The organism is Nonomuraea antimicrobica, assembly GCF_039536965.1.
Classification (GTDB): domain Bacteria; phylum Actinomycetota; class Actinomycetes; order Streptosporangiales; family Streptosporangiaceae; genus Nonomuraea; species Nonomuraea antimicrobica.
Map to the genome: position 1 here is coordinate 1 of NZ_BAAAZP010000107.1, position 48,279 is coordinate 48,279.

Here is a 48,279-nt window from a genome sequence, read left to right on the forward strand (position 1 = left end):
TGAGGGTGGTGCTGCGCGGTTTCTGCGTTCGGTGGGTGAGGCGTTCGTCGCTGGTGTGGATGTGGACTGGCCGAAACTGTTCACCGGGGACGGTGGGGTTGGCACGCTCGGCGAGGCCGCCGGGGTCGGTGGTGGGGTTGGTGGGGTGGAGTTGCCGACGTATGCGTTTCAGCGGCGCCGGTTCTGGTTGGAGTCGGTGCCGGTTCTGGCTGATGCGAGCGGGCTGGGCCAGACTGCTGCTGATCATCCGTTGCTGGGTGCGGCGGTGCAGGTTGCCGATACCGGTGAGATCGTGCTCACTGGTCGTTTGTCTCGGGCTGGTCAGCGGTGGCTGGCCGATCACGCTGTGGGTGCCACGGTGTTGTTTCCTGGTGCGGGCATGGTGGAGTTGGCGGTTCGGGCGGGTGACGAGGCCGGGTGCCCGGTGCTGGACGAGCTCACCCTGCACGCCCCGCTGGTCATCGCTGACGAGCCGGTGGATGTGCAGGTGCGCGTGGCCGCGCCCGAATCGGACGGGCGACGCGCGGTCAGCATCCACTCCCGCACCAACGCACGCACAGATTCCCGCACCGTTTCCGGTGCTGGTGCTGGGGTGTGGGTGCGGCACGCGGAAGGCACACTCGCCTCTGCCTCAGCCGCTGGAGAGGAGCGGCGGTCGCGGTTCGATTTGGCGCAGTGGCCGCCTACCGGTGCCGAGCCGGTTGAGGTGTCGAACCTGTACGAGGTGCTGGCGTCGGACGGCTACAGCTACGGTCCGGCGTTCCAAGGGCTCAAGCGTGCCTGGGTGCGTGATGGTGAGGTGTTCGCCGAGGTGGAGCTCGGCGAGCGGGAAGCGGCCGAAGCCGCCCGATACGGCTTGCATCCCGCTCTGCTGGATGCTGCCCTGCATGCCACGACCCTCACCGGCCCGCCGCAAGCAGAGGTACAGCTACCGTTCGCCTGGACCGGGGTGCAACTGCTGGCCTCGGGCGCCACACGGCTGCGCGTGCACATCACGCCAGACCAGCACGGAGCCGTCGCCATCCACCTGGCCGACACCACCGGCACCCCCGTCGCACACATCGACGCCCTCGTCTCACGACCACTACCACCCGGCGGACTGGCCGCCGCCCAAGCGGACCACGACTCGCTGCACTACGTGAAGTGGGTGATCCCGCCTTCCTGGAATTCCAGCCCAGTGGAAGGAACGGTTGCGATCATCGGCGATGGGGACACCGATGTGGTCGAAGCGCTGCGGCAGGGCGGTGTGAAGGTGCGCTCTTACGCGGATCTGGAGGATGCGGGCGCCGATGACGATCTCGTGGCCGTGGTCGTCCCCTGCCGGTTCGCGGATGGGCAGGAGCGGCTCGAAGCGCTGCGCTCAGAGCTGGATCGGGTTGTCGGCACTCTGGGACGCTGGCTGGGTGAGGAGCGGCTGGCCGGGACGCGGTTGGCGCTGGTCACGCGGGGTGCGGTGGCGGCTCTGGGGACCGATGGTGCTCCGGATCTGGTGGGTGCTGCGGTGTGTGGGCTGGTGCGGTCGGCGCAGGCCGAGCATCCGGGCCGGATTCTCCTGGTGGATGTGGACGAGGCGCCGCAGTCGTCGCAGGCGCTGGTCTCGGTGCTGGGCGTGCAGGACGAGCCGCAGTTGGCGGTACGTGAGGGGCGCGTGCTGGTGCCCCGCCTGGCCAAGGTCGCCACCTCCACCGACCTGCACACCCCCGACGGGACCGGCGCGTGGCGGCTGGACAACCCCACCAAGGGCTCCCTGGATGCCCTGACCCTGGTGCCCGCCCCGGAAGCCGACCAGGAACTGCAACCCGGGCAGGTCCGGGTGGCGGTACGTGCGGCCGGGCTGAACTTCCGCGACGTCGTCGTCGCCCTCGGCATGGTGCCCGAACAGGGAGGACACATCGGCGGCGAGTTCGCCGGAGTGGTGACCGAGTTGGGCTCGGGTGTGGAGGGGTTGCGGGTCGGGGATCGGGTGCTGGGTTTGGGGGAGGGGACGTTCGGTCCTCGGGTGGTGGTTGATCGGCGGATGGTGGCGGTGATGCCGGACGGTTGGGATTTTGCTGGTGCTGCGTCGGTTCCTGGGGTGTTCGCTACGGCGTGGTATGGGTTGGTGGATTTGGCTGGGTTGCGTTCGGGTGAGCGGGTGCTGATCCATGCGGGTGCGGGTGGGGTGGGCATGGCCGCCATTCAGATCGCCCGGCATCTCGGCGCCGAAGTCTTCGCCACGGCTTCTCCGGCCAAGCAGCATCTGTTACGCGGCCTGGGTATCGCGGAGGATCACATCGCCTCTTCCCGCACCCTCGACTTCGCCCGCACGTTCGCCGGACGCGGTATGGATGTGGTGCTCAACTCCTTGGCCGGGGAGTTCACCGACGCCTCCCTCGACCTCCTCACCGGTGGTGGCCGGTTCATTGAGATGGGCAAGACCGACCGGCGCACCCCGGCCCAGGTCCACGCCACCCACCCCCACGCCGTCTACCGCAGCTTCGACCTGATGGACGCCGGCACCGACCGCGTCGGCGCGATCATGACCGAACTACTCGACCTATTCGGGCAGGGGGCGTTGCAGCGGTTGCCGGTCCGCTGCTGGGACGTCCGTCAGGCCGGGCACGCGTTCCGGTTCATGGCTCAGGCGCGGCATACCGGCAAGATCGTGCTGACCATCCCGCATGCCCCGGATCCGGACGGCACGACACTGATCACCGGCGGCACCGGCGGCCTCGGCGCAACCCTCGCCCGCCACCTGGCCGCGACCGGCCAAGCCCGCCACCTCCTCCTCGCCTCCCGACGCGGGGACCAGGCGCCGGGCGCCGACCAGCTCCGGGCCGACCTGCAAGCTGCGGGCGCCCAGGTCGAGTTCGCCGCCTGCGACCTCTCCCACCCCGAACAAACCCAAGCACTCCTAGCAGGCATCCCCGCCGAACACCCACTCACCGCGATCTTCCACACCGCCGGCGTCCTCGACGACGCCCTGATCACCAACCTCGACCACGACAAAATCGACCGAATACTCAAACCCAAAACCGACGCCGCCTGGCACCTCCACCAAGCCACCCACCACCTCGACCTGGCCGCCTTCGTCCTCTACTCCTCCTCCGCCGGGACCTTGGACAGCGCCGGACAAGGCAACTACTCCGCCGCCAACGCCTTCCTCGACGCCCTGGCCACCCACCGCCGCCACCACGGCCTACCCGCCCAATCCCTCGCCTGGGGACTCTGGCAACAACCCAGCGGCATGAGCGCCCACCTCACCCACACCGACCTCACCCGCATCCACCAAGCCGGCTACCAGCCCATCACCGCCGAACACGGTGACCGACTGCTGGTCGCGGCGCTGACCCGTCCTCAGCCTCACCTCCTCCCGCTTCCCATCGACGTGCGCGCGCTGGCCCGCAGGTCCGATGACGTCCCGGCGATTCTGCGCGCGCTCGTGCCCGCGGCGACGCGGCGGGTCGTCCGTAGCGGGCCCGCGTCCGAAGTGTCGTCACTGCGGCAGCGGCTGGAGGGGTTGCCGGCGGCCGAATGGACCGGTGAGATCACCAAGATGGTGCGCGAGAGCGCGGCGAGAGTGATCGGCTACAGCGAGGCCGATGCCGTCCGGGCGGAGCAGAACTTCCTCGAGGCCGGTTTCGACTCGCTGACCGCGATGGAGCTGCGCAACCTGCTGAACCAGGCGACGGGGTTGCGGATGCCGGCGACGGCGGTGTTCGACTACGGCACGGCGGCGGCTCTGGCGAAGTACATAGCGGGGGAGATCTCCACCGGCGGCGTCCCTGGCCCGGCCGCCGTCGCCTCCGGTACGGCCGAGCCGGACGGGGGCGGGTCGCTGAGTTCGCTCGTCCGTGCCGCCGGTGACGAAGGGAAGCTGTACGAAGGGCTGGAGCTGCTGGAGGCCGCGGCGCGGCTGCGCCGGTCGTTCGGGACGCTCGAGGAAGTCGGCCGCGACTATCCGCCGCTGGCGCTGGCGTCGGGCCCGGCCCAGCCGAAGCTGTTCTGTTTCAGCACGCCCATGGCGTTGGGCGGCGCGTCCCAGTTCGCCCGGTTGGCGCAGCACTTCCAGGGGGTACGCGACCTGTACGCCCTCCAGGTGCCCGGGTACGCGCCGGACGACAGCCTGCCGGAGAGCGTGGACGTCGTGGTCCGCATGTGGGCGGAGTCCATCCTGGAGACGGCGGGCGGCGATCCGTTCGTCGTGGTCGGATACTGCGGCGGGGGCAATTTCGCGCACGCGGCCGTCACGTACATGGAGGCGAAGGGGGTGCGTCCGCAGGGCCTCGTGCTGCTGGACACCTTCCTGCCGGACAGCGACGTCATCGGCGAGTTGGGCGGCGCGATGCTGGAGGGGATGTTCGACAGGGCGGCGACGTTCGGTCCCTTCAGCGACACCAGGATGTCGGCCATGGGACGGTACTACCGGCTGTTCAGGGAGACGGAGGTGGTGGACATCGAGACTCCGGTCCTGTTCCTCAGGCCGGACACCCCGCTGCCCTCCGGCCCCGGCGGCGAGAGGTCGCGGACGGGCGACTGGCGGGCCTCCTGGCATCTGAGCCACGAGCTGTGCGAGGTCCGCGGCGATCATCTCACCATGCTGGAGGGCGAGTCGGGGTCGATCGCGCAGGCGATCGAGAAGTGGCTGGCCCGCCCCACCGGACGGACGCGCGAGGACGGGACGCCCCACGGCCCGCAGGCCGCGGACGGCTGAGCGGTCGCACGAAACGCACAGGAACGCACGAAAAGCATAGGAACGCACAGGAACGCGAAGGAAAGCGGGGATGCGGCCCGGCCTACCCCTCCGGGGAGGGCCCGGGCTGCCCCTCCAGGAAGAGGGAGATGCCGTCCAGGAGTCGGCGGAGGCTGAACTCGAAGATCTCCTCCAGGTCGGTGAGGACCCCGGGGTTGCTGTGCAGCGCGGCCTGCCTCGGGTATCTGTCGGTGCCCAGCTCCTCCAGCACCGCCGGCACCTTCACGGCTCGCCACTGGCTGAGCGAGATGTGGCCGCCCCGCCGCTCGGACGCGATCTCGCTCACCCTGAGCAGGGCCAGGCCCTGCACGATGCCGCTCACGCCGAGGTAGATGTGGTGGGTCGTCACCGGGTCGAGGCCCAGGCCGTCCAGTGCGCTGAGACCTCGCTCGAACCCGGCCAGCAGGCTGGGAACGAGGGGCGGCTGGACCGTGGCGATCACCTCCAGGACCCAGGGGTAGGTCGAGTACAGCGCCCATTCCCATCGGGCCGCGGCTTCGAGCTCGGCCCGCCATCCGCCGCCGCCGGGCAGGCGCTCGCCGTCCTCGCTGAACACGGCCTCGACCATCAGGTCGATCAACTCGTCCTTCCCGTCGATGTAGTTGTAGAGCGACATCACCTTGACGCCGAGCTCGTGCGCCACGTACCGCATGGACATGCTCTCCAGGCCGTCGGCGTTGGCGATGCCGATGGCGGTGCGGACGATGCGCTCCCGGGAGAGCCCGGCGTCGGAGGCGGAGCGGGGCTCGGCGCGAAGGGCGGGCGTGGGCGCGCTCCGTTCGCCAGTCGCCCGGCCGGTCTCCTGATCGGGCCGTGAGCCGAGGCGGGCCCGGTAGGCGCGTGCCTGGCAGGACCGTGAGCAGTAGCGGGGCCTGCGCCCGCGGGGAGCCGCCGTGAGCTCTGTCCCGCACTGCGCGCACGTCAGCATGGCGACCTCATTTCGTCACATCACATCGACCTGTGAGGAAATGTTATCACCGTCATTCTGTGATGAAAAACCGATGGGAGAGTGTGACGAAAATGACCCCGCCGAGACTGTTCTGGAGACGAGGTCGTTCGCATCGATAGAGGTTATCTAGAACATGAGAGGAGTGAGAGGAAAATCCGATTTGTGTCACTGGCCGATTGCCGCTATTCACGTATGCTGTACATTAATCACGCGTACACAGTACGAGAGGAGTGTGTTCGATGGACGCCGGTGCGGACAGGGCGGGCTGGAGGGAGTGGACCGGCCTGGCGGTCCTCATGCTGCCCGTGCTGCTCATCTCCATCACGGTGACGGTGCTGTTCTTCGCGCTGCCCTCGCTCAGCGCCCAGTTGGAGCCGACCGGGGCACAGCAGCTATGGATCGTGGACATCTACGCCTTCCTGCTGGCCGGCCTGCTCATCCCGATGGGCTCGCTGGGCGACCGGATCGGCCGGCGCAGGCTGCTCCTGCTGGGAGCGGCGGCGTTCGCCGTGACGTCGGCGATCGCGGCGTACGCGCCCAGCGCCGAGCTGCTCATCGCCGCCCGCGGCTTGCAGGGGGCCGCGGCGGCGACGCTGATGCCGTCCACGCTGGCTCTCATCAGGGCCATGTTCGCCGACTCCCGCCAGCTCCAGATGGCGATCGCCCTGTGGGCCGCGGTCTTCACACTCGGCAGCGTGGCCGGGCCGATCGTCGGCGGATGGCTGCTGGAGAGCTTCTGGTGGGGCGCGGTCTTCCTGATCAGCGTGCCCATCATGGCGTTGCTGCTGGTGCTCGCCCCGCTCCTGCCCGAGTACCGCGACCCCGACCCCGGGCGGTTCGACATCCTCAGCGCGGCCCTCGTCCTCCTCGCCGCCCTGCCCCTCGTCTACGCCGTGAAGCAGGTCGCGGAGCAGGACTACTCCGTGTCCGTGTGGATCGCGGCGGCGGCCGGGCTGGTGTTCGTCGTGCTGTTCCTGCGCAGACAGCGCAGGCTGCCCGACCCCATGCTGGACCTGGCCCTGTTCCGCAGCAGCGCCTTCGGCGTCTCGCTGATCGTCGCCACGATGGCGGTGTTCGCCCTGGTCGGGACGTTCTATTTCATCACTCAGTATCTGATGTCGGTGCTCGGGATGAGCCCGATCGTGGCCGGGCTGATGACCCTGCCGACGGCCGTGAGCTCGACGGCGGGCTCGCTGCTCGGGGCGGCGCTCACGCGCTGGGTCAGGCCGGGGCACGTGATGGGTTACGGCATGCTCTCCGGCACGGCGGGCTTCCTGCTGATCTCGCAGCTCGACGCGGACGTCAACCTGCCGTTGCTGTTCGGCGGGCTGTTCCTGCTCGGCTGGGGCATCGGCTCGGTGCAGGCGCTGGCGTCCGCCATGGTGGTCGCGACGGCGCCGCCCGCGAAGGCCGGGTCGGCCTCGGGGCTGTTCGAGTCCGCCACCGAGTTCGGGCAGGCGTTCGGGGCGGCCATCCTCGGCAGCATCGGGGTGGCCGTCTACCGGGCCACGCTCGCCGGCGAGATGCCCACCGGCGTGCCCAGGGAGGTCGCGGAGGTGGCGGACGAGACCCTCGGCGGCGCCCTGGCGGCCGCGGGCGAGCTTCCGGACGCCGTCGGCCGGGCGCTGGCGGCCGCGGCGTCCGGTGCGTACGTCGACGGGATGCAGATCGCGGCGTACGCGGGCGCCGGCATCATGCTGATCATGGCGGTCCTGGCCTTCGGCTACCTCCGTACGGCGCGGATCGAGCCGGACGGCCCCGCGGCGAGCCCCGGGCACGAGTCCACCGCCGGCGAGTCCGCCGGCGGGCAGGCGGACGAGCCGCCCGGCGATCTCTCGTCGAGCGACCGCGCCGGGAGGGGGGACCGTACCGCCTGAAGGGGGGTCAGCAGCATGGCGGGAGTGTCGGAACCAGGGCACTCTGGAAGACGAAGGATCTTCGAGGTGCCGGTCGCGCTTACCGATCGAAGGGAGTCGGAGACGTGCATGACCAGGACATGGAGCACTTCTCGGCGTCCGAGGACGAGACCCCGGACTCCGGCGCCCATGCTGCCGAGGCCCCCTGGCGGCACATCCGGGAGCTGCGGGAGCGGGCCCTGGACGACTACCGCTCAACGGTGGAGCAGACCGCCGCCATTCTCGCCGCCGAGGCCGGTATCAACGCCTCGTCCGAGGTGCTCGAGGTGGGCGGCGGCTGCGAGGCCCTGCTGTGCTATCTCGCCCGCTGGTTCGACCTGCGCGGCGAGGGGATCTTCCCGCACGAGGCGTACGTCAGGTTCGCGAAGGACCTGTGCAGGAGCCGTACGCACCAGTTCGACATCGACTTCCGGCAGGCCTCGGTGCTGCGGCTGCCCTACGAGCCCGGCACCTTCACCCACGTCGTCAGCCACGGCGCCCTGCACAGGGCGCCCGACAAGCGGCGCGGCCACGCGGAGATCCACCGTGTGCTGCGCGCCGGCGGCTTCTTCGCCCTCAGCGACTTCTTCCAGCTCCGCAGAACCATCAGCGAGCGCACCCGGCGTCACGTCCACGACCGGTTCGGGTGGAGCAGCGGCCACACGCTGCTGGAGTGCCACGTCGCCTTGGAAGAGGCCGGGTTCGAGATCGTCTCGATCATCAACCTCGACGGTTTCCTCAAGCTCGTCCTGAGGGAGAACGCGGCGGCCGCCCGGATGCGCGCCGAGCGGGAGGCCTGTGCCGCGGGGCGCGAGGATCCGCCGGACCTGTCCTCCTGGGACGAGGTGTGGGACGCGGTCGATCACGGGGAGGTCGGGTGGGCGACCCTCGTCGCACGCAAGCCCGACTACGCCGACCCGGGAATTCCCCGTGGCGCGTAGTCCGCGGACTCCTGCTCTTTCGCGGAGAACATCCGCGAAAGGTCGTTCCGCCCGTTCACGTGGAGCTTGCGGTAGATGCGGGTGAGGTGCTGCTCCACCGTGCTGACGGTGATGTGCGCCCGCTTCGCGATCTCCCTGTTGGTGTAGCCGAGCGCGGCCAGCGAGGCGACACGATACTCGGCGGGGCTCAGCAGGTTCTGGCCGTTCTGCAGGAGGGCGGCGCCGAAACCGGTCTCGATGGCGCTCTCCACCGACTGGCGCAGCGGCTCGGCGTGGACCTGCCGGACGACGGTGTCGGCCTGCCGGCCGACGAGCCGGGCCTTGTCCGTCTCGCCCAGCGCGGCGAGCGAGTGGCTGAGGCGGGTCAGCGCGTGCGCCAGCTCCATGTTGTGCCCGGAGTCCTGCAGCATGTCGATCGCCTTGCGCAGGAGCTGCGGGCGGCGTCCCATCTCCTCGGCGGCGGCGAGCACCATCAGCGCGTACCCCCGGATCCGCGGCGAGTGGCCGTGCGGCAGTGCCTGGTGCAGCTCCAGGAACTTCCTGGCGCGGGCGTTGTTGTGCAGGATGACCGACACACCCGCCGCGCCGAGCCGCCACGGGACGAGCAGGGGCGTGTCGACCTCCCAGGTGTCCATCAGCGTCCCGCACTTCAGGAAGTCGTCGAGGGCCGCGTGCGCCCGCCCCACCGCGACCCGGTAGCGGCCCCGCGCGCCCAGGTAGTGCAGCCCGTACCTGGTCCGGTACACCGACTCCGGCAGCGGGTGGCTCAGGTACCGCTCGGCCTCCTGGTACTCGCCCATCTCCGTGTGCGCCTCGATCAGGGCGGCCAGTGGCAGCGCCGCGAGCACGCCCAGGCTGCGCGGCGGGAGGGTGCGCAGGGAGAGCCGCCCGTACTCGACGGCCTCGGGCAGCTCACCCCTGCGCTCGGCGATGTGCGCGCGGAACGCCGCGAACACGCTGGTCAAGGTGGGTGAGGAGTGCCGCTCCGCCAGCCTGTGGAGTGCCTCGGCGAGCGACGACGCCTCGGTGATGCGGTCGGAGTAGACGAGGCTGAACAGTGCCGCCTCGACCAGTTCGACGTCGAAGTCGCCGGGCTGCACCGACTGGAGGAATCGCTCCGCCGCCATCAGGTCGGCCTTGGTCTCGCCCTCGCGCAGGGTGGCGGCGAGCGCGGCGACCGTCATCGCGTGCAGGCCGTTCGGGAGCTGCTCGCCGCCCTCGGGTAAGGCGGAGGGCCGGTACGTGCCGCGCAGCCGGTGCAGGAGCGGGGGATGCGTGCCGGCCAGCCAGTGCTCGGCCGAGAGCCGCCGCATGCCGGCGTGCCCGTCCTCAGGGTCCGCCCGCCCCGGCCCGGTCGCGCACTCCATGCCCTCCAGCAGCCCGAACAGCTCCTCGGCCGCGTCCTCGTGGCCGAGCCACAACATGCGGGTGAGCAGCCAGTACACGTCGTCGGCAGCCAGCCTGCCGTCACGCGCCGCCTGCATCAGCGCGCGGCTGTGCGCGATCATGCTGGACGGATTGAGCCGCCAGAGGGCCTTGGTCAGCGCCAACGTGACCGCCGCCCGGTCGTCGTCCCCGCCGCACAGCTCCACCGCGTGCCTGAGGTAGCGCACCGCGAGGCGGTAGTCGTCGGCCGCGATGGCCTGGCAGGCCGCCTCTCGTACGAGGTCCAGCGCCCACGGCTCGTACGGAGGCCCGCTGGCGAGGACGTGGTCGGCGATCACACCGGGCTGCATGCCGACGATGTGCAGCAGACGGGCGGCCCGCCGGTTCAGCTCCCGCAGGGTGTTCGCGTCCATCGAGTCGAGGACGGCCTCCCTGGCGGCGCGGTGGCGAAATTCGTGCGCGTTCATGAGCCCGGTCTCGGTCAGCCACCCCAGCGTGCTCTCCACGGTCGAGGGCTTGATGCGCAGCATCTCGGACAGCAGCGGGGGAGTGGCGTACGGGCCCAGCACGGCGGCGACCCGCAGGAGCCGCAGGGATAAGCCGTTGACGCGGTTCAGCAGGGTCCGCACCGACCCGGCGAAGTCGTCTCCGACCACCAGAGGGGCGGTGGCGCCGCCCGCGTCCTGCCGGTCCTCGATCAGTGCCCGGACGAGCAGGGCGTTCCCGCCGCTGACCCGGTGGATCTCGTCGACCAGCTCCGTGCCCGGCTCGGCGCCGAGCCGGGCACGGGCCATCCTGGCGATCTCGTCCGGAGAGTACGGCGTTAGCTTGATCCGCCGGCACTGCGGATGGTGCATGAGATCGCTCTGGATCCCGAATGGAACGCCGCTCGGCTCTTCCGTCACCGTGAAAACCATGAAGATACTTGTGCCGCGCAAACGGTTGATGAAGTGCAGCAGAATATCCAGCGAAACTGAATCCGCGTATTGAATGTCATCGATGGTTATCAATACGACGCTCTGCTTCGCCCGGTCCGCGATCGTCTCCCAAAGGCCGTGCGTGACGCCGATCCAATTGAGATCCTCCGGTCTGATCCCTCTCGGCCCGGCGTTCAACACCGCCGCGCGCAACGGTTTCAACGCCTCCGGCGTCGCGCCGAGCACGGCGCTCAGACTCTGGGATATCTGGTGCACGACGCCCAATGTGATGTTCTGTTCATTCCGCAGACATGTGGCGCTCAGATGGGTCGCGCCCGCCCGCGCGGCCCGGTCGGCGAAAGCGTGCACCAAACCGCTCTTGTCGAACCCCGGAGGGCCCGTTATCAGGGCGAATCCGCCGTGGCCTTGCTCACTTTCCGTGAGCATGGCTTTGAGCAGCATGATTTCGTTTTCACGTTCAGCAGACCGCATTGATTCTCCCGCACCCGACCCCGACTATGGTGGAAGCTCAAATGAAAAGTCGCCGCAAGTTGCTCCTATAGTCTGACCGGAAAATAGCCTTCTGCGCCAGAGCGCGGCGGCGGGCCCCGGCGCGGGAGACCCGAACACCCGCCTTGCCCGCGTCCCGCATACCGGGCACCGACCAGGGCCATTCGGTCAGCCGGTGACTCCTCTCCACGGCAGCGGGTCGCCGCCTGCCGGATAGGGGGCTCTAGGGGTTCAAGCAGGTGGAGGCGGGCGCGTAGCTTCGTTGCATACCCGCCGGCGTCCGGTGGACGTCCCACGAACATCCCGGCCGCCGAACTGACCATTCCTTGTCCCCCGGCGTTGTCCCTGGCGTTTCCGGTGTTTTCGGCCCGAATGGGAGGATCATTTTGGACGGCTCGATTTCGGTGGCGCTTTCTCCGCGACCGGCTCTCATTCACCATTTGCTGGACGAGGCCGTGGCCGCGAACCCCGGCGGGATCTCCGTGCGCGACCGCCGGGGCAACTGGGACTACCGACAGGTCGCCGCGCTCGGCCACGCCTTCGCCGCCTGGCTGGCGGCCAGGGGCGTCAAGCCCGGCGACCGGGTCATCGTGCGACTGCCGAACGTGCGGGAGGTCGTTCCCATCCTGTACGGCACCGCCCGGCGCGGCGCCGTCTTCGTCCCGCTCAACCCCGGGATGAAGGCGTACCACCTGCGGTCGGTCCTGGAGGACTCCGAGCCCGCGCTGGTCATCGGGGCCGGCGAGGCGATCGGCGAGACCGGGTTCCGGCCCGTGTACGGCCTCGATGAGCTGTGGCCCGAGGTGGAGGCCCTCGTCGGGCGCCCCGGACCCGACGAGTCCGACGAGCCCGAGGCCGCCCCTGACGACGTCGCGATCCTGATGTACACCTCGGGCAGCACCGCGGCCCCCAAAGCGGTGGTGTGCACGCACGCGCAGGTGACGTTCGCCGCGTCGGCCATCAACGCGGTGCTCGGCTATCGGCCCGATGACGTCGTCTTCTGCCGGTCGCCGATGTCCTTCGACTACGGGCTCTACCAGATCTTCCTCAGCACCCTCGGCCGCTCCGGGCTGGTCCTGGCCGGCGACGGGCCCGACCCGGCGCTGCTGCGGCAGATCCAGGAGTTCGGCGCCACCGTCGTGCCGATCGTTCCCTCGCTGGGTTCCATGCTCGTCACCCTGAGCAGGCGGAGCCCCGGCTCCGCGCCCGCCGTGCGGATGTTCACCAGCACCGGCGCCGCGCTGCCCGCCGCGACCGTCGAGGGCCTGCGCGAGTGCTTCCCCAGCACCCGCGTGGTGCGCATGTACGGCGTCACCGAGTGCAAACGGGTCACCATCATGGAGCCCGAGCGGGACAGGGAACGGCCCGACTCGGTGGGCCGGCCGCTGCCGGGGACCCGGGTGCTGATCCTCGGCGACGACGGCTCGCCGCTCCCCACCGGAGAGGTCGGGGAGATCGTGGTGGCCGGGCCCAACGTGATGGCGGGCTACTGGCGAGCCCCCGAGCTGACCGCCCGCGCCTACCGTCCGGACGACGCCACCGGGGAGGTGCGCCTGCACACCGGCGACTACGGCCTCCTCGACGAGGACGGCTACCTCTACTTCGAGGGCCGGCGCGACGACATGTTCAAGCGCAAGGGCGTCCGCATGAGCACCGTCGAGATCGAGACCGCGGCGATGGACGTCCCCGGGGTTCGCGCGGCCGCGGTGCTGCCCCCGGGGGAGCGGCACGACCTCGCGATCCTCGTCGAGGGCGAGCTGGCCCCGCACGTCGTCCTGCGCGAGCTGGCGCGCCGGCTGGAGGCCGCGAAGGTGCCCGCGATCTGCCGCGTCCTGCCGGTCTTCCCCCTCACGCTCAACGGCAAGAACGAGCGCAAGGAGCTCGTCCGCTTCCTCGAACCCGGCGTCTGACCGGTCAGTCCGCGGCCGGGGCGTCGATCCGTACCCGGCGCGGAGTGACCACGGTCAGGACCGCCACGGCCGCCAGGAGCGCGGCGCCCAGGTGTCCTCCACTGCTCGGGGATGACGCTGGGCACCGCCGCCGTGCGCTCGGTCAGCACACCGCCTTCTGCGTCAGATGCGAGGGCAGGTCCTTGCGGCCGGTCACGTTCAACTTGCGGTAGATCCTGGTCAGGTGCTGCTCTACCGTGCTGACCGTGATGAAGATCTTTCTCGCGATCTCCCTGTTGGTGTAGCCCAGGGCCGCGAGCGAGGCGACGCGCTGCTCGGCGTCGCTGAGCGCGCTGATGAAGCCGCGGTCGGCCTCCTCCGCGCCGTTCCCGCCGGCGTCACCGGTGGAGACGCCGGTCAGCTTCGAGCGCAGCGGCTCGGCGCCGCAGGACCGGGCCACGGTCGCGGCCCGGTGCTCGATCATCTGCGCCCTGCTGGACTCGCCCAGCTCCTCCAGCGTCCGCGCCAGGTCGACCAGGGCGTAGGCCATCTCCAGGTGGTCGCCGGAGGTCTGGAGCACCTCGACGGACTCGCGTAGCAGGGAGGGCCGTTGACGGAGGTCGCTGGCGGCCGCGCGCAGCCGCAGCGAGACCCCCTTCGTACGCAGGGAGTGCCCGCTAGAGAGGCTGCTGTGCTGCTCGACGTACTGCAGGGCCTGGCCGGGTTCCCCCATCTGCAGCAGCGCGGCGGCGGCGCCCTGCCGCCACGGCGTGAGCATGGGCACGTCCAGGTCCCACTCGCGGGCCAGCCTGCCGCAGGTCACGAAGTCCTTGAGCGCGGCGAGCGGGTGGTCCGCGGCCAGGTAGTAACGGGCTCGGGCGTCGAGGTAGTGCAGCCCGAAACGCGTCTGGAAGGCCGTGTCGGGAAGGGGCATCCGCAGGTACCGCGTGGCGGCGTCGTACTTGCCCATCTCGGTCGTCGCGCGGAGCATGACGGCCAGCGGCAGGGCCACCACGACGCCGAGGCTCCTCGGCGGCAGTACGGTGAGCGCGATGCCCGCGTACTCCTCGGCCGTCATGAGGTCGCCCTGACGGATCGCGATGCAGGAGCGGAAGGCCGCGAGCAGGGCGCGCCAGGTGGGGGAGCGGCGTTCGGTGGCCTCGTGGTACAGCACGTCGCACCAGAGGACCGCTCTGTCCGTCCGGTCCGAGTAGACCAGCGCGAGCAGGGCCGACTCCACGGTCTCCAGGTGCGAGTCGTCCAGGGTGACGGACTGGAGGACCCGCTCGGCCGTCTTGACCGCGTCGACGCTGGTGTCCTCCCGTAACACGGCTGACATCGCTGTCACGGCCTGCGCCTGAAGGCTCAGGCCGTGGATCGCGCGCTTGGCCCGCGGCGGAGGCGCGGCGTTCCTGCCGGTACGCAGCAGTACCGACGGGTACGAGTGCGACAGCCAGTGGTGGGCGGCGTCGACCTGGACGGCGAAGTCCTCGTGACCGGCCTCGTCGGCCCCTTTGACCAGCCGCTCGAACACCTCCGCGGCCTCGTCGAGCCGCCCGTCCCAGAGCTGGAACCGAAACAGCGTGTACATCTCGTTGGGACCCGCTTCGCCGTTCATGGTGGCCTCGGTCAGCGGGCCGATGTGGCGGGCCACGGCGGCCGGGTTGAGCTGCCACTCCGCCCGTGCGAGCCGCGCCCTGGCCAGCGTGCGCCGCGGGCCGTCCACGTTCAGTTCGGCGGCGAGCTTCAGGCACTGGATGGCGAACTCGTGCTGGTCGTCGGCGAGCGCCTGGCCCGCAGCCTCGTGCAGCACCGCGGGGGCGAAGGAGGCGCGCAGGCCCGGCGCGCCGAGCAGGTGCCCGGCGACGACGGCGGCGGCGACCCCCTGGGCGTGCAGCAGGGCGGCGGCGCGTCCGTGCGCCTCCTCGCGCTCCCCGGGGTCGAGCTCCTCCAGCACCGCCGACCGGGCGGCGGGGTGGCGGAAGAGCGTCCGGTCGAGGACGCCGATGGCGCCGAGCCGGTTCAGCGCCTGCTCCACGACGCCCGGCTGAACGCCCAGGAACTCCGACAGCAGGGCGGTCGAGGCGTTGTGGCCGAGGACCGCCAGACCTCGCGCGACGCGGGACATGACGGGATCACATCGGTGCAGCAGGCTGCGCACCGATCGGGAGAACGTGTTCCCCGCCACGAGCTTGACGGGCTCCTGTCCCGCCGCGCCCTGCGAGTCCTCCAGCAGCGCGCCGGCCAGCAGGGGGTTGCCGCCGCTGATCTCGTAGCAGGACGGGCCGAGCTCCTCCGCCGCGCTCTCGCCGAGGTCGCGTGCGAGCAGCCGGGTGACGCCGTCCGGTGACAGGGACGCGACCTTGAAACGGTGACAGTGGGGATGGTGCATCAGATCGGCGTCGACCGGGAGCTCCGCCCCCTCCGGCCATTCCGTCGCCGTCATGACTATCAGCACATTCGCCGTCTTCAACCGATTGACAAAATGTACGACAAGTCGCCACGATAAAGAGTCGGCATAATTTACGTCGTCCACCGTGATGAGCAGTGGATTGGTTCGCGAGAGGTCTAATATCACCGACCACAGGCCCTGTGTGACGTGCAGCCATTCAAGCCCCTCGGGTTGCGATTCGGAGTGTTCCGCATGGGAGGCGGCATTTTCCAGCAGGCGTGCCACGTGGGCGGCGGAGTCGGGCGGCAGGGCCGCGCTGTGGAAGATCTGGCTGACCGTTCCCAGTGACAGGTTCTGCTCCGCGCGCGAACAGGTGGCGCTCAGCCACGTCACGCCGGAGTCCACGGCCTGCTCGCTGAAGGCGTGCATGAGCTCGGTCTTTCCGGTGGCGGTCGGACCTGTGATCATCGCGACGCGGCCGCGTCCTTGCATGGACTCCGAGAGCAGGTCGGTCAGGCGGGCAAGCTCGTTCTCACGCTCGATCGGTGACATCAGGACCCCCGATGGCCTCGTTACCCTCCGCCGCGCTTCATGGACAGCCGCGCGGACGGATAGAAATCAATTCTTGCTCTTTCGCGGTGTGGTGCCTCTTGCGTGGCAGGCCGCTACCGGCCAGGTGGCCTCTCAGTTACGGGAAAGCGTCGGCGAGTTCGCCGGTCGGTCCATTCAGCACGTCGCTGTCTCACTTTCCTCGCGCGATGTTCCGGCGAATTCATCACCTTGCTGCGCGGGGCCCGGCCGGGACCGCCGGTGAATAACCCGCGGCACCGTCTCGCGGGCATGATCCGCGCTCTAGCGAAATAATCACCCGATCTGACCCGCGAAGCAAACCCCTTCCAACCCCTATGTCAGGGGTCGATTTAGGGGGAGCAAGGGTGTGGTGACCCTCGGTCGGGGTGTCCTGGCCCGTCTGCTGGGGCCGGTTCGATCACCACGGATCGTGGTCGTGCCGCCACAAAAAGGCTAGCCGACCTGCCGTAGTGGCAGGCCGGCGTCGAGCGAGGAGAGGGGTCAGTCGGAGCGGACAGAAAGGGCGTGGTGGAACAGGTTGTGCGGGTCCCAGAGGCGCTTGACCCGCTGCAGTCGCGCGTAGCAGTCCTTGTAGTAGAGGGTGTGCCACGGGACGTCGGAGGTGTTCCACCGGGGATCGGCCAGGTCGGTGTCGGCGTAGTTGATGAACGCCCCGTCGTCCTCGTCGCCGGCGGGCACCCCGGCGCTGTCGGCGTAGACGTCCTGGTAGAGGTCTCTGATCCAGCTCAGGTGCCGGGCGTCCTCGGCCGCACCCTGCCAGCCGACGAGGTATCCGACCAGGAAGACCGAGTCGCGGTGCGGTACGGCGGTCGCGTCGGCGGCCACGGCGTTGACCTGACCGCCGTAGGTGTTGATGAAGAGGGTCGCATAGGGGTAGCCGTAGTCGGACCGGGTCAGGTGCCGATAGGCGGTCGCGATCTGCCGGTCGGTGAGGCGCCGCCGCCGGTAGCCCGACTTGATTTTGAAGCGGCGGTCGGGCAGGGCCGACTCGCCGGGCGTGGGCTGGGTGGCGGCGGCGAGCCACGGAAGGGTGAACGACTGGACGCTCGGACGCACGTCCACGCCCTGCCCGAGCGCGTTCATGAGGTCGTCCAGCAGCCGTTGTGCCCCGGTGTCGGTGGCGATCTGCCCGGTCAGGTTGATGGCCTCGCTCGGCCTGCTGGGCAGGCCGAACTCGGCGTACAGGGGGGCCGCCGGCGAGCCGGGCTCCGAGTTGCGCTCGCCCCACTCCCCGTAGTTGCGCATCAGCCTGACGAACGACTCCTGGTCGAACTCCGGCCACGGCCAGTCGACCGAGAAGCACAGCACCGTGGAGGGAGGTCTGGGGAGCAACGTGCCGGGGTCGCCGTGGCCGGCGCCCGGGGTTCGGAACCAGTAGCGGGTGACGATGCCGAAGTTGCCTCCGCCGCCGCCCGTGTGCGCCCACCACAGCTCGCGGTTGGGATCGGCCGGATCTCCTGTCGCCACCACGGACCTGGCCCTGCCGGACCGGTCCGCCACGACCACCTCCACCGCGTGGAGATGGTCGACGGTCAGGCCGTGCAGCCGGCACAGCGCGCCGTACCCGCCGCCGCAGACATGCCCGCCCACTCCCACGGCGGGGCAGGTCCCGCCGGGCACGGTCACGCCCCAGCCCAGGAACAACTTCCGGTACATCTCGCCCATGGTGCAGCCCGCCTCGACCATGAAGGCGTCGCGGTGCGCGTCGTACCGGACCGCGGACATCGCCGAGAGGTCGACGAGCGTGTGCACGGAAGGGTCGTCCACGAAGCCCTCGAAGCAGTGGCCGCCGCTGCGCACCACGATGCGCCGGTCGGCGCGCACCGCGTCGTCGACCACCCGTATGACGTCCTCGGTGGAGACGACCGGCCGCACCTGCTCCGGCGCGCAGCGGAACCGCTGGTTGTAGCCCCTGGACACCAGCGAGTGGTAGCGCGGGTCCAGCGAATCCACCGCGGCCACGGATGCGATCGCGGTGCCGGAGAGAACGGTCCTTTGGATGGAATCGACCATGATCGGCCTCCTCTGGAGCGTTGGGGGATGGAGATTTCCACGCTAGAGAAGAAGGCCGGGGTGAAACGATCAGGCGTACCCGACCAATGAAGGTAGGGTATTCCCGACTATCGCTTTTGACTGACTTGACTTTTCGAGTTTACGGGTCGGCGCTGGGAGCCAAGCCGACGCATCCGAAAACACCCGCGGCCGTGGTCGGACCGCGCTCACTTGCAGTCCTTTGTTCGCCCGGAGGAGGCCATGGTGATCGCAGATGGCAAAGAGGCCGAAAAAGCGGAGGATCATCCCACCCGGACGGGCTCGGCTCAGGAGCGGCAGGGGACGGGGCGCGGAAGAACCTGGTGTAGAGGGCGGCGGTGATTGTGCGGGCCGTGTCGAAAAGGAATTCCACCGCCTTCTCCAGAAGTTCATCCGGTGCGCCTACTGAACTTGCTCACGATCTTTGACGGCACTTCACAAAGATCGCCAGAGCCGCCTTCATCGCGGACCGGGTTTGGCTGCGGCCCTGTCTGGAGGGACCAGACCTGACCGGAAGGCGACGATGACGAGATGGACCCGGTCGCGGGCATCGAGCTTGGTCAGGAGGCGGCGCACGTGGGTCTTCGCCGTCCCCTCGCCGATGTGGAGCCGTTGAGCGATCTCGGCATTCGACAAGCCCTGGGCGATCAGGAGCAGAACCTGCCGTTCACGCTCGGTCACCCCGTCCAGCGCTGCTTCCGCCGATACGGGATGGATGTCGGGCTGGGCGGCGAAGTCGGAGATCAGCCGCCGGGTGACGCTGGGGGCCAGCAGCGCCTCTCCCGCGGCGACCACCCGGACGGCGGTCAACAGGTCCGGCGGCGGGGCGTCCTTCAGGAGGAAACCGCTGGCACCGCCGCGCAGCGCCTCATAGACGTACTCATCCAGGTCGAACTCGACAGGGTAGGCATGTTCGGCCACTCCGCGGGCGGCGCCACGGTCGCCTCCGCCGTGCTCGAAGACCCGCGCATCAAGGCGGGCCTCAGCTTGGACGGACCCGTCGCCGGCCCTGTGGTCACCTCGGGACTCGATCACCCGTACATGCTGATGGAGGCCACCAAGGCCCGGCGGGAGAACATCCCCGATCTGGCCACGTTCTGGTCGCACCTAAGAGGTTGGAAGCTCGCAGTGCGCGCCGACGGCGCTGAACACGCCTCCTACACCGACCTCGAGGTGATCATTTCCCAGGCGGCGCCGGCGCTGGGTTTGAGCGCCGCGCAAGTCGCCGAGCAGATCGGCACGCTCGTCCCCGCACGGGCAGTGGCCATCCAGCGCGCCTACCCGCTCGCCTTCTTCGACCGCCACCTGCGCCGGAAGGGACACCTGCTGGACCGGCCCTCTCGACGCTTCCCGGAGGTGACCTTCCGCCCGTAAGCCGTGGGGCCTCCGCACCACATCGAACGACCGGCGAGTGCGTACGTCAATGCGCATGATCGTGTTCCTTTTGCGCCCGGGCCGGCTAGGCCCAGAGCGCGCCCAGGCGGCGGGCCGCTTGTCGGACCTCGGCGTACGAACGGGTGGAGCTCTTGGCCTGGCTGGTGACGTTGGCCCCGAGTGCGGTTGAGATGATCGCCCGGACAGCGGTCCACCGGTTCTGGTAGCGGATCTGCCAGCCGATCCAGGCGAGTGCGTCCGCTTCGGGTTTCCAGGCCGCCTCATAACGGGCGGCGGCGGTGTCCAGTGATCCGGTGGCCAGGCACTGGTCGAGGACCATCGCCGACTCCAGGGCCGCGTTGCCGCCCTGGCCGATCGGCGGGAAGGCGGCTGCGGCGTCGCCGAGCAGTACCGCCCGGCCGCCGTGCAGGCTGGAGCAGATCAGCCGCTGGCCCAGGTGGACGCTTTCCCGTCGGGAGAACGCGGCGATCGCCTGCTCGCTGGTCAAATCCCGGGCGCGGGGGACGTGCCGGCCCAGCCAGGCGGCGGCCTGCTCGGGAGAGGCGAAGGAGGTCGGCTCGCCCACCCCGATCACGCACAGCCAGCGCACTCCATCCGGCCTGCCCTCGTCGGCGGTCACCCCCGCGAGGGCGAACGGACTGAACGCCAGGCCGTTGAGGTAGTGCTTGTCCAGCCGGTCGCCGACCCGGTCGAGCTCCAGGATGAGCCCGTAGTTCGGGATGCTGGAGGTCTCGACGGTGAAGCCCTCGACCTGTTCCTGCATGGCCGTACGCACCGCCGAGCCCGCACCGTCGGCGCCGATGAGGAGGTCGAAGCGCCGTCCGGCCACCTCACCCGCATGGACGTCGAGCGCGCGCACGTCGGACTCGAACTCGAAGTCGATCAGGTCGCGATGCCGCTCCTCCACGAGGGACATGAGCGCTCGCATGATGTCGCCCCGCGAGCCGATCCAGCCAGGCTCGGACCACCGGTCGATCACTCGGCCCGCGAAGGTGATCCCGCGGAACGGGGTCATGTGGGCGTCGAAATGGGCGACGGCGTCGATGTGCCGCAGCGCCCGCAGCCCGTGGCCGGTGAGGTCGATCGGGTAGGAGCGGTCGGGGTTGAAGCGCGGCATGCTCTCAGGGTGGCCCTCGCGCTCGAACACCGTGCTGCGTACGCCGCGCCGGGCCAGCGCGACGGCCGCCGTCAGTCCGCCGGGGCCGCCTCCGATGATCGCGATGTCTGCCATGCCGCCTCCGATGGTTGATTTAAAATCAATGATACGGGATCACCTAGACTGGACGGTATGTCCACCACCCGAGCCGAACGCGCCGCCTCCACCCGCAACAAACTTCTCGACGCGGCGATCGAGCTGTTCCTCGACAAGCCCTACGACGAGGTGTCGGTGCACGACCTCGCCAACGCCGCCGGGGTCGCCTACGGGCTGGTCGCCCACCACTTCGGCAACAAGAGGGGTATCCACCTGGAGGCCATGCGGCAGATCGCCCGCCGCATCGAACTGGGCCCGCCGCCACCCGGCCCCGCCGGCACCCGGATCCGGCAACTCCTCGGTGACCTGTTCGCCTCCATCCAGCAGAACCCGGCCGCCTACCTCGGACTGATGCTCAGCGCCGACCCCGACAGCCGCGCCATCATCGACTCCTCCAAGCAACTGGCCATCCAGGCCACCGGCGAAATCCTCGACCTGGACCCGGAGCGACCCGTCGTACGGCTGGCGATACGATCATGGATCGCCGCGGTCAACGAGGCCGCCGTCGACTGGCTCCAGGGCGGGTGCGAGATCCCGGCCGACGATCTGATCGAGATGCTCCTGGCCCCCCTGGGCGAGCTGCTCCATCACGCCGCGCGGATCGACCCCGCACTCAACCCTGCCTCGGCCTTGTCCGCCATCAGGGGACGGCACTCCTGGGCCCGTACGCCATGAGCGACCACCTCAGACAAGGTGAGCCTTGTGAGCGGCGATGACCAGGTGGACGCGGGTCCGGGCATCGAGCTTGGTCAGCAGGTTGCTGACATGCGTTTTCACCGTGCTGAGGCTGACGTACAGGCTTTGGGCGATCTCCGCGTTGGACAGGCCCCGGGCCACCAGGACGAGGACCTCACGCTCGCGTTCGGTGATGTCGAGGCGGGCCGCCCGCGATGGAGGGTTCACGAACCGCTGGATCAACCGCCGCGTGGCGGTCGGCGCCAGCAGCGACTCGCCCGACGCGATGACGTTCATGCTCCTGATCAGTTCGGCGGGCGGAGTGTCCTTGAGCAGGAAGCCCGCCGCGCCCGCCTGAAGCGCTCCGTAGACGTACTCGTCCAGGTCGAAGGTGGTCACCATGAGCACGCGCGTCCGCGGATGGTCGGCGCAGATGCGACGCGTGGCCTCTATTCCATCCATCTCCGGCATACGCACGTCCATGAGCACCAGGTCGGGACGATCGCGGGCACTCGCTGTCACCGCCTGCGCGCCCGTCGCGGCCTCGCCAACCACCTGGAACCCCGGTGCGGAGCTGATCAACCTGCGGAAGCTCGCCCTGATGAGCGCCTGATCGTCGGCCACCAGCACCCTGATCACAGCGGCAGCCTCGCCATCACCCGGAAGCCGCGCACGGGGCGAGCGCCTGCCTCGAACTCGCCGCCGAAGAGGTGAACGCGCTCCCGCAGCCCTGTCAAGCCATGTCCGTACGGCTGTGCCTGGCCTCGCGTGCCGTCATCGATGACCTCGACCGCCAACCCGTGCTCCTGCCGTTCGATCCGTACGAGGACGTGGTGGGCTCCTGCGTGTTTGAGCACGTTGGTCAGCGCCTCTTGCACGATCCGGTAGACCGTCGGCCCCAGCTCCCCGCCCACGTCGCCGTTGATCTTCAGCTCCACCTCCAGGCCCGCCGCCCTGGTCCTCGCGACGAGCGCGTCCAGATCGGCCGGTCCGGGGGCGGGGGAGAGTTCGGCCTCGCCGTCCTCACGCAGCACGCCGAGCAGGTGCCTGGTTTCACGCAGGGCCGACCTGCTGGTCTCCTCGATCGAGGCCAGCGCGCGGCTCATCTCCTCGGCCCCGCCCACATGGCCTGCCACGCCCGCCTGCACGGCGATCGTGCTGAGACTGTGGCCGATGACGTCGTGCAACTCCCTGGCGATTCGCAGGCGCTCCGCCATCCCCTCCGCACGTGCCCGTTCTTCCGCCTGCGCGGCGAGTTGCTCGGTGTAGAGCCTGCGCTGGCGTACGGCCGTGCCGACGGCCCATGAGGCTGCCAAGATCGCCAGCATCAGCCCGAGCTGGTCGCGTACCACGCCAGAAAGCGGGAGTTCCACCACGCCCTGCACGGTGGCCACGCCCGCCACGAGCAGCGGGAGCACGGCCTTGCTCCGCGTGGCCAGTGTGTACAGCACAAGAGGCAGGCAGAGCGGGTCAGCGTGCGGGATGAGGAATTCGCGCATGCCGAGGCCGCCCAGCAGGACGATCACGAATACCGCGCGTGGCCACAACCGTCTGACCGCTACGGGCAGGCTGGTCGCGAGGGCCGACCCGTAGTCCAGCATGTCGGGCTCCGACAGGTTCCTCGATGAGGCGAGCCCGATGAAAGAGGCCGCCAGGAGCAGGGCGATCCCGGCGTCGATCGTCACCCAGACGCAGGCCGGTATCCGGCTCAGCAGGGGAAGTCGGATCTGTTGGCGCACGCTACGAACCTAGCCCGGCCGCCGGGCCGGCCGTATCGGTCCCAAGACCGATGCGCGACGCGCCGGTTACGGCAGATCGTGAGAGACATGATCGAAGTCACCGGACTCACCAAACGCTTCAAACGGACACTGGCCGTGGACGATCTCTCCTTCACGGTCTCGCCCGGCAGGATCACCGGCTTCCTCGGCGCGAACGGCGCCGGCAAGACCACGACCATGCGGCTGCTCCTCGGCCTCGACCAGCCCACTGCCGGACGGGCCACGGTGAACGGCATGCCCTACCGGGACCTGAAAAGGCCCCTTACCCACGTCGGTGCGCTGCTGGACGCGACCGCGGTGCAGGGCGGGCGGCGCGCGGAGCAGCACCTGTGGTGGCTGGCCCGCTCCAACGGCATCTCCCGCTCCCGCATCGGTGCGCTGCTGGAACTCGTGGGGCTCGCCCCCGCTGGAGGCAAGCGCATCGGCGGGTTCTCGCTGGGCATGAAGCAGCGGCTGGGCCTCGCCGCGGCTCTGCTCGGAGACCCGGAAGTGCTCGTGCTCGACGAGCCCACCAACGGACTCGACCCCGAAGGCATCCGCTGGATGCGCGCTCTGCTCAAGTCCCTCGCAGCCGAGGGCCGCACCGTGCTCGTGTCGAGTCACTTGATGAGCGAGATGGCGGTCACGGCCGATCATCTGATCGTCGTCGCCCAGGGCAGGTTGCTCGCCGACGCCGCGATCACAGAGCTGGTACGCCCAGGCACGTCGCTGGAGGACGCGTTCATGAACGTCATCGGAAGGAGTGCGCCGTGAGCGTGGTCGCCGCCGAGTGGATCAAGCTTCGGACTCTGCGTTCGACCTGGTGGGCGCTGGGCATCGGGGTGTTGGTGTCGCTCGCGCTCACCGTGCTGGGCGCCTCCACCGTCATCTCGCGCTGGGATCCGGCCCGCACGAGCGATCAGGCCGCCATGGGGATCGTCGTGGCCGTGTACGTGGGAGTGATCCTGGCCCAGCTTCCGCTCGGCATGCTGGGCGCGATGACCATCAGTGGCGAGCACGCGTCCGGCATGATCGACACGACCTTCGTCGCCGCACCGTCCAGGGCCTGCGTGCTGATGGCCAAGGCGGCAGTCCTCAGCGGGGCCGCGGTCTGCGGTTCGTTGCTCATCGCCGTGCCCGGCTATCTCTACGGGCGGTTCGTCGCCGCGGAGTTCCGTCCCTCGCTGCTGCCCACCGGCGCCTGGACGGTGATCGCCGGCGGCACGCTGATGATCGTGGTCACCACGCTGCTCGGACTGGCGCTCGGTGCGATCCTGCGCAACGGCGCCGTCGCGACCATGGCGCTGGTGGCGATCGTTCTCATACTGCCGTTCGTCGCCCGCGTGCTGCCCTGGGGCGAGCAGATCAACCGGTTCCTGCCAACGTACCCGGCGCTCCAGCTGATCGAGCAGGCCCCCGACATCATGCCAACCTGGACGGCGTTCACCGTGCTCGCCGCGTGGGCAGTGATTCCGCTATTGATCGCGGTGATCGCCAATGAGCGTTCCCGCCCCGGATCCTGACGCCGCGCGTCCGGACCTGCCCGCAGGGCCGCTATCACGGTAGGTGATTGGGTTAGCGGGGAATGCGTGTTACCGCTTGCTCGCCGATCGCCTTGACTGGTGGATGAACAGACGGCGCAGCTCGCGTCGCTGTCACCCTGAGGGGCCGTCGTGGTCCTGGACGCACAAGGGACGAACGCGACCGACCGCGCGGGCCTGAACGGTCGGGCCCCGCGCTGCGATCACGTTGACCAGCTCTCGGAGGTGGCCCACGGACCACCCCAATGCAAGGAATGCGTGGCCCTCGGCCGACCGTGGACGCGGTTACTGGTGTGCCTGACCTGCGGATGGGTGGCCTGCTCCGACGATTCGCGGGGTGGCCACGCCAAGGCTCACTACGAGGAGACCGACCACCCCCTGGTCGGAGCCCTGGAACCGAGATCGACTTGGCGGTGGTGCTACGTGCACCGCCGCGCCGTATAGACGAGACGAGACCTTATGACTATTTCCGAGCAGGCGGCGGAACGCCGTCAGGACTACGACGGCGCATCGCCCTTCCCTGGGGCAGAAGAGCACGTTCCGGCAGGTCGGCTCCAGGTGGGACTGACGGCGGCGATCGTGGTCCTGCCGTTCATCGCGCTCGGCGTCGCGATCTTCCTGGCGTGGGGGCAGGGAGTCACTCCCACCGATCTGCTGCTGGCCGCGATCTTGTACGTGCTGACCGGCCTGGGGGTGACGGTCGGCTTCCATCGGCTGCTCACCCATGCCTCCTTCACCGCGCGGCCCTGGCTGCGTGTGGTGCTGGCGATCGCCGGGTCGATGGGCTTTCAGGGGAACGTGATCGACTGGGTGGCGGTGCATCGCCGCCATCACGCCTTCACCGACCGGCCGGGCGACCCGCATTCTCCCTACCGGTACGGCACCGGCCTGCGTGGGCAGCTTCGGGGGCTTGCCCACGCCCATCTGGGCTGGCTGTTCACCGGCGACCCGACCCCGGCCGAGCGATACGCTCCGGATCTGCTGGCCGACCGGGCCATGATCCGGGTGGCGCGCGCCTTCCCCGCGATGTGCGCGCTGTCGCTGGCGTTGCCGTTCCTGGCCGGATGGGCGATCACCGGCACCGTGCACGCTGGTCTGACCGCTTTCCTGTGGGCCGGGCTGATCCGCATCGCGCTGCTGCAGCACGTCACCTGGAGCGTCAACTCTTTGTGCCATGTGATCGGCACCAGGCCGTTCAGGACCCGGCGCCACGACCGGGCGACGAACCTGTGGCCGCTGGCCCTGCTGTCCTTCGGTGAAAGCTGGCACAACGGCCACCACAGCGAGCCCAGTTGCGCTCGCCACGGCCTGGACCGCGGCCAGCTCGACCCGTCCGCCGGCTTGATCGGCCTGTTCGAGCGGCTCGGGTGGGTGAGCAACGTGCACTGGCCCGATCAGGAGCGCATCCAACGCCGCCGCGCCGCCCCGCCCTCACAGGCCCGTGTCCCGGCCCGGGACCGACCGACGCCCGAACTGCGCGATGAGAGAGGAACACGATGAGCGTGCGCTGGGAGATCGACAACAAGGTGCAGGCGCTCAAACGTTGGGTCAGGCAGCGCTTCGGCCGCACCACCGGTGACCGGCGTCACCAGGTTGCGGGCGAGCCCAGCCCGGTCGCGGGCGATCCGGAGCAGCCCGACCGGAGCCTCAAGGACGCCCTCCGGCCACCTCGGTAGCAAGCCTGGCAGCCCACTTTGCACCGCTGGGGCAATCCTGCCCAGCGAGTGATGCCAGCCCTCCTCCACGGGTTCACACCACTACGTATCACCTAAAGTGGAGAAGGCCCGGACAGGCGCCGCCTGGGCGGGAAGGGGTGGCGGGCATGGAGCTGCGTCAGTTGCGCTATTTCGTGACGCTGGCCGAAGAGCTCCACTTCGGCCGGGCCGCTGCCCGTGAGCACATCGTGCAGTCCGCACTGAGCCAGCAGATCCAGCGGCTGGAACGCGAGCTCGGTGTGCGCCTGCTGGACCGCAGCACCCACCACGTCGACCTGACCCCGGCGGGCGCCGCCTTCCTCGTCGAGGCACGTCAGATTCTCGATCACGTGGGCCGGGCCGGGCAGGCCGCGCGCAACGCCGGCACGCCGACACCCACGCTGCGCGCCGGCATCATCGACGCCGGCTACGACACCATGCCGCAGATTTTGCGCGAACTCCAGCAGACCCATCCCGACATCACGATCCACCAGGTAGAAGCGGGCACCCCCGAGCAGTACCGGCAACTGGCCGACGGCCGCCTCGACATCGCCATCGGTCATGCCTCCCAGGCTCCGGCCGGGGTGACCTCCAAGCTGATCAGGCTCGATCCGCTGGGCGTGCTGGTGCCCGAAGACCACCCCTTGGCCGAGCTGGGCGATGTCCCCGTCGCCGCCCTCTCCGACGAACTCCTGCTGCTCGGCGAAGAGTCACAGACCCCGGAGCTCAACCAGTTCGTCGTCACGCTGTGCCGCTCCGCCGGGTTCGCACCCACCGTCTACGAGGGCACCGTGCAGAGCAGCCGCGCCGCCGCCGACCTGGTCCTTGAGCGCCGGTGCGTGCACTGCGTCCCCTCCTCCTTCCGCACCTCCAACCGGCCGGGCACCACCTGGCGACCCCTGATCGAACCTGTCACGCACCACCCCTGGTCACTGCTGTGGTACGAGACCAACCCCTCTCCACACATCGCCGCCGTCATCGACAGCGCCCGGCACCTGGCCGAGCGCCTCGGCTGGCTCGAATCCCTCAGCCCTGCCACCGGTCCCGCGCCCGACGGAGGGGCTCCGAGCGTCACCGGCCCCAGTAACGAGCCCGTCTGATGCGTCAGCGCTGCGTACGCCACCCGGCAATCGGTCCGGGAGATGGGCCCATTCCCGATCGCCTGTTTCGGTGGGGCACGCATGGCGTCAGCCGCCGCTCCTGCTGAGCCCCTGCCGAGGCCGGGCAACGATGGCAAGAGCAGGTTGCCTCCATACGTCTGACAAGCTCGTTTCGGCCCGGTAGTCACGTATGGCCCATCGCCGGTGCCCGCGCTCGACAGCGATCATGCTGACTGACCCGCTCTGACGGCCGCCGGCTCGGGTCCGCCCCTCCGGCCAGGGCGAGCAGGGGCCCTTTCTCCATGGCACTCTACGGCCGCACCACCGCGACGGAGTTACGCGCATAGTGCAGGATGCCGAGGGTGACGGATCCGAGCATCACGGTGCCGATCGCCCCTCGGCCCTGGGAGCCCACGACGACCAGATCCGCCTTCTCTGAAGCGCGGGCGAGGGCATCGACGGGGTGGGACCGCCGGACGTCCTCGATCACCTGGACCTGTGGATATCGCTCCCGCCATCCCAGGAGGATCCCGGCCGCGGTCCGGCACCGGGCGGCGTGGATCCCGTCCAGGTCATGGGCGCCGTCGGGGATGTGGGCGTGCGCCGGAGGTTGCCACGCGTACACGGCGCGCAGCGTGCTCGCGCGGAGCATGGCCTGATCGAAGGCGTACGCGAGGGCCGGTTCGCCGGCGTGGTAGTCGTCGAGCCCGACGACGACCTCACCATGGACGGTGTCGGGATCGGCGCGGACGACCACCACCGGTCCGTGCGCGTACCCGGCCACGTGGGTGCTCACCGACCCCAGCACGCCCCCGGGGAAGCCGCCCAGACCCCTGCTGCCGATCACGATCCCGGCGGAGTCGCCGGCTTGGCCGCGTAACACCGCCGCGGCGGCACCCTCGTACAGTTCGCCGGTGACGTCGATGCCGGGCTGACGTTTGCGCGCGACCGCCTCGGCCTCGGTCAGAACGCTCTGCGCGCTGAGAGCGATGGCATCACCTTGGTCCTGGGTGGAGAACTTGGCGATCTCGTACGGCGAACGGTCCACGGCGTGGACGATGCGGAGCCGGGCAGCCGCGCGTGCGGCGTCGTCGGCCGCCCATTCGACGGCCGCGGTCGCAGCGTCCGACCCGTCGGCTCCCACGACGATGACGCGATTCATGGCTCCTCCAGATTTGCGCCGGCTGTTTGCTCGTCGTTCGGAGCAGGAATATGCCGCGCAACGGTCGTTGACGATGGTCGTGGTCAGCGCTTCGACATGCCGTTGAACTTCCCGACCCGCCCCAAGAGTGCTCGTCAGGCCCGAGCACGGGAAACAGGCGATCGCCGCGCAGGTTATCGCCACGACAGATAACCGGGCGATTTCGCCGATGGCGCTTTACCGAGGACATTTCGTGCGTTGGCCTTCAGGTTGGCGTCGCCCGCGGCGATAGACCACTTCCGGCCCTGTGGCCAGGGCCTGACAGGCCAGGCAACGATGATGACAACATTCCTCTCCCAGTCGGCCCCGGTTCCCGCTGCCCCGATCAGGCTCAGCCTGAACCCCCACCTTGACCGGAGGGGCTCCGTCGACGGGGCGTGGTGGCCCCGCACCCGCACCCGCGACGCCGCCGTCGAGTTGCTGGTCGTTCCCCCCGGCAGCGCGAACGGTCCGGCCATGGCCGCGCTCACGCTCGCGGCCGCAGGCACGGTCGGCTCGCCCCCTGCGCAAGGGCTCAGACACAAAGAGAATCACTGCGCTTGACCAAGGCGAGACGCCTGCAGAGATGGGGTCTCGTTCGGGGGAACGAAGCAGCCATGACGGAACCTGTGTCGGGAAGGCGCAATGTTGCGGTGGATCGGTCGGAAGGCTGCCGTGATGTGTCGATCCTGCTGCAGGACTATGACCAGATCATGTTGGTGCCGCTGCCGGGAAAAGGGCTCATGGGTGGCGCTCCCCTGCCCATTGACGGGTCATGGGCAGGGGAGGCCTTCATCAGAGAGACGTGTATAGAGCATCAGGTGGCCGACGGCATCCGGATGTTCCTGCCGCTGCTCGACGGCAGTGACGAGGTCGGAGTGATGGCCTTTACGCTGAGCAGCGTCGATGACGACGACCGTCGGTTGGCGCGACGCCTGGCCGGCCTGGTCGCCGACATGCTCGTCACCAAGAACGGTTACACGGACCAGTTCTTCCAGGCGCGGCGTCGCAAGCCGATGAGCGTGGCGGCCGAGATCCAGTGGTCGCTGTTGCCCCCGCTGTCCATGGCCATCCCGCAGGTCGCGGTCGCCGGAATCATGGAGCCTGCCTACAACGTCGCAGGGGACAGTCTGGACTACGCCCTCAACGACGAGGTCCTGCACATGGCCGTCATCGATGCGATGGGCCATGGCATGAACGCCGCAGTCCTGGCGACCGTGGCCATCGGCGCCTACCGGCACGCCAGGCGCGGCAACGTCGGACTCGCCGAACTGTACGCGTTCATGGACGCCGCCATCGACGAACAGTTCGGCCCTGACCAGTTCGTCACCGCCCAAATGATGCGCCTGGATATCGGGTCGGGCCACCTGCAGTGGGTCAACGCGGGGCACCCGGCGCCGTTGCTGATCCGCGACAACCGGGTCATCCGGGCGCTGGAGGGTCCGGGCACCCTACCGGTCGGCTTCGGCGGTGCCACCCCAAAGGTCAACACGCGCCGGCTCATGCGCCAGGACCGGGTGCTCTTCTACACCGATGGCCTGGTCGAAGAGCACGAGGCCGGAGGTGAGCAGTTCGGCGAGGAACGTCTGATCAACGCCATCGAACACGTCGGACCCAGGACAAGAAGCGTGCAGGAGATGGCGCGGAAGCTTTCCCATATGCTGATGCGGCAGAGGGGCGGGGCGACGAGCGATGACGCGAGCCTCTTCCTGGTCGAATGGCGCGGCGGAACCGCCGACCATCTCGCCGAGATCGACCTCTGACTGTTCGCGGGAGAGTTGTCCCCTGGCGGAGAACGGCACCCGGCCGTTCGGACCGGCGGGGCCGAAGTACGTGAACGCCGACACTCGCCCAGCGAGTTGGCCGGCTCCCGCAGGGCCGCCTTGTTCCCGGCGAACGCCGACAGCCGCGCGGCCCTATTCGACGGATCTGGCGCTCCGCTCCCGGGGGTTCGGCTCCATCGCCTGCTGGAGCCGTTCGGCGAGATCTTTGGGAAATCCTGGGCCAGGCACCGGAACGATCCGTCGCACATCGACCGGCCGGCCCGTTCTCGCGTCGATCACTTCCAGTTCGACCGGCAGGCCCGTTTCGCGGTCACGCAGTTCGACGGGTGGCCCGTCGGACTCCGACAGCCAGCGATCTCCCCAGCGGATCATCGCGGCGAGCACGGTGAAGAAGTCACGGCCCTTCTCCGTGAGCCGATATTCGTGACGCACCGGCCGTTCCTGGTAGGGCACGCGTTTCAGCATGTTCTCCTCGACGAGGCGCTCAAGGCGCTGGGTGAGGACGTTCCTGCTCACCCCCAGCCGCTGTTGGAACTCCTCGAAACGGCGGGCACCGTAAAAGGCCTCGCGCATGACGAGGGGGGTCCACCAGTCGCCGACGAGATCGACGGTGCGGGCGATCGAGCACGGCCAGGCGTCGAAGCGGGTTCTGCGCACGGCACCCATGTTAGTTGCTCTTTTGAACTGACATTGCTAGCGTCAGTTGCTCTAGTGAACTTACCTTTGGGAGGCAGCCGTGCCGATGATCGACCTCACGATGCCGAGCGGCACCCTCACCGACCTCGCCAAGGCCGAGCTCATGGCGACGCTCACCCGTACCCTCCTGAAATGGGAAGGCGCGAAACCCGGCAACAAGGCGGCCGAGTCGATCGCCTGGACCTTCCTGCACGAGCCGGCGCTCGTCACGGTGGCAGGCCGCCCCGCGGAGCGACCCCACTACCGGGTCGTGGTGGGGGTGCCGCAGGCCACGCTCGACGACGATGCCAAGGCGGGCCTGATCGCGGAGGTGACCGAACAGGTTCTGCGCGCCGAACTGGACGGGAAGGACCCCGCGCCCGAGGACGGCTTCCGCGTCTGGGTGATCATCAACGAGATCATCGACGGCAACTGGGGCGGCGGCGGTCGCGTCTTCCGGCTGGCCGACATCCTGGCCTTCGCGGGAGCAGGCGAAGAGGAAATCGAACGGCGCACGGCCTGGCTTGCGCGATCACGACAAGTCGTGCCAAGCAAGTGACGTGTGGCGCTCGAACATTCGGTTCACGCGGTGACCTGCGCCTCGATGACGCGCACCGGCAGCGGCGGGCCGAGGTTCAGCGACGGTTGCGGTCGCTGGTTCGGCTGGAGTTGCTCAACATCCGCTGCAGGCGGTGCTCTGGTTCGGCGTGATGGGTTTCCGAGGACAGCGGGAAACAGCGTGGGTTTCGCGTTGTTCGCGCTTCTTCTGATGAAACTCGTCCGCCCTGGCGGCACAGGACTCCGACATGGGATGCGGATGTGCGTGCCGTGCAGACTCGCCTTGACGAGGCCAAGCAGTACGGCCGGGCGAGTGTGGTCGTCACCACGCGGAGGAGGTCGGCGGCCGGGATCCCGGATGCCTGGGCCTTCAGGTACTGAGTCCAAGGTCGGGTCGCGGCGCTGAGGGCTGGATCGATTCCGGCTCTCTTCAGAATCGCCCATCCGGTCCCGTGGTGGACTGGAGGCTATTGCGGTGTTCCCGAAGGCGGGCCGAGCTCATGAGAACGAGCAAGACGATGAGCAGGACAGCGGAGGAGCCGACGGTTCCGAGGTTGAGACCGCCGGCGACGGTTGGCTTGGTAAGGAGGTCCCCGGCGGTGGCGCCGAAGGGTCGGGTCAGGACGAAGGCGAGCCAGAACAGCAGCACGTTGGGCACGGCAGAGACGTATTTGAGAGCGAGGAGCAGCGCGAGCAGGCCGGTGATGAGTGCAACGCCTCCGCCGTAGCCGAGGCCGGAACTGTCGGAGAGGAAGTCGCCCACAGAGGTGCCGAGCGTGTTGGATACCAGGATCGCCGACCAGAACAGGGCTTCGCCACGGAGGGTGTCGATGTCGCGGATCGCGAAGGTCAGCCCGGTGAACTTCCAGATGATGAAGATGGCGATGAGGATCGCGATGAGGATCGCGGCACCGGCGGGATAGCCCAGGCCCATGCCCTGCGGCCCCCAGCCCAGTGACGTCGCTCCGTTGGCCAGGTATTCGGCGCTGGCGTCGCGGTTCATGAAGTCCGACATCGTGGTGCCGGCCATGCTGGTGGACAGGATGACCGTCCAGTAGAAGAACGGGTTGTATCGCTTGGAGGCGAGCTGGACCACCAGGGTGACCAGGAAGATCAGGAACAACCCGACCGTGGTGAGGAAGTAGCCGACCTTCAGCGTCTGGGCGAACAGGTCGCCGGAGGTTTCGCCGAGCGTGGTGGCGGCGACCTTCATGATCCAGAAGGCGAGCGTGACCTCAGGCAGCTTCTTCACCGAGTACTTGCCTCCGCCGGCGATGTTCGCCCCAGTGAAGACGTTGGGCGTGGTCACTGATTGTCTCCTTTCGCGATGTGCGGCTTACGAGCTTGCGGAGCAGGCTGCCTCTGGTCGTGGGAGGAGGCCAAGGTGGCGGCTCCGCTGCCCGCGACGAGGGATGGCCGCGGTCGCGAGCCCGGCGACGGTCATGGGCGTGCGCATTGTGAGATCTCCGATGCATTGACGTCGTTCCGACGCGCTCAGTCTTCGGAGAGGTGGGACAGCGGCAGGTTCGGCCAGCCGTAGCGCGAGGTTAAACCTGGTCCGGAGCTTCGAGTCCCGCGGCGCCATCGCGGGCGTGAAGGTAAGCGCGGTGCTAACCGAGTGCTGAGCGGGCGCTGTGCCGTCCCTCTCTAGCGTGCGTTCATGAAATCAGGCAGAACGACGGTCCCGATGCCGGTCGTCTCCGTCGCGTTCCTGGTCCTGGGAGTGCTCGCCGGCTTCGCCGCGCGCACGCCCGCGTGGACGGCGGCGGACACGAGTGTGAGCCGGGCGGTGCAGTCGTTGCGCGTCCCGTGGCTGACTGTACTGGCACAGGTCCTGAACGTGGGATTCGGCACCGTCATGGGCACGGTCCTGGCCGCTGTCCTCGTCGTGGGTGTCGCCGTCACGGGGCGGCCGCGTGCCGCCGGGACCGCGCTGCTGGTGATCGTCGCGGGGTGGGGCGTGAGCGCGCTGGTCAAGACCGTGGTCGCCCGCCCCCGGCCTCCAGTGGCCCACGCCCTGGTGTACGGACTCGGTCCTGACAGCTTTCCCAGCGGTCACGTGTGCCTGACCCTGTCGATCGTGGTCGCCGTGGCGCTGCTGGTCAGAACGACCCGGTTCTTCCGGCCCGTGGTGGTGGTGGGCTGCGTGCTGGTGGCAGGGCAGATGTTCGCCAGGGTCTATCTCGGGGCGCACTATCCCATCGACGCCCTGGGCTCGATCATCCTGGCTCCGGCCGCCATCCACCTGGCGGTCAGCGTGCGCGGGTTCGGACTGTTCCGCTGCGCGCGGAGAACCGCTGACCGGTCACAGGTCGCGCAGCACGGTCAGGGGCGGGCGGCGGGCGGCCAGTACCGTCGCGGCGCCGGCGGCCAGCAACGCCACCGCACCCAGCACCGCCAGCACGCCGAGGTACGGCCACGGCACGGCCAGCCCATCGGGAGGTGGGTCGAACACCCCGCTGAGCACGGCGACCAGCATGCGTGACAGCGCCCATCCACACAGCGCCCCCAGCGCGGCCGCGACCACTCCGACCAGCGCTACCTCTGCCCACACGAACGAGCCCAGCTGCCGTGGTGTCGCCCCCAGCACCCCGGCCAGCGCGTACGTGCGGCGCCGTTCGGCGAAGCCGAGGACGAGCAGCAGACCGGTGGCCAGCGCGGCGAGGACCAGCGCGTAGCCGAGTTCGATGGCGGTCAGCCCGGACAGGTCCACGGCGGTGAGGCTGCTGCCTATGACCTGGCGGGTGGTCTCCACGTCGGTGATCTTCACGGTCGGCCCGAGCCTGCCGCGCAACTCCGCGGCGACCTGGTGTGGCGGAGTTCCGTCGGTGGTGATCAGGTACGTGGTGTCGGCGGGCATGTGGCGGGCCAGGTAGGCGGCGTTGGCGACGAGGAAGCTGTCGCGGGGCGCGGTCGGGAACTCGGTGATGATGCCGGCGTAGTGGAAGGGGACGGTCGTGCCGTCCTCGGCGCGCAGGCGTACCTGGTCGCCGAGGCGGAGCTGGAAGTCGGTGACGGTTTCCTGGCTGACGAGCAGCGCGTCCGGCCGGCGGGCGAGTCGGTCGAGGATTTCGCGGGCGGTGCCGCCGGAGACGTAGGTGTCGTGCAACTGGGTGGTGGTGGGGCGGATGCCGTACAGGTCCTGCAAATCGGAGCCGACGTAGGCGAAGCGATGCTGCAGCGGCTCGGCCCGGGCCACGCCGGGCACGGACGCGAGCTGCCCCTGCGTGGCGGTGGTGTGGGAGACGGTGACGTCGGCGCCGTTCGTCAGCTCGGCATCCACCTGGGCCTGCTGGCGGTAGGTGGTGTCGAAGACGGACGTGGAGATGGCGAACATGACAGCCAGCGCCGCCAGGGTGGCCGCGCGGGCCAGCGGGGCGCGCTGGCGGGTCAGCATCGCCGACACGGTACTTGCCAGGCCCCCGGTCAGCGGCCGTACCGCCCAGGTGAGCGGCACCGTCCTGGTCAACCGCCAGACGAGCAGTCCTGCGCCGGTCCACAGCAGGGTGGGCCCGGCGAAGGCCCAATAGTCGACCGACAGCTGGGGCAGGCCCTCCGGGACGAGGACGAGCTGGTAACCGTTCCTGCTGGTGATCCAGAAGATCACGGCTGACCCGGCGAGCAACCACAGGTCCAGGCCGTACCGCAGCCAGGCGTGCGAGCGGCGAGGCCCGCCGACAGGGCGGCGGCCGGCCGCCACGGTGGTGGCGCGCAGCGCGGGCAGCAGCACGGTGACGCCCGCGACCAGCAGTCCCAGGACGGCAGCCCACCACGAGACATCCGCCGATCCGAACAGCGCACGTCCGGCCAGGGCGGCCGACCCCAGCCCGGCGAGCACGCCGGCCACACCCACCAGCACGGTCTCGGCCAACGCGAGTCGTACGAGTGCGCCTCTGGACGCGCCCCTGGCACGCAGCAGCGCCTGCTGGGTCGCCCGGCGTGGTGTCCCCGCCCGCGTCACCAGCGCGGCGAGCAGGGCGGCGAGCACGACCGCGGGCGCCCCCAGGAACAGGAACAGCACCTGGGAGTACAGGGCGTCCGCACGGGCGGCGTCCAGGGCAGCGCCGAGATTGTCCCCGACCAGGCCGGTGCCGGCCATCCGCTCCTCCAGGTTGCGAGCCTGCCCGGTGACCGCGGTGTACGCCGCCGCCGGGTCGGGCGGCAGCCGGTGCCCGATGCGGACGTGGAACTGGGTGCGTACCCGATCTCGCGGGATGCCGTCGAACAGCCGGTGCCAGTCGGCCTCCGGCAGCAACAACACGTTGTCGGGGGGCGCCTGCGGCTGCCCACCCGGCGGCGCGCCGACGCGCTGGAACAGCGAATCGGCGGCGGGCAACTCCACGACCCCCGTGACCGTGACGGGCGCGTCGGGCAGCCCCGGACGGCGAACGGTGATGGTGGCGCCGGGCGCGGCGTGCAGGTTGGCGGCGGTCTGCTGGGCCAGCAACGGCCCGGTCGATTGCCCCGCGAGCAGGCGCATTTCGCCGGGGAAGGTGGCGGCGTAGTCGCCGGGCAGACCGAGGACCTGGCCCGCGCCCGTGGTCAGCGTCTGGCCCTGCCGGCGGGACTCGAACCCGTCGATCCTGGCGAAGCTCACCTCGCGGGACGTGCCGGGCATCGGTACGGACAGGCTCTGGCCAGGTTGTCGCTCCACCTGCCAGTCGACCGGGACCCGCTGGATCGAGCGGGTCGTCATGGTGGCCTTGGCCGCGGACAGGAAGGCCCCGAGCAGTGCGGGCAGGACCACCGCGAGCGCGATTCCGGCCGCGGCCGCCGCCAGCGTGCCCGTCCGGCGGGCCAGCAGGCCACGCAGCCAGATGAGGATCAGCATGTGAGCGCTCCGTCGTTCATGGTCCAGGTTTCGGGCAGTCGCCTCGCGACCAGGGGGTCGTGGGTGGCGACCACGAGGGCCGCGTCGAGCCGGGAGGCCACACGGGTGAGGAGGTCGACCACCCGGCGGGCCGAATCCGAGTCGAGCTGCGCCGTGGGCTCGTCCGCGATGATCAGCCGGGGCTCGGCCGCCAGCACGCGGGCGACCGCGACGCGCTGTGCCTGCCCGCCCGACAGCTCTTCCGGCAGCGATCCGGCCAGGTCGTCCAGTCCGATCGCGGCCAGCGCGAGCAAGGCCTGCTCCTTGGCCTCGGCCTCCCCTGCACCCGCGATGAGCAGCGGCAGCGCCACGTTCTCCGCGACATCGAGCGGGGGCAGCAGGCTCGGCCCCTGGAAAACCACGCCGACCCGGCCGCGCGGGCGGTCGCCGAAGGCGGGCCAGGCGATCCGTCCCGCTGTTGGGCGGTCGAGTCCGGCCAGCAGGTGCAGCAGAGTCGTCTTGCCCGACCCTGACGTGCCGGTGATCGCGACGTGTTGCCCTGGCCGCAGCTCGCAGGTGACGCTGTGTACGGCGACCAGGGCGTTCTTGCCCTTTCCGTACGCCCGGGCCAGCTCTTGGCAGGTGACCAGCGGGGTCATGTCGCCCGCCCGTCCTTCAGCTCTACCACGCGGTCGGCCATCCGCCGCGCTGCCGGACTGTGCGAGGCGATCACCACGGCGGTGCGCTCGCTTGCCCGCTCACGGATGAGCCGTAACACCGTCCCCTCCGTGTGCCGGTCAAGCTCGCCCGTGGGCTCGTCGGCCAGCAGCAGCGCCGGGCGGTTGGCGAGCGCCACGGCCAGCCCCGCCCGGGCCGACTCTCCGCCGGACAGCTCGCTCGGCCAGGCCCGCGCCTTGGCCGAGAGCCCCAAACCGGCCAGCAACTCGTCGCGCAGGCCCCGATCGCGCCGCCCCGCCAGTAGCTGGGCCAGATCGACGTTGGCCGCCACTGTCAGATGCTCGATCAGGTTGCCGCTCTGCGACAACACACCCACCAGCCGGGCGCGCAGGGCGGCCCGCTCGGCCTCCGGGCGGTGGCTGATGCGGTGGCCGTCCACTCTGACAATGCCGCCGTCCGGGTCGTCCAGCCCGCCCAGGCAGGCCAGCAGCGTGGACTTGCCCGACCCTGAAGGGCCGCTGACCAGGACGACCTCGCCCGCGTCGGCTTCAAGTCCGACGCCGCGCAACGCCCGGATCTCCTCATCGCCCGACCGGTAGAACCGGTAGAGCTCCTCGGCTCGCAGAATCACGGCGCCGTCCAGCGGAAGGAGTCGGAGACCGTACGCCACGCGTCCACGTTGTCGGCGCCGACAGGCCCTGACAGGGTCAGGATGGCGTCGAGCCCGGAGCGGTGGAAGATGTATCGCTCGATCTCGTCCTTGACGACCTTGCCGGTGACCGCGTCGGGGCTGCTGTCGGCGCGGTAGACAATCCGCACCGCCTTGCCGCCCTGCCGGGTCACCGTATTCACGGTGCGGATGTCATCGCTTTGCACCTGATTCCGGACCGACGCCTCGGTCGGCGGGACGGTGGCGGGCTTGGTCTCGATGCGGATGCCGTTCAGCTTGTCGGTGAAGCCGGCGCCGGTGGCCAGATCCGTGCGCGCCCACCCCTCGGGCACCTCCACCCGGTACGGTTGCCCGGGGTGCCGGTAGATCACGAACATCGTGTCGTCCGGGATGTCGCCCGGCGGAGTCGACTCCGTGACCTGCGGAGCGGGGGTGTCATTCGTCGCGGGTGCCTGCGTTCGCGCCTCGGCCTTCGGCTGGGGCTGGGCGGGCGCCCCTGTGGCGCAGCCTGCCGCCAGCCCTGCCATGGCCAAGGCGATGACGTACTGCCATACCTTCATGTTCGGCACGCTATGAGCGCGCTGGAAAGCGCCCGCTGAGCAACGGGTTAGCGGGGCGTTTACCTGGTTTCCGCCACCCCGGGAAGGGTGCGGGCGCAGGGCGTACCGCTACGGCGGTGGGTACTGGTGGTGAGCGGTAGTCATCGGACAAGTCAGGTGGCGATTCCCAGGAGTTTGCCGAGAAGCGTGCTCAATTGGTCACGCTCGTCGGGTGTCAGAGGTTGGAAGGTGTCCTCGATGAAGGCCGGGATCGACGTCTGCGCCTCGGCCAGTCGCCGTCGGCCGGCGTCGGTGATGGTGACGGCGTAGGAGCGGCGGTCGCGGGGGTTGCGCTCCCTGCGTACGAGACTCTCCTGTTCGAGGTCGTCGCAGATGCTCACCATGACGCTGCGGTCGATGCGCAGTTCTTCGCTGAGCGTCTGCTGGGAGCAGGGGCCGACGGCGTCGAGCATCTGAAGCACGAGGTGCTGGCCGACTCCGAGCCCTTCCTCGCCGGCGTGGGTGTCCGCGGCGCGGGCCACGGCGGCCGAGGCCCGGCAGAGCGCGATGTCCAGCCGCTCGGCCGCCAGTCGTGGGAAGTACGTCGGTCGTGCGCGGTCGGCTGTCTTGGTCGTGGTGGCCATCGGTCTCCTCTTCGCTCTGCCTCAGCCTACACCGAATCTGTCTTGCCGCCGATCGTTTGACAGCAGATGATTTGCAGGCATACGGTCCTTAATCGTCTGTAGGAAAATTGTTTGTACTCAGATGGAGAGTGATCGTGCCACGTACCGATGGCCGCAAACAGGCGGCCCTGGTGTTGCTGTGCGCGGCGGTGTTCCTGGACTCGATGGACCTGTCGCTGATGGGCGTGGCCCTGCCCGCCATCGCACGCGACCTGTCGCTGCCGGAGAGCACCCTGCAGTGGCTGATGTCCGGCTACGCGGTCGCCTATGGCGGATTCCTGCTGCTCGGCGGCCGGATAGCCGACCTGTTCGGCCGGCGCCGCGTCTTCCTGCTGTCGCTGGCGGTCTTCGCGGCGGCGAGCCTGGCCGGCGGGCTGCTGTCGGAGGGATGGCCGCTGGTCGTCACCCGGGTGGTCAAGGGGGTGGCGGCCGCGCTCACCGCGCCCGCGGCGCTGTCGCTCATCACCACCACCTTCGCCGAGGGAGCGCAGCGCAACCGGGCGCTGGGGGTCTACTCACTGGCCGGGGCGACCGGCTACACCGCGGGGCTGATCGCCTCCGGCCTGCTGACCGAGATCAGTTGGCGGCTGGTGTTCTTCCTGCCGGTCCCGGTCGCGCTGATGGTCCTGGTCGTGGCGCCGCTGGTGCTGCCGCCCGACGTACGGCCGCGCGGGGCGCGCGAGGGATTCGACGCCGCCGGCGCGGTCGCGGTCACCGGCGGGGTGCTGCTCCTGGTGTTCGCGCTGACGGAGCGGAACTGGCCGGCCGGTGTCGTGGCCGCGCTGCTGCTGGGCGCCTTCGTGGCCATCGAACGCCGGCGACCCGCGCCGCTCGTCCCGCTGGAGGTGTTCAGGTCCGGTACGGTGGCCGCCGCCAACCTCGCGGCACTGGCGTGGGCGTGCGCGACGATCGGCTGGCAGTTCGTCGCCGTGCTGTACCTCCAGGGGGAGCTCGACTACAGCGCGCTGGCCACCGGGCTCGGGATCGTCCCGATGGGCCTGGCCATCGTCATCGCCGCCAACCTGGCCGGCAGGCTGATCGCCCGATGGGGGCTGGGCCGGGTGGCCGCCGCGGGGATGCTGGTCCAGGGCGCGGGCATCCTGCTGTTCCTGCGGGCCGGAGCCGGCGGCGACTACCTCACGGTGCTGCTGCCCGCGCTGGTCGTGCACGGCGTCGGCAACGGGCTGTCGTTCCCCAGCCTCAACATCGCGGCGGTCGCCGGCCTGCCGGACGAGCGGCAGGGCCTGGCCTCGGGGCTGGTCACCTCCGCCGTCCAGATCGGCGCCGGGATCGGCGTCGCGGTGCTGGCCGCGGTCACGACCTTGGGCGAGTCCGTGCTGGCCGGTTACCGGATCGCGTTCCTGACCGCGGGCGGCTTCTCCCTGGCGGGCGCCCTCATCGCCGCCTACGGCCTGCGCTCGCGCCGCCCCGTACCCGTCCCCGCCGCCCTGACAGGAGACCCGTCGTGACGCTGGACCTCACCCCCGACGAACTGCTGAGCACCACCCGCGCCGTACGCAAACGCCTGGACTTCACCCGGCCGGTGCCCCGCGAGCTGATCGAGCAGTGCGTGGACCTGGCCGTGCAGGCGCCCACCGGGCGCAACCGGCAGCGCTGGCACTTCATGGTCGTGACCGAGGCCGAGCAGCGCCGGGCCGTGGCCGATATCTTCCTGCGCGCACTGACGCTGGCCACGGGGCAGCCACTGACCGAGCGTGACCTGTGGCGCATGAGCTACCATTCCGGCTCCACCGAGCGGGTTTTCGACAGCCTGCGGTACCTGGCCGCCAACATCCACCGGGTGCCCGCGTTCGTCATCCCCGGCGTGGAGGGCCGTACCGACCGTGCGCCGGTGGCCGAGCAGGCGGGCACATGGGGGTCGATCCTGCCCGCCGTGTGGAGCTTCATGCTGGCCGCGCGGGCGCGCGGCCTCGGCACCGTGTGGACCACCGCGCAGGCTCCGCTCGAACGCGAGCTGGCCAAGGTGCTCGGCGTGCCGTACGAGGAGGTCATGCTGGCGGCGTTCATCCCGCTGGCCTTCACTCTCGGCACCGACTTCAAGCCCGCTCCGCGTATCCCGCGGGAGGAGGTGCTGCACTGGGACCGCTGGTGAGCGCGCCGGCCGGGCCGCCCTGACCCAGGTGCGGCCTGGTGAGCCTCATCCCCGGGCGCGGCCTGCTGTCAGCACGACGGCGAATTGCCGGGGAGGAGCGTGTTGCACAGAGCCTCCGTCTCGGACATCCCGCATCCCACGACGAGGAACATGGCAACCGCCGCGCTGCCACCAAGAAATGCCGCCGGCCCTGGCTCCTGCCCGAAGACTCGGGCGATACCGTAGCCGATGGCTCCGATGATGAGGGCGGCCACAGCGCCCCAGAAGTAGGTCATGCCCCTGAGCCTCCGATGCTGGTGGTGAGCGGGGGTGACCTGGTCACGATAGATCCGTCGCGTTGCAAGGACCTTGAGGGTCGCTTGACGCCGAGCCCGAACTCCAGCCCTTCGGAAAGACGCGCGGCCAGGAAATATCGCCATGCGGGCGTGTCGTCGGGCGGGGTCGTGTACGACATGGACTCGCTATGACAATCCGGGACTGGTGTCACCGGTCGTTCTCGCCACATTTCCGGTGACGCCCACCGCGGTTTCTGGTCAGCGCGGCGGTTTCGTGAGACGAAGACAACGGACATAACCGGTATTCACTCACGCTGTCAGGAGTCCAGGTCATGCCCGTTGCGCACCTCCCAACGCCGACAAACCACATTCCGCACTCCCGTCGTCGGAAATCGCGGCGCTTATCCTTCGCCCTGCGGGCGCTGGTGGGCGCCTTCGTGATCGTCCTGGCCGTCCCTGGCATCGCGTACGCGGCCCCGCCGACGGCACTCGACGGGGCCGCGCCGTCGGAGGACCGTACCTACCAGCCGGCGTTCGACTACGACGGCGACGGCTGCTACCCCACACCCGCCATCGGCCGTGACGGCGCCATCGCCCCGGGCCTCGCGCTCGGCGGGGCGGTGAACGGGCAGTGCCGCGACCTGTCCGACCTCGACAACACCAACTCCTATTCGCGCTCCAAGTGCAACAACGGCTGGTGCGCCTACATCTACGGGCTCTACTTCGAGAAGGACCAGACGCTGCCCGGCTGCTGCGGGCACCGGCACGACTGGGAGCACGTCGTGGTCTGGGTCCAGAACGGCACGGCGCAGTACGTGGCGGCGTCGGAGCACGGCGCCTACAACGTACGCGCGCGCTCGCAGCTCCCGTGGGACGGGACGCACCCGAAGATCATCTACCACAAGGACGGCCTGTCCACCCACGCGTTCCGCTTCGCGAACTTCGACGAGCAGCCGGAGAACCACAAGGGCACCTGGCAGTTCCCGCCGCTGGTGGGCTGGGACAGCTACCCCGCCGGGTTCCGCGACCGCCTGACGGCGCACGATTTCGGCTCGGCCAGCTTCGGGCTCAAGGACTCCTCGTTCGGCGGGGAGCTGGCGAAGGCCAAGCCGGCCGGAATCCCGTTCGATCCCTATGCCTGACCTGACCGGCCTGCCCGATTCGTGACGAGGTCATGCCGAGCCGGTGATCACGTCTCTGGTTCGTAACAGGCCAGGCCAGCAGGGTTGTCTCCAGTCGAGTTGAAGGAGACATCATGGGTGCCCCGCGTCAGAGGACATGGCACGGCCCGCTCACCGCATGCGCGATCGCCATGGCGGCTCTCGCCGTGGTGAGCGGGATCGGCCTGGTGGTCGACGAGCGGATGGTGCTGGGTGAAGGGGTGTGGCTCAAGCCGTTCAAGTTCGCCGCCTCCTTCGGCCTCTACGCGATCACGTTCGCCTGGATGATCAGCATGGTGGAGCGGTGGCGGCGGACGCTGTGGTGGCTGGGCACGGTCGCGGTGGCCGGGTTCGTCCTGCCGGAGATCTCGGCCATCACCTTCCAGGCGGTACGCGGCGTGCGCAGCCACTTCAACGTCGCCACGACGCTGGACGAGTCCGTGTTCATGGTGATGGGCGGGGCCGCCTATCTGGGCTGGGCGCTGACGCTCGCGCTGGGGATCTTCCTGGTGGTCCAGCGGCGGGTGGACCGGGCGATGGCCTGGGCGATCCCGCTGGGAGTGGCCATCTCGCTGGCGGGCATGTCGGTCGGCTACCTGATGACCGCGCCGACCCCGGAGCAGGCGCACGCGCTGACCGGCGGCATGGAGTTGGCCACGATCGGCGCGCACACCGTCGGCGCGCTCGACGGCGGCGCCGGGATGCCGCTGACCGGCTGGTCGACCGGCGCGGGTGACCTGCGGGTGGCGCACTTCGTCGGGCTGCACGCGTTGCAGGTGCTGCCGCTGATCGCGCTCTGGGTCCGCCGCGTCCCGCTGGTGATCGTGGCGGCGCTCGGCTACGCCGGTCTCACCGGGCTGCTGCTCTGGCAGGCGCAGCGTGGCCAGGCGCTCGTCCATCCCGACGGGACGACCTTGTTCGTCGCTGGTGGGCTCGTCGCGGCGGTGCTCGTCGCGGCGGTGGCGGTGGCGGGGGTTGGAGCAGTGGTGGCTCCGCGGCGATCGTAGGCTGCATGGGTGCAAACGTGGGCAAAGGGGATCTTCTTTTTGGTGCTGGCCTCGTTCGCCAGTGTCTACGTGATCGCCGGGTCGCCCCTGGCCCTCGTGGTGCTCGGCGCACAGGTGCTGTTCGCGCGACGCCGCTCCTGGTGGCTCATCGCGGTGCAGGCTGTCGCGGCCTACGGTTCGGTGTTCGCGTTCGGCTCCTCGGTCGGCATCCTCGGCTTCGTCGCCGGGTCGCTGCTGCTGACCCGGCTGTGGCCGCTCGCGCTGGCGGTGGCGGGCAGCGCGGCGCTGCTCGGGCCGCCCGACCCGGTGATCACCATGGTCCTGGTCGGCCTGGTCATCTACGGCCTGGCCACGATGGTGGACAGGATCGACGAGGTGACCGCGGCCCGGCTGTCGCTGGCGATGACCGCGGCGGCCGAGGAGCGGCTGCGCATCGCCGCCGAACTCAACCAGAGCCTGGGCAGCGCGCTCGACACGATCGCGACCAGCGCCCGCGCGGGTTCGCCTGACGTGGAGACGGCCCGGCGGTCGCTGAGCGCGGCCAGGTCCGCGGCGGTCGGCTACCGCGCGATGTCGCTGGGTCCCGAGGTCACCACCGCCAAGGCCATGCTGGTCTCCGCCGGGGTCTCCACAGAGGTGCGGATGCGGCACGCGGAGCCGCTCGGCCCGGCCGGCGCGCTGCTGGCCGCCGTGCTGCGCGAGGCCGTGACCGAGATCGTCCGGCGTCGCGCCGCCACCCGCTGCGTGATCGAGACCGTCACGGACGACGACACGGTACGGCTGAGCATCGCCCACGACGGCACCCGCAGCGCCGCCGACGAGTCCCTGGCCGACCTCCCCGCCCAGGTGGCGGCGGCCGGCGGCACGCTCACCACGGGCATCGACACCGCCGCCCAGGTCGTCGTCGAGGTCACGCTGCCCGCCACCAGGCTGCCGGACACGCCCGCCCCCTCCACCAGGCTGTCGACGGCGCTGCTGGCGGTGGTCCTGGTCGGGTTCTCGGCCAAGGGCCTGCTGCTGGCCGGATCGTGGTGGCCCGCGCCCCTGCTGCTCGTCATCATCGTCATGCACCTGCGCTCGGTCGAAGGCCGTCACATGACCGCGTTGGCGGTCATGGCCGTGCTGACGCTCGCGCCGATCCCGCTGTTCGGGCAGGCGTGGCTGGGGACGGCCGGGTTCCTCGCCGGGCCGCTCCTGCTCGCCTTCCGGCTCAGGGTGGCGGTGCCTCTGGTGGCCGCGGTCATGGCGGTGGTGACGGTCGCCGGAGTCCTCATCGGCCTGCCGTACCCGCTGGTGGTGAACTACACCGTCAGCACGCTCGTGACGGGGCTGGTCCTCTACGGCCTGTTCACGCTCGCGCGGCTGGACCGGGAGCTGAGCGCGGCCAGGGACGGGCTGGCCCGGTCGGTGGTGGTGGCGGAGCGGTTGCGTGCCGCGCGCGACCTGCACGACCTGCTCGGGCACACGCTGGCGGCGATCCTGCTCAAGAGCGAGCTGGCCCGGCGGCTCGAACCGGAGCCGGCGCGGGCGGAGCTGGACGACGTGCTGGCCATGACCGAACAGGCCATGAACGACCTGCGGACCATCTCCGGCGAACGGGGGAAGCTGTCGCTGACGGGTGAGGCGGACTCGGCGCGCTCGGTGCTGGCCGCGGCGGGCATCGAGGTCTCGGTGGAGCTCGGCCACGGCACGCTCGGCGCGGACGTGGAGACCGCGCTCGGCGCCGTGCTGCGCGAGGCGGTCACCAACGTGCTGCGGCACAGCTCCGCACGCCACTGCGCGATCGGCACGACCGAGCGGGACGGCGAGGTACGGCTGGCCGTACGCAACGACGGCGCGCAGGCCAAGCCGATCCGGCGCGGATCCGCGGGCATGGGCAACCTGACCACCCGGCTGGCCGAGCTGGACGGACGGCTGGACCTGGCGCGGGAGGGCGAGTGGTTCGAGCTGGCCGCGACGGTCCCGACGCGCTCCTGGGTGCCGGCCTAGATCCAGCCCGCCTCGGTGGCGATGCGGGCGGCGTCGGTGCGGTTGCGCGCGTTGAGCTTGGCGACGATCGCGGTCAGGTAGTTGCGTACGGTGCCCGCGCTCAGGAACAGTTGGGCGGCGATCTCGGTCGCCTCGGCCCCGGCGGCGGCCAGGCGCAGGATGTCGGCCTCGCGCGGGGTGAGCGGGTTGTCGGCCAGGTTCCACGCGGTGACCGCGAGCGAGGGGTCCAGGACGCGCTCGCCCTGGACGACCTTCCTGATCGCGGCGGTGACCTCCTCCGGCGGCGCCGTCTTCAGCACGAACCCGTCCACCTGGGCGGCCAGCGCCCGGCGCAGGTGGCCGGGCCTGCCGTACCCGGTGAGCATGAGCGTGCGGCAACCCGGCAGCCTGGCGCGGATCTCGGCGGCGGCGTCGAGGCCGTCGATCGTGCCCGGCATGTCGATGTCCAGCACGGCGACGTCCGGCCGGTGGGCCGGCGCGGCGGCCACGGCCTCGTCCCCGGACTGGACCGCCGCGACGACCTCCAGATCGGGTTCGAGGTTCAGCAGGGTCACCAGAGCGCTCCGGATGACGTGCTGGTCCTCGGCCAGGAGTATGCGGATCACGGGATATGTCTACCAGTTTGTCCGAATCATGATGACGTCATGTGCGGGTCGTGATCGGCTCTCTGGTCCCGGGAGGCGCCGCTGACCAGGCTTGATGCCATGACAGAAGTGGTGCGGATGGATGCCGTGAGCAAGGTGTACGGCAAGGGCAGTGGCGCGGTGGCCGCCCTGCGCGAGGTGTCGGTGGGGATCCCCCAGGGGACGTTCGCCGCGGTGATGGGGCCCTCGGGCTCGGGCAAGAGCACGTTCCTGCACTGCGCGGCCGGTCTCGACGTGCCGACGTCGGGCTCGGTGCGGCTGGGCGGCACCGAGCTGTCGGGCATGGACGAGACCGCGCTGACGGCGCTGCGCAGGCGGCAGGTCGGCTTCGTGTTCCAGTCCTTCAACCTGGTCTCCTCGCTGACCGTGCTGGAGAACATCACGCTGCCGCTCCTCCTGGCCGGCGCTCGGGTGGACCGGGCCTGGCTGGCCGAGATCGTGCGCCGGGTGGGCCTGGAGGGCCGTACCGGCCACCGTCCCGCCCAACTGTCCGGCGGCCAGCAGCAGCGCGTGGCGCTCGCCCGGGCGCTGGTGACCCGGCCGCAGGTGGTGTTCGGCGACGAGCCCACCGGCGCGCTCGACACGATGACCGCCCGCGACGTGCTCGTACTGCTCCGCGAGATCGTCTCCGGGCTCGGCCAGACGGTGGTGATGGTCACCCACGACCCCGTCGCCGCCTCCTACGCCGACACCGTCCTCTACCTCGCCGACGGCCAGATCGTGGACTCCATGGCCGCGCCGACCGCTGACAAGATCGCCGAGCGCATGACCCGGCTGGGGGCGTGGAAGTGATGTTCTCCTTTGCATGGAAGACCCTGCGCCACCGCCGCGCCGCCTTCGCGGGCTCGTTCGTGGCCCTGCTGTGCGCGGCCACGCTGGTCACGGCCTGCGGGATGCTCCTGGAGACGGGACTGCGCGGCACCGTCGCCCCCGAGCGCTACGCCGGCGCCCCGCTGATCGTCGCCGGCGACCGGTTCGTCCGGCAGCCCAAGGAGAACGGCAAGATCAAGGCCAAGGAACTCGCGGAACGTCGCTGGATCCCCGCCTCCCTCGCCGCCGAGCTGGGACGCCGGCCGGGCGTCACCGACGTCGTCACCGAGGTCACCTTCCCCTTCGCCGGATTCACCGCGCACGGCTGGGAGTCGGCGGCGCTGACCCCGTTCACGCTCGCCCGCGGTCGCGCGCCGCGCTCCGACGGCGAGGTGGTCGTCGACGCCGCGAACGCCACCGCGAAGATCCCCGGCTACCGCGTCGTCGGCGTCACCGCCCAGGCCCTGCCCAGCCAGCACACGATCTTCTTCAGCACCGGCGAGGCCCGGCGGCTGGCGGGCCGTCCAGGGATGGTCTCGGCGATCGGCGTCTTTCCCGCGGTGGACGTCCAGGTCAAGGGCGCCATGACGTACACGGGTGACGCCCGCGGCGCGGTCGAGTTCCAGGACGCGGAGAGCGCCAGGATCCGGCTGATCAGCCTCGGCGGTGCGCTGGCGGCCACGTCACTGCTGGTGGCGATCCTGGTCGTGGTGGGCACGTTCGCGCTGTCCATCCAGCAGCGTCGGCGCGAGCTGGCCATGCTGCGTGCCGTCGCCGCAACCCCCCGGCAGATCAGGAAGCTCGTCGGCGGCGAGGCGCTCCTGGTCAGCGTGCTCGCGGGAGTGATCGGTTCCGGAGCGGGCATCCTGCTGGGCTTCTGGCTGCGGTCCAGGTTCGTCGCCCTGGGCGCCATGCCGCCGAACCTGGGGCTGGTCGTCAGCCCGTTCCCCGCGCTGGCGGCGCTGCCGGCCACGGTGGCGGCCGCCTGGGCCGCGGCTCGGCTGTCGGCTCGCCGAGCCGCGCGGGTCAGGCCCGTCGAGGCGCTGGGCGAGGCCGC

General features: G+C 70.0%; 39 protein-coding genes and 3 pseudogenes. 23 read left to right on the forward strand and 19 right to left on the reverse strand.

Features of this window, described 5'->3' with window-relative positions; translation table 11 throughout:
• Window positions 1-31: 31 nt before the first annotated feature.
• Entirely contained in the window at window positions 32-4,693 is a 4,662-nt protein-coding gene (locus tag ABD844_RS31035; protein WP_344886116.1) for an SDR family NAD(P)-dependent oxidoreductase, read from the forward strand.
• 82 nt (window positions 4,694-4,775) lie between these two features.
• Here the strand turns inward: ABD844_RS31035 and ABD844_RS31040 are convergent, their stop codons facing one another.
• A complete protein-coding gene (locus ABD844_RS31040; protein WP_344886119.1) occupies window positions 4,776-5,660 on the reverse strand; it encodes a TetR/AcrR family transcriptional regulator in 885 nt (294 codons plus the stop codon).
• A gap of 260 nt (window positions 5,661-5,920) precedes the next feature.
• Between ABD844_RS31040 and ABD844_RS31045 the strand changes: the two genes are divergently transcribed.
• Window positions 5,921-7,558, forward strand: coding sequence for an MFS transporter (locus ABD844_RS31045; protein WP_344886122.1), 1,638 nt, complete (start codon window positions 5,921-5,923; stop codon window positions 7,556-7,558).
• A 104-nt stretch (window positions 7,559-7,662) separates the two neighbouring features.
• Complete coding sequence (locus ABD844_RS31050; RefSeq protein ID WP_344886125.1) at window positions 7,663-8,517, forward strand: class I SAM-dependent methyltransferase; 855 nt, start codon at window positions 7,663-7,665, stop codon at window positions 8,515-8,517.
• Here the strand turns inward: ABD844_RS31050 and ABD844_RS31055 are convergent.
• Both ABD844_RS31055 and ABD844_RS53330 read right to left on the reverse strand, forming a co-directional pair.
• Entirely contained in the window at window positions 8,484-10,808 is a 2,325-nt protein-coding gene (locus tag ABD844_RS31055) for a helix-turn-helix transcriptional regulator (RefSeq protein WP_344886128.1), read from the reverse strand. The two genes, ABD844_RS31050 and ABD844_RS31055, sit on opposite strands and share 34 nt — an antisense overlap.
• 39 nt (window positions 10,809-10,847) lie before the next feature.
• Window positions 10,848-11,312: pseudogene (locus ABD844_RS53330) on the reverse strand (AAA family ATPase); the annotation flags it as partial.
• Between the two features lie 458 nt (window positions 11,313-11,770).
• Between ABD844_RS53330 and ABD844_RS31060 the strand changes: the two are divergent.
• Window positions 11,771-13,240, forward strand: a complete 1,470-nt coding sequence (locus tag ABD844_RS31060) for an AMP-binding protein (protein WP_344886131.1) — start codon at window positions 11,771-11,773, stop codon at window positions 13,238-13,240.
• A 142-nt stretch (window positions 13,241-13,382) separates the two neighbouring features.
• Here ABD844_RS31060 and ABD844_RS31065 read toward each other — a convergent pair whose 3' ends face one another.
• The 3 genes from ABD844_RS31065 to ABD844_RS31075 form a co-directional block, all read right to left on the reverse strand.
• On the reverse strand, window positions 13,383-16,163 hold the full coding sequence (locus tag ABD844_RS31065; protein ID WP_344886134.1) for a helix-turn-helix transcriptional regulator: 2,781 nt from the start codon (window positions 16,161-16,163) through the stop codon (window positions 13,383-13,385).
• Window positions 16,164-16,682: 519 nt separating this feature from the next.
• Window positions 16,683-18,215, reverse strand: a complete 1,533-nt coding sequence (locus tag ABD844_RS31070; RefSeq protein ID WP_344886136.1) for an FAD-binding oxidoreductase — start codon at window positions 18,213-18,215, stop codon at window positions 16,683-16,685.
• Between the two features lie 477 nt (window positions 18,216-18,692).
• Window positions 18,693-19,154, reverse strand: coding sequence for a LuxR C-terminal-related transcriptional regulator (locus ABD844_RS31075; RefSeq protein ID WP_344886139.1), 462 nt, complete (start codon window positions 19,152-19,154; stop codon window positions 18,693-18,695).
• Between ABD844_RS31075 and ABD844_RS31080 the strand changes: the two genes are divergently transcribed.
• The gene (locus ABD844_RS31080; protein WP_344886142.1) at window positions 19,143-19,607 is read left to right on the forward strand and encodes an alpha/beta hydrolase; all 465 of its coding nucleotides are present in this window, start codon (window positions 19,143-19,145) and stop codon (window positions 19,605-19,607) included. The two genes, ABD844_RS31075 and ABD844_RS31080, sit on opposite strands and share 12 nt — an antisense overlap.
• 85 nt (window positions 19,608-19,692) lie before the next feature.
• Here ABD844_RS31080 and ABD844_RS31085 read toward each other — a convergent pair whose 3' ends face one another.
• Window positions 19,693-20,859, reverse strand: coding sequence for an FAD-dependent oxidoreductase (locus ABD844_RS31085; protein WP_344886145.1), 1,167 nt, complete (start codon window positions 20,857-20,859; stop codon window positions 19,693-19,695).
• Between the two features lie 57 nt (window positions 20,860-20,916).
• Between ABD844_RS31085 and ABD844_RS31090 the strand changes: the two genes are divergently transcribed.
• Entirely contained in the window at window positions 20,917-21,555 is a 639-nt protein-coding gene (locus ABD844_RS31090) for a TetR/AcrR family transcriptional regulator (RefSeq protein WP_344886148.1), read from the forward strand.
• 9 nt (window positions 21,556-21,564) lie between these two features.
• On the opposite strand, the gene ABD844_RS31095 is transcribed toward ABD844_RS31090, so the two are convergent.
• Together ABD844_RS31095 and ABD844_RS31100 are read right to left on the reverse strand one after the other, a co-directional pair.
• A complete protein-coding gene (locus ABD844_RS31095; RefSeq protein ID WP_344886151.1) occupies window positions 21,565-22,194 on the reverse strand; it encodes a response regulator transcription factor in 630 nt (209 codons plus the stop codon).
• Entirely contained in the window at window positions 22,191-23,294 is a 1,104-nt protein-coding gene (locus tag ABD844_RS31100) for a sensor histidine kinase (RefSeq protein ID WP_344886154.1), read from the reverse strand. The genes ABD844_RS31095 and ABD844_RS31100 overlap by 4 nt, the downstream gene beginning before the upstream one ends.
• An 87-nt stretch (window positions 23,295-23,381) precedes the next feature.
• Between ABD844_RS31100 and ABD844_RS31105 the strand changes: the two are divergent.
• From ABD844_RS31105 to ABD844_RS31130, 6 genes and pseudogenes are all read left to right on the forward strand, one after another.
• Window positions 23,382-24,026, forward strand: a pseudogene (locus ABD844_RS31105) (ABC transporter ATP-binding protein); the annotation flags it as partial.
• A 62-nt stretch (window positions 24,027-24,088) separates the two neighbouring features.
• Window positions 24,089-24,835 carry an ABC transporter permease gene (locus ABD844_RS31110; RefSeq protein ID WP_344886157.1) on the forward strand — a complete coding sequence of 249 codons (747 nt, stop codon included), beginning with the start codon at window positions 24,089-24,091 and terminating at the stop codon, window positions 24,833-24,835.
• Window positions 24,836-25,111: 276 nt separating this feature from the next.
• Window positions 25,112-25,297 (forward strand): UBP-type zinc finger domain-containing protein, encoded by a 186-nt coding sequence (locus tag ABD844_RS31115; RefSeq protein ID WP_344886160.1) that lies wholly within the window; start codon window positions 25,112-25,114, stop codon window positions 25,295-25,297.
• Window positions 25,298-25,312: 15 nt separating this feature from the next.
• Entirely contained in the window at window positions 25,313-26,353 is a 1,041-nt protein-coding gene (locus ABD844_RS31120) for an acyl-CoA desaturase (protein ID WP_344886163.1), read from the forward strand.
• On the forward strand, window positions 26,350-26,529 hold the full coding sequence (locus ABD844_RS31125) for a hypothetical protein (RefSeq protein WP_344886166.1): 180 nt from the start codon (window positions 26,350-26,352) through the stop codon (window positions 26,527-26,529). The genes ABD844_RS31120 and ABD844_RS31125 overlap by 4 nt, the downstream gene beginning before the upstream one ends.
• Window positions 26,530-26,675: 146 nt before the next feature.
• Window positions 26,676-27,647: a LysR family transcriptional regulator gene (locus ABD844_RS31130; protein WP_344886169.1), complete on the forward strand. Its 972-nt coding sequence runs from the start codon at window positions 26,676-26,678 to the stop codon at window positions 27,645-27,647.
• A 310-nt stretch (window positions 27,648-27,957) separates the two neighbouring features.
• Here ABD844_RS31130 and ABD844_RS31135 read toward each other — a convergent pair whose 3' ends face one another.
• A complete protein-coding gene (locus ABD844_RS31135) occupies window positions 27,958-28,809 on the reverse strand; it encodes a universal stress protein (RefSeq protein ID WP_344886172.1) in 852 nt (283 codons plus the stop codon).
• Between the two features lie 318 nt (window positions 28,810-29,127).
• Between ABD844_RS31135 and ABD844_RS53335 the strand changes: the two genes are divergently transcribed.
• Both ABD844_RS53335 and ABD844_RS31140 read left to right on the forward strand, forming a co-directional pair.
• Window positions 29,128-29,391 (forward strand): DUF5994 family protein, encoded by a 264-nt coding sequence (locus ABD844_RS53335; protein ID WP_425568698.1) that lies wholly within the window; start codon window positions 29,128-29,130, stop codon window positions 29,389-29,391.
• A 53-nt stretch (window positions 29,392-29,444) separates the two neighbouring features.
• On the forward strand, window positions 29,445-30,590 hold the full coding sequence (locus tag ABD844_RS31140; RefSeq protein ID WP_344886175.1) for a PP2C family protein-serine/threonine phosphatase: 1,146 nt from the start codon (window positions 29,445-29,447) through the stop codon (window positions 30,588-30,590).
• Between the two features lie 153 nt (window positions 30,591-30,743).
• Here ABD844_RS31140 and ABD844_RS31145 read toward each other — a convergent pair whose 3' ends face one another.
• Window positions 30,744-31,268, reverse strand: a complete 525-nt coding sequence (locus tag ABD844_RS31145) for a winged helix-turn-helix transcriptional regulator (RefSeq protein WP_344886178.1) — start codon at window positions 31,266-31,268, stop codon at window positions 30,744-30,746.
• Between the two features lie 79 nt (window positions 31,269-31,347).
• On the opposite strand from ABD844_RS31145, the gene ABD844_RS31150 reads away from it, so the two are divergent.
• Window positions 31,348-31,845 carry a tautomerase family protein gene (locus ABD844_RS31150; protein ID WP_344886181.1) on the forward strand — a complete coding sequence of 166 codons (498 nt, stop codon included), beginning with the start codon at window positions 31,348-31,350 and terminating at the stop codon, window positions 31,843-31,845.
• Between the two features lie 429 nt (window positions 31,846-32,274).
• Here ABD844_RS31150 and ABD844_RS31155 read toward each other — a convergent pair whose 3' ends face one another.
• Complete coding sequence (locus tag ABD844_RS31155; protein WP_344886184.1) at window positions 32,275-33,057, reverse strand: COG4705 family protein; 783 nt, start codon at window positions 33,055-33,057, stop codon at window positions 32,275-32,277.
• A gap of 645 nt (window positions 33,058-33,702) precedes the next feature.
• Here ABD844_RS31155 and ABD844_RS31160 point away from each other — a divergent pair.
• A pseudogene (locus ABD844_RS31160) lies at window positions 33,703-34,089 on the forward strand (phosphatase PAP2 family protein); the annotation flags it as partial.
• A gap of 60 nt (window positions 34,090-34,149) precedes the next feature.
• On the opposite strand, the gene ABD844_RS31165 reads toward ABD844_RS31160, so the two are convergent.
• The 5 genes from ABD844_RS31165 to ABD844_RS31185 form a co-directional block, all read right to left on the reverse strand.
• The gene (locus tag ABD844_RS31165) at window positions 34,150-36,675 is read right to left on the reverse strand and encodes an FtsX-like permease family protein (RefSeq protein ID WP_344886187.1); all 2,526 of its coding nucleotides are present in this window, start codon (window positions 36,673-36,675) and stop codon (window positions 34,150-34,152) included.
• The gene (locus ABD844_RS31170; RefSeq protein ID WP_344886190.1) at window positions 36,669-37,313 is read right to left on the reverse strand and encodes an ABC transporter ATP-binding protein; all 645 of its coding nucleotides are present in this window, start codon (window positions 37,311-37,313) and stop codon (window positions 36,669-36,671) included. Before ABD844_RS31170 ends, ABD844_RS31165 begins: the two co-directional genes overlap by 7 nt.
• Window positions 37,310-38,002 (reverse strand): ABC transporter ATP-binding protein, encoded by a 693-nt coding sequence (locus tag ABD844_RS31175; protein ID WP_344886193.1) that lies wholly within the window; start codon window positions 38,000-38,002, stop codon window positions 37,310-37,312. Before ABD844_RS31175 ends, ABD844_RS31170 begins: the two co-directional genes overlap by 4 nt.
• On the reverse strand, window positions 37,960-38,562 hold the full coding sequence (locus ABD844_RS31180) for a hypothetical protein (RefSeq protein WP_344886196.1): 603 nt from the start codon (window positions 38,560-38,562) through the stop codon (window positions 37,960-37,962). The genes ABD844_RS31175 and ABD844_RS31180 overlap by 43 nt, the downstream gene beginning before the upstream one ends.
• A 152-nt stretch (window positions 38,563-38,714) precedes the next feature.
• On the reverse strand, window positions 38,715-39,185 hold the full coding sequence (locus ABD844_RS31185; protein WP_344886199.1) for a MarR family winged helix-turn-helix transcriptional regulator: 471 nt from the start codon (window positions 39,183-39,185) through the stop codon (window positions 38,715-38,717).
• Window positions 39,186-39,319: 134 nt separating this feature from the next.
• Between ABD844_RS31185 and ABD844_RS31190 the strand changes: the two genes are divergently transcribed.
• Both ABD844_RS31190 and ABD844_RS31195 read left to right on the forward strand, forming a co-directional pair.
• Window positions 39,320-40,693 carry an MFS transporter gene (locus tag ABD844_RS31190; protein WP_344886202.1) on the forward strand — a complete coding sequence of 458 codons (1,374 nt, stop codon included), beginning with the start codon at window positions 39,320-39,322 and terminating at the stop codon, window positions 40,691-40,693.
• Window positions 40,690-41,337, forward strand: a complete 648-nt coding sequence (locus ABD844_RS31195; protein ID WP_344886205.1) for a nitroreductase family protein — start codon at window positions 40,690-40,692, stop codon at window positions 41,335-41,337. The genes ABD844_RS31190 and ABD844_RS31195 overlap by 4 nt, the downstream gene beginning before the upstream one ends.
• A 68-nt stretch (window positions 41,338-41,405) precedes the next feature.
• On the opposite strand, the gene ABD844_RS31200 is transcribed toward ABD844_RS31195, so the two are convergent.
• Complete coding sequence (locus ABD844_RS31200) at window positions 41,406-41,612, reverse strand: hypothetical protein (RefSeq protein ID WP_344886208.1); 207 nt, start codon at window positions 41,610-41,612, stop codon at window positions 41,406-41,408.
• Between the two features lie 425 nt (window positions 41,613-42,037).
• Here ABD844_RS31200 and ABD844_RS31205 point away from each other — a divergent pair, with 425 nt between their 5' ends.
• From ABD844_RS31205 to ABD844_RS31215, 3 genes are all read left to right on the forward strand, one after another.
• A complete protein-coding gene (locus ABD844_RS31205; protein ID WP_344886211.1) occupies window positions 42,038-42,754 on the forward strand; it encodes an NPP1 family protein in 717 nt (238 codons plus the stop codon).
• A 113-nt stretch (window positions 42,755-42,867) separates the two neighbouring features.
• Window positions 42,868-43,779: a hypothetical protein gene (locus ABD844_RS31210; RefSeq protein WP_344886214.1), complete on the forward strand. Its 912-nt coding sequence runs from the start codon at window positions 42,868-42,870 to the stop codon at window positions 43,777-43,779.
• Window positions 43,780-43,788: 9 nt separating this feature from the next.
• Window positions 43,789-45,768: a sensor histidine kinase gene (locus ABD844_RS31215; RefSeq protein WP_344886217.1), complete on the forward strand. Its 1,980-nt coding sequence runs from the start codon at window positions 43,789-43,791 to the stop codon at window positions 45,766-45,768.
• Here ABD844_RS31215 and ABD844_RS31220 read toward each other — a convergent pair.
• The gene (locus ABD844_RS31220; RefSeq protein WP_344886219.1) at window positions 45,765-46,373 is read right to left on the reverse strand and encodes a response regulator transcription factor; all 609 of its coding nucleotides are present in this window, start codon (window positions 46,371-46,373) and stop codon (window positions 45,765-45,767) included. The two genes, ABD844_RS31215 and ABD844_RS31220, sit on opposite strands and share 4 nt — an antisense overlap.
• Window positions 46,374-46,472: 99 nt before the next feature.
• Here ABD844_RS31220 and ABD844_RS31225 point away from each other — a divergent pair, with 99 nt between their 5' ends.
• Together ABD844_RS31225 and ABD844_RS31230 are read left to right on the forward strand one after the other, a co-directional pair.
• Window positions 46,473-47,204, forward strand: a complete 732-nt coding sequence (locus tag ABD844_RS31225) for an ABC transporter ATP-binding protein (protein WP_344886222.1) — start codon at window positions 46,473-46,475, stop codon at window positions 47,202-47,204.
• Window positions 47,204-48,279: ABC transporter permease (locus tag ABD844_RS31230; protein WP_344886225.1), on the forward strand; the 1,076-nt coding region annotated here is incomplete at its 3' end. The genes ABD844_RS31225 and ABD844_RS31230, both read left to right, overlap by 1 nt.

What these genes read in the sequence shown, in the direction of transcription:
- ABD844_RS31125 (WP_344886166.1), top strand. Translation starts at nt 26,350, where the DNA reads ATGAGCGTGCGCTGGGAGATCGACAACAAGGTGCAGGCGCTCAAACGT.
- ABD844_RS31165 (WP_344886187.1), bottom strand. Translation starts at nt 36,675, where the DNA reads ATGCTGATCCTCATCTGGCTGCGTGGCCTGCTGGCCCGCCGGACGGGC.
- ABD844_RS31045 (WP_344886122.1), top strand. Translation starts at nt 5,921, where the DNA reads ATGGACGCCGGTGCGGACAGGGCGGGCTGGAGGGAGTGGACCGGCCTG.
- ABD844_RS31225 (WP_344886222.1), top strand. Translation starts at nt 46,473, where the DNA reads ATGACAGAAGTGGTGCGGATGGATGCCGTGAGCAAGGTGTACGGCAAG.
- ABD844_RS31135 (WP_344886172.1), bottom strand. Translation starts at nt 28,809, where the DNA reads ATGAATCGCGTCATCGTCGTGGGAGCCGACGGGTCGGACGCTGCGACC.
- ABD844_RS31170 (WP_344886190.1), bottom strand. Translation starts at nt 37,313, where the DNA reads ATGACCCCGCTGGTCACCTGCCAAGAGCTGGCCCGGGCGTACGGAAAG.
- ABD844_RS31090 (WP_344886148.1), top strand. Translation starts at nt 20,917, where the DNA reads ATGTCCACCACCCGAGCCGAACGCGCCGCCTCCACCCGCAACAAACTT.
- ABD844_RS31070 (WP_344886136.1), bottom strand. Translation starts at nt 18,215, where the DNA reads ATGGTCGATTCCATCCAAAGGACCGTTCTCTCCGGCACCGCGATCGCA.
- ABD844_RS31210 (WP_344886214.1), top strand. Translation starts at nt 42,868, where the DNA reads ATGGGTGCCCCGCGTCAGAGGACATGGCACGGCCCGCTCACCGCATGC.
- ABD844_RS31080 (WP_344886142.1), top strand. Translation starts at nt 19,143, where the DNA reads ATGTTCGGCCACTCCGCGGGCGGCGCCACGGTCGCCTCCGCCGTGCTC.
- ABD844_RS31085 (WP_344886145.1), bottom strand. Translation starts at nt 20,859, where the DNA reads ATGGCAGACATCGCGATCATCGGAGGCGGCCCCGGCGGACTGACGGCG.
- ABD844_RS31180 (WP_344886196.1), bottom strand. Translation starts at nt 38,562, where the DNA reads ATGAAGGTATGGCAGTACGTCATCGCCTTGGCCATGGCAGGGCTGGCG.
- ABD844_RS31040 (WP_344886119.1), bottom strand. Translation starts at nt 5,660, where the DNA reads ATGCTGACGTGCGCGCAGTGCGGGACAGAGCTCACGGCGGCTCCCCGC.
- ABD844_RS31155 (WP_344886184.1), bottom strand. Translation starts at nt 33,057, where the DNA reads ATGAAGGTCGCCGCCACCACGCTCGGCGAAACCTCCGGCGACCTGTTC.
- ABD844_RS31130 (WP_344886169.1), top strand. Translation starts at nt 26,676, where the DNA reads ATGGAGCTGCGTCAGTTGCGCTATTTCGTGACGCTGGCCGAAGAGCTC.
- ABD844_RS31200 (WP_344886208.1), bottom strand. Translation starts at nt 41,612, where the DNA reads ATGACCTACTTCTGGGGCGCTGTGGCCGCCCTCATCATCGGAGCCATC.
- ABD844_RS53335 (WP_425568698.1), top strand. Translation starts at nt 29,128, where the DNA reads ATGACAACATTCCTCTCCCAGTCGGCCCCGGTTCCCGCTGCCCCGATC.
- ABD844_RS31185 (WP_344886199.1), bottom strand. Translation starts at nt 39,185, where the DNA reads ATGGCCACCACGACCAAGACAGCCGACCGCGCACGACCGACGTACTTC.
- ABD844_RS31140 (WP_344886175.1), top strand. Translation starts at nt 29,445, where the DNA reads ATGACGGAACCTGTGTCGGGAAGGCGCAATGTTGCGGTGGATCGGTCG.
- ABD844_RS31120 (WP_344886163.1), top strand. Translation starts at nt 25,313, where the DNA reads ATGACTATTTCCGAGCAGGCGGCGGAACGCCGTCAGGACTACGACGGC.
- ABD844_RS31065 (WP_344886134.1), bottom strand. Translation starts at nt 16,163, where the DNA reads ATGTCACCGATCGAGCGTGAGAACGAGCTTGCCCGCCTGACCGACCTG.